The 57,671-nt window shown below is 42.9% G+C and carries 46 protein-coding genes, 1 pseudogene and 1 riboswitch (2 of these 48 running past the window's edge); of the genes and pseudogenes, 31 read left to right on the top strand and 16 right to left on the bottom strand.

Annotated features, from left to right (window positions below; translation table 11 throughout):
- The 3 genes in view from dctM to Vgang_RS15410 are tightly spaced (at most 21 nt apart) and all read right to left on the bottom strand, a layout consistent with a single transcriptional unit that may run on beyond the window.
- On the bottom strand, nt 1-401 hold the 5' end (the start) of the coding sequence (gene dctM, locus Vgang_RS15420) for a C4-dicarboxylate TRAP transporter large permease protein DctM (protein ID WP_105901713.1). Its footprint begins 883 nt before the window's first position; 401 of the gene's 1,284 nt are visible here — the first part of the coding sequence; the start codon lies at nt 399-401; the stop codon falls past the left edge of the window.
- A gap of 2 nt (nt 402-403) precedes the next feature.
- Entirely contained in the window at nt 404-1,087 is a 684-nt protein-coding gene (locus Vgang_RS15415) for a TRAP transporter small permease (RefSeq protein ID WP_105901712.1), read from the bottom strand.
- 21 nt (nt 1,088-1,108) lie between these two features.
- Nucleotides 1,109-2,116 (bottom strand): TRAP transporter substrate-binding protein, encoded by a 1,008-nt coding sequence (locus Vgang_RS15410; protein ID WP_105901711.1) that lies wholly within the window; start codon nt 2,114-2,116, stop codon nt 1,109-1,111.
- Nucleotides 2,117-2,441: 325 nt separating this feature from the next.
- Here Vgang_RS15410 and Vgang_RS15405 point away from each other — a divergent pair, with 325 nt between their 5' ends.
- The 3 genes from Vgang_RS15405 to Vgang_RS15395 are packed head-to-tail and all read left to right on the top strand — an operon-like array spanning nt 2,442 to nt 7,004.
- The gene (locus Vgang_RS15405) at nt 2,442-3,602 is read left to right on the top strand and encodes an efflux RND transporter periplasmic adaptor subunit (RefSeq protein ID WP_105901710.1); all 1,161 of its coding nucleotides are present in this window, start codon (nt 2,442-2,444) and stop codon (nt 3,600-3,602) included.
- 2 nt (nt 3,603-3,604) lie between these two features.
- Complete coding sequence (locus Vgang_RS15400) at nt 3,605-5,599, top strand: MacB family efflux pump subunit (protein WP_105901823.1); 1,995 nt, start codon at nt 3,605-3,607, stop codon at nt 5,597-5,599.
- Between the two features lie 4 nt (nt 5,600-5,603).
- Nucleotides 5,604-7,004 carry an efflux transporter outer membrane subunit gene (locus Vgang_RS15395; RefSeq protein WP_105901709.1) on the top strand — a complete coding sequence of 467 codons (1,401 nt, stop codon included), beginning with the start codon at nt 5,604-5,606 and terminating at the stop codon, nt 7,002-7,004.
- Between the two features lie 79 nt (nt 7,005-7,083).
- Here the strand turns inward: Vgang_RS15395 and Vgang_RS15390 are convergent, their stop codons facing one another.
- The 5 genes from Vgang_RS15390 to Vgang_RS15370 form a co-directional block, all read right to left on the bottom strand.
- Nucleotides 7,084-7,647: a manganese efflux pump MntP gene (locus tag Vgang_RS15390; protein WP_105901708.1), complete on the bottom strand. Its 564-nt coding sequence runs from the start codon at nt 7,645-7,647 to the stop codon at nt 7,084-7,086.
- Between the two features lie 8 nt (nt 7,648-7,655).
- Nucleotides 7,656-7,831: riboswitch (yybP-ykoY riboswitch) on the bottom strand.
- Nucleotides 7,832-7,927: 96 nt separating this feature from the next.
- Nucleotides 7,928-8,902 (bottom strand): L-arabinose ABC transporter permease AraH, encoded by a 975-nt coding sequence (gene araH / locus Vgang_RS15385; RefSeq protein WP_105901822.1) that lies wholly within the window; start codon nt 8,900-8,902, stop codon nt 7,928-7,930.
- Nucleotides 8,903-8,914: 12 nt separating this feature from the next.
- The gene (gene araG / locus Vgang_RS15380) at nt 8,915-10,474 is read right to left on the bottom strand and encodes an L-arabinose ABC transporter ATP-binding protein AraG (protein ID WP_105901707.1); all 1,560 of its coding nucleotides are present in this window, start codon (nt 10,472-10,474) and stop codon (nt 8,915-8,917) included.
- An 80-nt stretch (nt 10,475-10,554) separates the two neighbouring features.
- Complete coding sequence (locus tag Vgang_RS15375) at nt 10,555-11,559, bottom strand: arabinose ABC transporter substrate-binding protein (protein WP_105901706.1); 1,005 nt, start codon at nt 11,557-11,559, stop codon at nt 10,555-10,557.
- Nucleotides 11,560-11,938: 379 nt separating this feature from the next.
- Entirely contained in the window at nt 11,939-14,296 is a 2,358-nt protein-coding gene (locus Vgang_RS15370) for a glucose/quinate/shikimate family membrane-bound PQQ-dependent dehydrogenase (protein WP_105901705.1), read from the bottom strand.
- A 288-nt stretch (nt 14,297-14,584) separates the two neighbouring features.
- Here Vgang_RS15370 and slyA point away from each other — a divergent pair, with 288 nt between their 5' ends.
- From slyA to astE, 7 genes are all read left to right on the top strand, one after another.
- Nucleotides 14,585-15,043, top strand: a complete 459-nt coding sequence (gene slyA, locus Vgang_RS15365; RefSeq protein WP_105901704.1) for a transcriptional regulator SlyA — start codon at nt 14,585-14,587, stop codon at nt 15,041-15,043.
- A gap of 85 nt (nt 15,044-15,128) precedes the next feature.
- Nucleotides 15,129-16,187, top strand: a complete 1,059-nt coding sequence (locus Vgang_RS15360; RefSeq protein ID WP_105901703.1) for an HlyD family secretion protein — start codon at nt 15,129-15,131, stop codon at nt 16,185-16,187.
- 12 nt (nt 16,188-16,199) lie between these two features.
- Nucleotides 16,200-17,231, top strand: a complete 1,032-nt coding sequence (locus Vgang_RS15355; protein ID WP_105901702.1) for a DUF2955 domain-containing protein — start codon at nt 16,200-16,202, stop codon at nt 17,229-17,231.
- Between the two features lie 532 nt (nt 17,232-17,763).
- Nucleotides 17,764-18,816 carry an arginine N-succinyltransferase gene (astA, locus tag Vgang_RS15350; RefSeq protein ID WP_105901701.1) on the top strand — a complete coding sequence of 351 codons (1,053 nt, stop codon included), beginning with the start codon at nt 17,764-17,766 and terminating at the stop codon, nt 18,814-18,816.
- Nucleotides 18,816-20,285, top strand: coding sequence for a succinylglutamate-semialdehyde dehydrogenase (gene astD, locus Vgang_RS15345; RefSeq protein WP_105901700.1), 1,470 nt, complete (start codon nt 18,816-18,818; stop codon nt 20,283-20,285). The genes astA and astD overlap by 1 nt, the downstream gene beginning before the upstream one ends.
- Nucleotides 20,286-20,342: 57 nt before the next feature.
- A complete protein-coding gene (gene astB, locus Vgang_RS15340) occupies nt 20,343-21,686 on the top strand; it encodes an N-succinylarginine dihydrolase (RefSeq protein WP_105901699.1) in 1,344 nt (447 codons plus the stop codon).
- A gap of 8 nt (nt 21,687-21,694) precedes the next feature.
- Nucleotides 21,695-22,711, top strand: coding sequence for a succinylglutamate desuccinylase (gene astE / locus Vgang_RS15335; RefSeq protein WP_211293978.1), 1,017 nt, complete (start codon nt 21,695-21,697; stop codon nt 22,709-22,711).
- A gap of 141 nt (nt 22,712-22,852) precedes the next feature.
- On the opposite strand, the gene Vgang_RS15330 is transcribed toward astE, so the two are convergent.
- Nucleotides 22,853-23,278 carry a hypothetical protein gene (locus tag Vgang_RS15330; protein ID WP_105901698.1) on the bottom strand — a complete coding sequence of 142 codons (426 nt, stop codon included), beginning with the start codon at nt 23,276-23,278 and terminating at the stop codon, nt 22,853-22,855.
- Between the two features lie 339 nt (nt 23,279-23,617).
- Here Vgang_RS15330 and trhO point away from each other — a divergent pair, with 339 nt between their 5' ends.
- Both trhO and add read left to right on the top strand, forming a co-directional pair.
- Nucleotides 23,618-24,601, top strand: a complete 984-nt coding sequence (gene trhO, locus Vgang_RS15325) for an oxygen-dependent tRNA uridine(34) hydroxylase TrhO (protein ID WP_105901697.1) — start codon at nt 23,618-23,620, stop codon at nt 24,599-24,601.
- 450 nt (nt 24,602-25,051) lie between these two features.
- Complete coding sequence (add, locus tag Vgang_RS15320) at nt 25,052-26,218, top strand: adenosine deaminase (protein WP_105901696.1); 1,167 nt, start codon at nt 25,052-25,054, stop codon at nt 26,216-26,218.
- Between the two features lie 838 nt (nt 26,219-27,056).
- Here add and Vgang_RS15315 read toward each other — a convergent pair.
- The 6 genes and pseudogenes from Vgang_RS15315 to aceB form a co-directional block, all read right to left on the bottom strand.
- Nucleotides 27,057-27,254, bottom strand: a pseudogene (locus Vgang_RS15315) (IS110 family transposase); the annotation flags it as partial.
- A 6-nt stretch (nt 27,255-27,260) separates the two neighbouring features.
- Nucleotides 27,261-27,539, bottom strand: a complete 279-nt coding sequence (locus tag Vgang_RS15310; protein WP_105901694.1) for a type II toxin-antitoxin system RelE/ParE family toxin — start codon at nt 27,537-27,539, stop codon at nt 27,261-27,263.
- Nucleotides 27,536-27,820, bottom strand: coding sequence for a type II toxin-antitoxin system TacA family antitoxin (locus Vgang_RS15305; protein WP_105901693.1), 285 nt, complete (start codon nt 27,818-27,820; stop codon nt 27,536-27,538). The genes Vgang_RS15310 and Vgang_RS15305 overlap by 4 nt, the downstream gene beginning before the upstream one ends.
- A gap of 261 nt (nt 27,821-28,081) precedes the next feature.
- Nucleotides 28,082-28,816, bottom strand: a complete 735-nt coding sequence (locus Vgang_RS15300; protein WP_105901692.1) for a GntR family transcriptional regulator — start codon at nt 28,814-28,816, stop codon at nt 28,082-28,084.
- Nucleotides 28,817-28,939: 123 nt separating this feature from the next.
- Nucleotides 28,940-29,371 (bottom strand): GlcG/HbpS family heme-binding protein, encoded by a 432-nt coding sequence (locus Vgang_RS15295; RefSeq protein ID WP_105901820.1) that lies wholly within the window; start codon nt 29,369-29,371, stop codon nt 28,940-28,942.
- Nucleotides 29,372-29,500: 129 nt separating this feature from the next.
- The gene (aceB, locus tag Vgang_RS15290; RefSeq protein WP_406708319.1) at nt 29,501-31,138 is read right to left on the bottom strand and encodes a malate synthase A; all 1,638 of its coding nucleotides are present in this window, start codon (nt 31,136-31,138) and stop codon (nt 29,501-29,503) included.
- Between the two features lie 416 nt (nt 31,139-31,554).
- On the opposite strand from aceB, the gene gcl reads away from it, so the two are divergent.
- The 11 genes from gcl (at nt 31,555) to Vgang_RS15235 (ending at nt 44,545) form a co-directional block, all read left to right on the top strand.
- Complete coding sequence (gcl, locus tag Vgang_RS15285; RefSeq protein ID WP_105901690.1) at nt 31,555-33,330, top strand: glyoxylate carboligase; 1,776 nt, start codon at nt 31,555-31,557, stop codon at nt 33,328-33,330.
- A gap of 71 nt (nt 33,331-33,401) precedes the next feature.
- Nucleotides 33,402-34,178, top strand: coding sequence for a hydroxypyruvate isomerase (gene hyi, locus Vgang_RS15280; RefSeq protein WP_105901689.1), 777 nt, complete (start codon nt 33,402-33,404; stop codon nt 34,176-34,178).
- 45 nt (nt 34,179-34,223) lie between these two features.
- Nucleotides 34,224-35,120: a 2-hydroxy-3-oxopropionate reductase gene (locus Vgang_RS15275; RefSeq protein ID WP_105901688.1), complete on the top strand. Its 897-nt coding sequence runs from the start codon at nt 34,224-34,226 to the stop codon at nt 35,118-35,120.
- A 501-nt stretch (nt 35,121-35,621) separates the two neighbouring features.
- Entirely contained in the window at nt 35,622-36,494 is an 873-nt protein-coding gene (locus Vgang_RS15270; protein WP_105901687.1) for a carbohydrate ABC transporter permease, read from the top strand.
- 1 nt (nt 36,495) lies between these two features.
- Entirely contained in the window at nt 36,496-37,425 is a 930-nt protein-coding gene (locus Vgang_RS15265) for a carbohydrate ABC transporter permease (RefSeq protein ID WP_105901686.1), read from the top strand.
- A gap of 3 nt (nt 37,426-37,428) precedes the next feature.
- The gene (locus Vgang_RS15260) at nt 37,429-38,022 is read left to right on the top strand and encodes a DUF624 domain-containing protein (protein WP_105901685.1); all 594 of its coding nucleotides are present in this window, start codon (nt 37,429-37,431) and stop codon (nt 38,020-38,022) included.
- 11 nt (nt 38,023-38,033) lie between these two features.
- Complete coding sequence (locus tag Vgang_RS15255) at nt 38,034-39,275, top strand: AGE family epimerase/isomerase (RefSeq protein WP_105901684.1); 1,242 nt, start codon at nt 38,034-38,036, stop codon at nt 39,273-39,275.
- A 12-nt stretch (nt 39,276-39,287) separates the two neighbouring features.
- Nucleotides 39,288-40,370, top strand: coding sequence for an ABC transporter ATP-binding protein (locus tag Vgang_RS15250; protein ID WP_105901683.1), 1,083 nt, complete (start codon nt 39,288-39,290; stop codon nt 40,368-40,370).
- 181 nt (nt 40,371-40,551) lie between these two features.
- Nucleotides 40,552-41,559 carry a LacI family transcriptional regulator gene (locus Vgang_RS15245; RefSeq protein WP_105901682.1) on the top strand — a complete coding sequence of 336 codons (1,008 nt, stop codon included), beginning with the start codon at nt 40,552-40,554 and terminating at the stop codon, nt 41,557-41,559.
- A 393-nt stretch (nt 41,560-41,952) separates the two neighbouring features.
- Nucleotides 41,953-43,254 carry a carbohydrate porin gene (locus Vgang_RS15240; protein ID WP_105901681.1) on the top strand — a complete coding sequence of 434 codons (1,302 nt, stop codon included), beginning with the start codon at nt 41,953-41,955 and terminating at the stop codon, nt 43,252-43,254.
- Between the two features lie 115 nt (nt 43,255-43,369).
- Nucleotides 43,370-44,545, top strand: coding sequence for a cupin domain-containing protein (locus Vgang_RS15235; RefSeq protein WP_105901680.1), 1,176 nt, complete (start codon nt 43,370-43,372; stop codon nt 44,543-44,545).
- A 150-nt stretch (nt 44,546-44,695) separates the two neighbouring features.
- On the opposite strand, the gene Vgang_RS15230 is transcribed toward Vgang_RS15235, so the two are convergent.
- On the bottom strand, nt 44,696-46,693 hold the full coding sequence (locus Vgang_RS15230; RefSeq protein WP_105901679.1) for a cellulase family glycosylhydrolase: 1,998 nt from the start codon (nt 46,691-46,693) through the stop codon (nt 44,696-44,698).
- Between the two features lie 334 nt (nt 46,694-47,027).
- Here Vgang_RS15230 and Vgang_RS15225 point away from each other — a divergent pair, with 334 nt between their 5' ends.
- From Vgang_RS15225 to xdhB, 8 genes are all read left to right on the top strand, one after another.
- A complete protein-coding gene (locus tag Vgang_RS15225; protein WP_105901678.1) occupies nt 47,028-48,305 on the top strand; it encodes an ABC transporter substrate-binding protein in 1,278 nt (425 codons plus the stop codon).
- Between the two features lie 69 nt (nt 48,306-48,374).
- Complete coding sequence (locus tag Vgang_RS15220; RefSeq protein ID WP_105901677.1) at nt 48,375-49,283, top strand: ROK family protein; 909 nt, start codon at nt 48,375-48,377, stop codon at nt 49,281-49,283.
- 39 nt (nt 49,284-49,322) lie between these two features.
- Nucleotides 49,323-50,234, top strand: coding sequence for an ROK family protein (locus Vgang_RS15215; protein WP_105901676.1), 912 nt, complete (start codon nt 49,323-49,325; stop codon nt 50,232-50,234).
- A gap of 35 nt (nt 50,235-50,269) precedes the next feature.
- Entirely contained in the window at nt 50,270-51,682 is a 1,413-nt protein-coding gene (locus Vgang_RS15210) for a glycoside hydrolase family 1 protein (protein WP_105901675.1), read from the top strand.
- Nucleotides 51,683-51,828: 146 nt separating this feature from the next.
- Nucleotides 51,829-52,452, top strand: a complete 624-nt coding sequence (locus Vgang_RS15205; protein WP_105901674.1) for a TetR/AcrR family transcriptional regulator — start codon at nt 51,829-51,831, stop codon at nt 52,450-52,452.
- A gap of 415 nt (nt 52,453-52,867) precedes the next feature.
- Nucleotides 52,868-54,067 carry an amino acid permease gene (locus tag Vgang_RS15200; protein WP_105901673.1) on the top strand — a complete coding sequence of 400 codons (1,200 nt, stop codon included), beginning with the start codon at nt 52,868-52,870 and terminating at the stop codon, nt 54,065-54,067.
- Nucleotides 54,068-54,339: 272 nt separating this feature from the next.
- On the top strand, nt 54,340-55,827 hold the full coding sequence (xdhA, locus tag Vgang_RS15195; RefSeq protein ID WP_105901672.1) for a xanthine dehydrogenase small subunit: 1,488 nt from the start codon (nt 54,340-54,342) through the stop codon (nt 55,825-55,827).
- Nucleotides 55,820-57,671: the 5' portion of a xanthine dehydrogenase molybdopterin binding subunit gene (xdhB, locus tag Vgang_RS15190; protein WP_105901671.1), read on the top strand. It continues 569 nt past the right edge of the window; the window shows 1,852 of its 2,421 coding nt (coding positions 1-1,852); the start codon lies at nt 55,820-55,822; its stop codon lies beyond the right edge, outside the window. Before xdhA ends, xdhB begins: the two co-directional genes overlap by 8 nt.

Genomic DNA, 57,671 nt, shown 5'->3' with positions numbered 1-57,671 from the left:
TCTTTTGGGTAGCCTGAACGGACCATGCCCGCAATCGCAATTGAACCGACTGCCGCAACCGTTGCAGGGGAGGAACCTGAAAGTGCAGCAAATAACATGCAGGCCATGACCGCCGCAATCGCAAGCCCGCCACGTATGTGTCCAACCGTTGAGTTAGCAAAATCAATCAATCGCTTTGCGACACCGCCACTGGTCATGAATGCGCCAGAAAGAAGGAAAAAGGGAATGGCTAATAAAGTATAGTGTTCTGAGGTTTCAAACAGCTTGATGACTAAAGAACGCACCGAATCTTGGCTGAAGAATAAAATGCTGAGTGCGCCAGATAAGCCAAGTGAAATAGCGATTGGTACACCAATGAACATCAGAGCGAATAAGCAAAGAAACAGAAATAGAATCGTCATAATCAGTTATCCTTATTCTGTTTAGATGTATTGGCATCACTGGGTTCGAGCAAATCTGTCATCGCGTGTTTCATCGCGTCTTTAGCTTCATCGGCATTGCCGAGTCCGGTTTGCAACCCTCTGATGATATTAATGAAGATTTCAAAAAACCTGAGCCATAACAGTCCAAAGCCAACGGGAACGACGGCTCCGATATACCACAGTTTGATGTGTATTTTTTCTAAGTCTTCAGCATAGATATTGGCTTGAAACAAAGTGTGTACCCAATCAAAGCTGGCATAAGTCATTAGCCCGGCGTAAATCAAGCAAGATGTACAGGCAATGATGCCGACGACTTTTTGTTTTGGTGTAGAAAGAAGGTTGACGATCACATCGACACCAATATGACCACCGATGCGAACGCCATACGACATACCAATAAAAATCAGCCAACCAAATAACGCTTTAGTTAAAGCGGTACTCCAGGTCATTTCTTGCGCCAATCCAATAAAAAAATCGGCAATGGCAAGGAACCCATCGCTCGCTCCTAACCATTGTTTCTCATAAAACCAGTCCGATAAGTCATAGAAAGGGGTATAGAGATTATTCAAAACCACATAGACGAACGTGACTAATGTCATCGCCGCCAAGAGGAAGGCGACTAAACCTTCCTCTAATTTGGACCAAAAATGATAAACGACTTTCATTGCGAGTCCTTTTATTGACGGCTATTTGCCAGCATCAAGCGCAGCATTAATGACATCCGAACCAATTTCATCTTCGAATTTAGCCCAAACCGGTTTCATTGCATCCACCCATTGCGCACGCTCATCATCAGACAATGAAATGATTTCAGAGGTGCCAGAATCGATGACCGCTTGTTTCGCTTTTTGGTTCAATGCGCCCGCTTCGGAGTTTACGTGTGCGGTCACTTCTTCCAAAATTTGCTCTAGTTGTGAGCGAATATCGTCTGGTAGGCCATTCCAAAATTCTGTATTGGTAATGAGCATGTAGTCCAACACGCCGTGATTGGATTCAGTGATGTACTTTTGTACTTCATTGAATTTTTGTGAGTAGATGTTCGACCAAGGGTTTTCTGCGCCATTGACTACACCGGTTTGTAAACCTTGGTAAACCTCAGCGAAGCTCATTTTTCTAGGGTTAGCTCGTACTGCTTTGAATTGCTCATCCAGTACATCTGAAGCTTGCACACGGAATTTAAGGCCGCGAGCATCACGCGGTACATGCAAAGGTTTATTAGCGGAAAGTTGTTTCATACCGTTATGCCAGTAACCTAGGCCAGTAATATTGTTATTTTCCATCGATTTAAGCAGGGATTTGCCGGTATCACTTTGTTGAAATTTATCGACCGCATTGATGTCTTTAAATAAGAAAGGTAAGTCGAATACTTGAAGTTTTTTCGTGTATTGACCAAATTTGGCTAAAGACGGGGCTATAAGTTGCACATCACCTAAAAGTAGCGCTTCCATTTCTTTTCCATCCCCGTAAAGAGAGGAGTTTGGATAGACTTGAACTTCCACTTTTCCTGGTAAACGTTCTTCTACTAGCTTCTTAAACAGCAAGGCACCTTGGCCTTTAGGCGTGCTGTCGGCAACAACATGAGAAAACTTAATGACGATTGGATCAGCAGCGTGCGCTGACACAGCAAATAAAATTGAAGCAGCACAGAGCATAGCCTGGCTAGTTTTTGCAGCTTTGCGAATAAAGGAAATCATACGTAACCTCTTCCATTTGGTTTTAATAGGTCATCAATGGCTTGAATGAGTCATTGATAGTTGTATTGATTAAGTATCTGTCTAAGCCTAACGTCTTCTGAATATTGTGCTTATTCGACCTTAGGCTAACTTGGCGATATTTATAGAAGAATTGAGAAAGCCCTCACGTTAAAAGCCTTCATGTTTAAAGCCAATTTGGTGTAGCTCTTCTTTCTCTAGCGCACTTAGCTTGACGCAACTTTACCTATCTTTACACGAGCAACACTAGGCGATATGCCTAAGAATCGGTATAACTTAACCATGATTGATAACAATTGCTGATGACATGAAATTACGAAAAAAATGGATATTGATAGCTGCTGTCCCGTTGATTGGGGTTGGCAGCTGGTTTTATTGGGGCAAATCTGAGCCCGCGCCAACCTATGCCACGGAAAGTGTTCAAAAAGGCGATATTGAAAATGCGGTACTTGCCAATGGCATGTTGCAAGCCGCCAAGCTTGTGAACGTTGGTGCGCAGGTTTCAGGTCAGATCCAAAAACTCGCGGTGTCATTGGGTGATGAGATAAAACAAGGCGATTTGATCGCGCAAATTGACAGTCTTACTCAGCAGAACAATTTAAAAGAATCTCAAGCCTCTCTTGACAGTTTGAATGCGCAATATCGAGCCAAACAAGCACAAATTAAGCAAGCTCAGTTCGAATATCAACGTCAAAAAGGTATGTTGGCGGCACAAGCAAGCTCTCGTGCCGATTATGAAAGTGCGGAAGCCACTCTAGCCATCTATCAAGCGGATTTAGCGCAGTTAAAAGCTGAAATAGAAAAGGCGAAAATTAATGTTGATAGCGCTCAAGTGGATCTTGGCTACACGACCATTAGCGCACCGATGGATGGAACCGTGGTTTATACCTCAGTGGAAGCGGGGCAAACCGTGAACGCCAATCAAACGACACCAACGATTATTGAGCTTGCCCAGCTTGATACTATGACAGTCAAAGCGCAAATCTCCGAAGCGGATGTGATTCATGTTCATCCCGGTCAAGTTGCTTATTTCACTATTTTAGGTCAGCCAAATAAAAAGTATCAGGGCACATTACGCGCGATTGAACCCGGCCCGACCATTATGACAGGTGACGATAGCCAGCTTACCGTTTCTGACAGTGATGCAATTTATTACAATGCGTTATTTGATGTGGATAACCCGCAAGGCACATTGCGCATTGGCATGACCGCGCAAGTCTCCATTGTGTTAGAACAAGCCAAAGATGCCTTATTAGTGCCGGCTCAAGTTTTACAGCGTAAAGGCAAGGGATACCAAGTACCCGTCTTACAAGGTGAAAACATTGTTTATAAGCCAGTAGAAGTCGGGATTAATAATAAGGTTAATGCTGAAATTCTTTCTGGATTATATGAGGGCGATCAAGTTGTAGTCGGTATGCCTTCAGATTCCAGCTTCTCTAGTCGCCGTAATCCACCAATGAGATTTTAATGATGGCGCAACCCTTACTTAAAATTTCAAATCTTACTCGTAGCTTTGTCAGTGGTGAAGAATCGCTAACGGTATTAAACCAAGTTAACCTTGAAATTCAGCAAGGTGAAATGGTCGCGATTGTCGGGGCATCGGGCTCGGGCAAATCGACGTTAATGAATATTCTCGGCTGTCTTGACCAACCGACATCCGGTCAATATTGGATTAATGGTCAAGATACTTCGCAGATGGACAGAGATCAGCTCGCACAACTTCGCCGTGAATATTTTGGATTTATCTTCCAACGCTACCATTTACTCAGTGATTTAACCGCAGTAGGTAATGTGGAAGTGCCTGCCGTGTATGCTGGGGTTGCTCATGCAAAACGCACCGAACGGGCACAGCATTTGTTAACTCGTCTTGGTTTAGCAGATCGTTTCGATCACAAACCGAATCAACTGAGTGGTGGGCAGCAGCAGCGTGTCAGTGTTGCACGCGCTTTAATGAATGGCGGCGATGTGATTTTGGCCGATGAACCGACCGGCGCATTAGATAGCCAAAGCGGCAAAGAAATGATGGCGCTGCTCAAAGAGCTTCATCAGCAAGGCCATACCATCATATTGGTGACGCACGATATGGATGTGGCCCATTTTGCAGACCGCATTATTGAGATTAAAGATGGTGAGATCATTGCCGATAGTCAGTCTGCAAAACAGCAAGAGGCTTTAGAACATCAAGCGACTGTAGATCAATCTAATTCAAAGCAAGATTCAGGTTTAAAGGTCGTTAATAAATCCAAGCAATCGGCCGCACAATGGTGGCATTGGGACAGCTTTGTTGATGCATTGAAAATGGCGCTATTAGCGATGTCGAGTCACCGCATGCGCACCTTTTTGACTATGTTGGGTATTATTATCGGTATTGCTTCTGTGGTATCCGTGGTTGCGCTTGGAAATGGTACGCAACAGCAGATCTTAGCCAATATTGCCTCAATGGGTACCAACACCATTGATATTCGCCCCGGCACTGGTTTTGGCGATCGGCGCTCTGGGCGAGTGCGCACTTTGACGGCAGAAGATGCCAATGCGCTCAAGCAGCTTTCTTATGTTGATAGTGTGACCCCATCCCTTAGCAACAGTATTACTATTCGTTACGACAATGAAGCCGTCAGTGCTTCAGTGGAAGGCGTGGGGCCAGATTATTTTCGTGTTAAAGGCTATGAAATCGCGCAAGGGCAGTTTTGGCAGCAAGACAGTGTAGATGCCTTGGCACAAGATGCGGTGATTGATGACAACACCCGCAAGTCTTTATTTGCTGATGAGAACCCGATTGGAAAGGTGATCTTTCTTGGCCGTTTGCCGGTGCGCATTGTGGGGGTGACTAAGCCGAAAGAAAGTGCCTTTGGTAATAACGATAGCCTCAATGTTTGGGTTCCTTTTACTACCATGTCCGGCCGTATGATTGGGCAGCGTTTTCTTAATAGCATTACGGTGCGTATTGATGAGAATGCACCAAGCAGTGCCGCAGAACAAGGCATCATTAGCTTGTTGAAAATGCGTCATGGTACGGAAGATTTCTTTACCATAAATACCGACACCATTCGCCAAAACATTGAGAAAACGACGGCCATGATGACCTTGTTGATTTCATCGATTGCGGTCATTTCTTTAGTTGTGGGGGGAATTGGTGTGATGAATATCATGCTGGTTTCTGTTACCGAACGAACCAAAGAAATTGGCGTGCGCATGGCCGTTGGGGCAAGGCAAATTGATATTTTGCGCCAGTTCTTAATTGAAGCGGTCCTGGTATGTTTATGCGGCGGTGTTGCTGGTATTGCGTTGGCATTCGGTTTAGGGGCATTACTGGGAAATTTAGGCGGCAGTTTCCAAATGATTTATTCAACATCTTCGATTGTGTGGGCGTTTGTGTGTTCGACCCTCATCGGTATCGTGTTTGGCTTTTTACCGGCCAGAAATGCCGCCAAACTCGACCCTGTTGATGCATTAGCGAGAGATTAACACCATGAAAAAAACACTTCTAGGCTTAGTCGTAAGCTCAATGCTGTTAACCGGTTGTGGGGCGTTAACCCGAACGGATTATGAAGCGCCGCCCGTGCAAGTGCCTGAGCAGTGGCAACAAAAACATATTGCAGGGGATGTGAATCTCGACCCGTGGTGGACGGCGTTTCATGATGAACAATTGAATCACTACATTGATCAGGTTTTGCAAACCAATAATGATCTCGCTATTGCCACATTCACACTGAAAAAAGCGCGCCTGCAAATGGGGCTAGCGGATGATGAAATGTATCCGCAGTTTAGTTCAACCACATCGGCAGGGGTGTCGAAACCTTTAGATGGCGGTAGCTCGACAGACAGTTACAGCACGCGACTTTCTGTTAGCTATGAACTTGATTTGTGGGGCAAAGTGTCTGCTAATGTCGACCAAGCCTTATGGTCAGCATTAGCCACTTTAGAAGACCGTGAAAGTACCGCGCAAAGCCTGGTGGCGACAACCGCTTCCTTATATTGGCAGATTGGCTATCTCAAGCAGCGTATTGCGCTCAGTGAAAGTGATGTGGCGGATGCACAAAAGACGTTGGATTTGATCTCTAGGCAGTATCAACTTGGTGCCGTGAGTCAATTGGATGTGCTCGAAGCCAAACGAAGTCTCGCGAGCTTGCAAGCGCAGCAAAGCCAGTATCAACAACAATTAGTGGAAGCGAATAATGCGTTTGCGATTTTATTCAATCAGCCGCCAACCGATATGACGCAAAGCGTACAACAATTGCCAGATACCGACTTGCCTGAAATTTCATCTGGCGTACCAGCCGATTTATTGATTCGCCGCCCTGATATTAAGGCTGCAATCTACGATATAAAATCCAACTTGGCCGCCAAAGATTCGGCGGATTTGGGTTATCTACCAACGCTAACGTTAACGGGAGCACTAGGCGGATCATCAGAAGAATTAAAAGAGTTGTTATCGAATCCGATTGGTAGCTTAGGGGCGGATTTAACCTTGCCATTCTTGCAATGGAATGACATGCAAAATGATAAAGCGATTGCCGATGTTGAGTACCAATCGGCCATCGTCAGTTATCGTCAAGTGTTGTACAGCGCGTTTCAAGATGTTGAAAATGCGTTATCCGCCCGCGATCAATTGATTTATCAACGAGCGCGTTTGCAAGAGCAGTATGATGCGGCTGAACAAGCGGAACAAATCTACACCGCCCGTTATAAATATGGCTCAATCACCATCATGGAATTGCTCGACTCGCAAGAAAATACACGTGATGCCAAAGCAGCACTACTTGAAAACCGCTATAACCAATTCGTCGCGCAGGTGACTTTGTATCAGGCTCTAGGTGGGCAAGATGTGGCACCGAAAATGGATGAGATGGAGATAAATAGTGAAAGCTGAATTAGGTATAAATACTCTCATGCTGGAGGGTATTTATTTAAAGTTAGGCTATTTATATACTCCTAGGTATAAACAGCTTTTATACCACATGTTCAAAAAACAACCACGCTCCCACCATGATTAATATCAAACCACCAAAAGTTTCGGCTCTTTTTCCAATCACTTTTCCCAAAACACTGCCGAGCATCGCCCCGATAGTCACCATGATAAATGTTGCTGAGCCAATCATTAAAGCGGCAGTTTCAATTTTAACATCAATAAACGCAAGGCTGACACCAACTGCCATGGCATCAATACTGGTTCCTATCGCGGTAAGAATTGTTAATGGTAAAGAGTGTTTTTTTAATTCGGTATCTTCAGTGTCATCTTCATCACTAAAACTTTCATAAATCATGTGAATACCTAATCCACATAATAAAAACAAAGCAATCCAGTGATCCCATGTTTCGACATAACTTGAAGCTGAACGACCAATTAACCAACCGATGATTGGTGTAATTGCTTCAATCAGGCCGAATATTAAGCCTAATTTAAGCGCATCGATGAATTGGATCTTTTTGATTTTGACACCTTTGCCAATAGCAGCAGCAAACGCATCTGTTGACATTGCAAAGGCAAGAAGGGTAAGTGCAATGAAGTTCATTAAAATTAACTCCGGTCAGGCAGATAGAGTCCACGACATACCCACACGCCTGACCATTGGCATGGATATATCGATGGTCTCGCCAACCGAAAGGTGTTCGCACCATGGTGATTTTACCACCAATTATGTTGACACGAACTTTTCCAAGATAGATATGGAAACAGGCTACTCCCCAACGAAGTGGCCGCATACTATCAAAGTTACTTATTTTGAACAAATGGAATAAACAATAAGAAGGTAGTTCGCAATCACCTACCTTCTTATTTTATTATATTGTCGATTATTTTGCTTGTTTATAACGGTCAAAGATAACCGCTGCTAGCAAGATGCCACCACGTACTACGTATTGTGCAAATGGTGAAATGTTAAGTAGGTTCATGGCATTTTCCACGGTACCAAGAATTAGCACACCGGCAATCACATACGAGATTTTACCGATACCGCCTTTTAGTGATACCCCACCTAATACACAAGCTGAAATTACGGTAAGCTCAAAGCCAACCGAGGTCATTGGCTGACCACTGGTCATACGCGCCGCTAGGATCACGCCTGCTAAAGCACTGATTAAGCCTGATACAGTGAAAATGATAAGCTTAGTACGTGTGACGTTTACGCCCGCTAAGCGCGCTGCTTCTTCATTACCACCAATGGCAAGGGTATTGCGTCCATAAACGGTTTTATTGAGTAAGAAGCTAAACACAGCAAAGGTTGCAATCGTTAACCACACCGGTACAGGTAGGCCTAGGAAAGAGGCATTACCAAGGCTAAAGAAGCTTTCTTCGGTGATACCGACCGCTTTACCATCGGAAATGATGTAACCAAGACCACGCGCAATTTGCATGGTGGCGAGGGTCGTGATCAAAGCATTCACTTTCAATTTGGCGATAATAAAGCCGTTAAATAAGCCAAATGCCACACCAGAAAGTAGCCCTGCGCCAATACCGAGTGTTACGCTTTCGGTTGCATTAATCGCTACTGCGGTTACCACACCAGAGCAGGCAACAATTGAAGCTACGGATAAATCTAAATCACCGCAAGCAAGACAAAATAGCATCGCACATGCGATCATACCACTCATGGAAATAGCAAGACCCAGACCACGCATGTTGATCATGGAAGCAAAGTTAGGCACTAAAATCGCACATAAGATAAACAAGCCCGCAAACACGGTGAGCATGCCAAATCGATCCCAGAAGTGATTGATCTTAAAGCGTGATTTCTTTTGAATTTCATTATTTGTTGAAGTTGGGTTCATCGTTGTCATGGTTTATCCCTCATGAACTAATCGTGATTCGGTTTGATCGCGCTCGTGTTGTTCGAGCATGGCAAGGTTCAGTGCCGCTTCTTCATTGAATTGGTCACGGGTTAACTCGCCGTTGATTTTGCCGTCCTTCATCACTATCAATCGGTCGGCGACGCCTAACACTTCTGGTAAGTCACTGGAAATCATCAAAATAGTGACGCCAGATTCCGCCAGAGTGAAAATCAGATCGTAGATTTCAGATTTCGCACCGACATCAATACCGCGCGTCGGTTCATCTAAAATCAGTACTTTCATATGGGTAGAAAGCCAGCGACCTAAGATGATTTTTTGCTGGTTACCGCCAGAAAGGTTGCCGATCAGTTGCTCCAGATTCGGAGTTTTGACTTTGAGATCACGAACCTTTTCATCGGCGTTTTGGTGTTCCCATTTTTCGTTAATTAAGCTGCCAAATTGCAGGTTGTTACGACGCGCGGTGACGTTCATATTTTCTTGAACCGATAAAATTGGCAGAATGCCACTGAGTTTGCGATCTTCTGGGCAGTAGGTGATGCCTGCGTTGATGGCATCTATCGGGTTATTGACTTTAACTGGGTAGGTATCGACTTTTAACTCACCTGAAATTCTTGGCTCAGCGCCAAATAGCAGGCGGGTTAACTCAGTTCGTCCGGAACCCACTAGGCCAAATAAGCCTAAAATTTCTCCGCGACGAATGGAGAACGAAATCGGTTCGGACACTCCAGGGCCAAGGACACCTTTGACGCTTAAGCCCTCGATGCCCATTTCACGTTCGCGATAATTGAAAATATCGTTGAGTTCACGACCCACCATGAGTTTGACTAAGCGATCATTGGTCAGTTGGCTGAGATCGTAGAAGGTTTCAACATGCGTACCATCTTTAAAAATGGTTAAAGCATCAGAAATACGGAAGATTTCTTCCATCCGGTGTGAAACATAAAAGATGACTTTGCCTTGATCTTTCAGCTCTTCAATGACTTTAAACAAGTTACTGATTTCACGCTGAGATAGGCTACTGGTTGGTTCATCAAAGGCGATGATTTTGGCATCACGGCTAAGGGCTTTAGCGATTTCGACCATTTGCCATTGACCGATGGATAAGTTTTTGACTTGATCGGTAGGATCGATTTCTTCACCTAAGCGTTCAAGTTGTATTTTTGCCATTTGATTCAGTTTTGCGTAATTAACACGGCCACCTTTAGTGGGAAGTTGTCCTAAGAAAATATTTTCAGCCACGCTAAGTTCGGGGATGAGATTGAGTTCTTGATAGATAATCGCGATGCCGTGATTGAATGAATCTGTTTCATTGGCAAATTCGACTTTCTCACCATTGATGATCAGTTCACCTTTTGTGGGATGATTAATACCACTGAGAATTTTTAATAGGGTAGATTTACCCGCACCGTTTTCACCCATTAGAGCGTGAACGCTGCCTTCTTTTACGCCAAAACTCATTCCATCTAGTGCTTTTACACCAGGAAAGTATTGGCAAATATTGTCAAATTCGACGAAAAATTTATTCGCAGATTGATTTGCTGGGGATGACATAATGACCTCGCTTAGTAAGGCTTAGCTATGCTTGATAGCTAAGCCTTGAGCACATTGTGATGTTCTAATTGAGAGTGAGATTAAAGACCTTTTTTCTTCAACTCTTCTTTGTAGTTATCACGAGTGATAAGCACTGCGTCGGTCACTTCGACAAATTTTTGTGGTTCAACATCTTTGGTTACCCAGTTGTACAACATTTCTGTTGATTTAAAACCGTGTACGTCTGGGCTTGGGAGTAGAGAGCCATAGAAGCCGGTTGGGTGGCTTTTCGCTAATTCATTCACCGCGTCAACACCGTTGATACCAATGCCAATCACGTTTTCCGCGTTAAAGCCTTGCCCTTCAGTTGCACGTACACCACCCAATACCGTGTTGTCATTCATGCCAACCACAAGCCAGTTTTTCACATCTGGGTATTGAACCAATAATGAGTTTGCGGCATCAAGCGCACCCGGAATATCGTTGGTTTTAGTTGGTACGGTATAGATTTGAGCTGCTGGGAAACCGTCAGCTTTTAATGCATCCATTGCACCGTGTACTCGGCGGCGAGCCGTATCTAGCTCATCAGCTGTAATGGCCATAACGGCAGTGTTTTCTACATTCCATCCACGTTTTTGCATTTCTTTGTACAGTTCATTGCCTTGACGTTGACCAATTTGAGAGGCAGCCATCATTACTAGCGGCACATCCGCCATTGGTTTGCCTTTCGCATTTAAGAATTGATCATCTACCGTCACCACTTTCAAGCCGTAGCTTTTGGCTTTTGCCATGATGGCAGAGCCAAGTTTCGGATCTGGTGTGCAGATAACAAAGCCTTTAGCGCCACTGGCAGCAAGTGTATCAATGGCATTCAGGGTTTTTTCACCGTCAGGAACGGCCATTTTAATCAATTCAAAGTTGTATTCTTTAGCGGCTTTATCTGCGAAAGCCCACTCGGTTTGGAACCAAGGTTCTTCAGGTTGTTTTACTAAGTAGCCCAGTTTGAGCGTATCGTCGTCATCACTACCCCAAAAAGCATTAGCGTTAACACTGATTAAAGCTGCGCTGGCAAACAGGCAAGTGGAGAGAAGTTTTTTTAGTTTCATGATAATTCCCTATCCATGATTATTATTTTGTAAGGTACAGCAAGTGAATGATAGGGATTGTTAATTGGATGTGGAGTGAGGGCGGTCACGTAGAAAATTTCTAGCAAAATTGTCCATGTATATAGCTAATCGATACTAGGGAATTGAAGAGAAATGTGAATCTTTTGTTGATGTGTGTCACAGTGGGAGAAAGTCCGTGAATGACTAAATTGGCTTGGATAGTGCTTTTTTTGTCAGGTTTTATGGTTTTGATTGAGTGGAGTGTCGCTACTTTGAATTTCTACATTGTTGCTTTTTTGTTATCAATCTTGTTGTCGTTAATAATAAAAACAAGCAGCCCGTAGACTGCTTGTTTAGCGTTTTAGTTCATATAAAAAACTTATGGTTCAAGCTTGTAAGCCATTACATAGTCACCGGTTTGTGTTCCGATTGAACCATGACCACCGGCCACAATCACCACCATTTGCTCCCCTTTACTATTGAGGTAAGTCATCGGTGTTGCTTGTCCACCTGCCGGTAAGCGGCCTTTCCAGAGCTCTTCACCACTGGTTAGGTCGTAAGCACGGATATAGTTATCTACCGTTGCGCCTAGGAAAGCCAATCCACTACCTGTAATGATCGGTCCACCAATGCCCGGTACGCCCATCTTGATTGGTAATGGTAACGGCGTCATATCATAGATAGTGCCGTTTTTGTGTTGCCATGCAGTTTCACCCGTGACTAGGTTCGCACCCGCAACATAACCCCAAGGTGGTTGCTGACATGGTACACCCAGTGGTGACAAGAATGGTTTCAACTCGACGGCATAAGGCGCACCGTGGTTGGCATTAACGCCATGCTCACCTTTATTACTATCCGCGTCATTAAAGCCAGAGGTTTCTTTATCTACAACGGTAGAAACAAAGGCAAGGTTGAGAGGCATACCAAACATCACTTGACGCTTAGGATCAACAGCAACACCACCCCAGTTGAATACCCCGAAGTTACCTGGGTAAACAATGGTGCCTTGCTCTGATGGTGGCGTATAGCGCCCTTCATAACGCAATGATTTGAATTCAATACGACAAATCAGTTGGTCAAGCAAGGTTGCGCCCCACATGTTGGATTCTTTCAACGCTGGTGGGTTGAAGCTCAACGCCGATTCAGGCTGAGTTTTAGACGCAAAATCGCCTTTCATTGCACCTTGTGGTGCAGGCACTTCAGAGATTGGCTGAATAGGTTCACCCGTCGCACGGTTTAGCACGTACACATCACCTTGCTTAGTTGGTACGACTAAGCCAGGTTGGACGCCATCTTTGGTTTTTAAATCGATGAGGCTAGGCTGAGCAGGCGTATCCATATCCCACAAGTCGTGGTGCACAAATTGCTGAACCCAACGCGCTTGACCCGTTTTGGCATCGAGAGCTACTACCGAGCTTGAATATTTTTCTTCATATTCATTGCGATACATGCCCAATTGGTCTGGCGTACGGTTGCCCATTGGGAAGTAAATTAAGCCCAGCTTTTCATCGGCACTGGCCACAGACCAGCTGTTTGGCGAACTGACAGTATAGGTTTTGCCATCCGCAATAGGGGAAGTGTCTTCTGGATTGGCTGAATCCCAGTTCCAGATTAGCTTACCGGTTTTGTCATCAAATGCGCGGATCACACCAGAAGGCGAGTTGATGTCGTAGTTATCGTTCACGGCACCAGCAACCACAACGACACCATTTGTCACAATCGGTGGTGAGGTAGAATAGTAGTAACCGTCTTGCTTGTACGGCATGTTCTGCATCAGATCTAACACGCCATCTTTCGCGAAGTTGCTACAACGTGCGCCTGTTTTAGGGTCGATGGCGATCAAACGCGCATCTGAAGTTGGTAGGAATAATTGAGCGTCACATTGCACACTAGGTAGATCTTGTGTGCTCATGTTTGGCTTAGTATCCACTAGAGATGCACCAATCGCATTAGAAGGATCTTGTGGCGGTAAGTAAGATACGCCGCGACAGGTTTGGTGTTGACGTTGGCTTTCTGCCGGTACTTTGGCATCAAAGATCCATTGTTTCTCACCCGTATCGGCGTCTAACGCCACTAGCCAGTTATGAGGCGTACATAGATATAAAGAGTTTCCTACTTTCAGCGGTGTCGCTTGATAAGTCGTCTCACCGATATCATTTGGACCTTTTTTATCACCCGTTTGAATCTGCCATGCTTGCTTTAGCTTTCCAACGTTGTCTGGCGTAATTTGATCCAATGGAGAATAGCGCTGACCATAATTACTACGACCATAACTGGTCCACGCATCATCAGCGATGCCACCCATATCAGGATCGGCGTTGACAACTTCCGTCGACAAATTGCCTTGAATATCGTGGGTGGTATTGAAAATGGAGCCAAGCGTGATCACGGCACTGACCGCCCAAACCACAAGCAGTGACAGCGTTGAAGAGCGATTTGCTTGTTTAAAAGTAGCTAAAAGCGGGATAGCGAGCAGTAATGGTAGGCCCATGCGGGTCGCTAAAGGCCACCAGTCCACACCGGACTCTGAAATAGCCCAGCAAATGGTGACAAGTAAGAATGCGGCATAAATATAGTGGGCGAGAGTTCGATTCTGCTTCCATATATAAACACCAGAGGCTAAGAGCGCAAGTCCAGCAAAAAGGTAATAAATACTGCCGCCTAAAGAAACGAGCCAAGCACCGCCAACCGCCAAGCATATTCCTATTAAGAGCAATATCAGTGAGAAAAACTTCATAGTGACTCCCTGTTATGTCAGTAAAATGTGAATAATGTCACATTTAAGTTATTACAATTTGTAACAAATAGTGAGTGTTGTCAACAGCGTCAATTCTAAATGTAGTTTATTTGTTGGCTATTTATTAATGATTTAGAACAAATTCTTTACTTAGCATGCTAAATAATTATAATGAACCGCACATATAGTTAGCTTGCTAAGTAGTTTTGTTTCTTATAATTCAGCTCGACGGTTTGTTGGGGTGGTATTAAGAGACAAATAGAAAACAACTAAGAAAGGATTGGCACTATGGACTCATTAGAACAGCAACATCTTCAACATTTGCCGTTAGCAGAACGCCTAGGACGGTTAACCCGTTTATGGCGCATGGTTGCAGATGCAGAATTGAGCCCACTGGGCTTAACTCATCCTCGATGGAGCGCATTGTGGAAACTGCGTCAGCTTGGTGATTGCATTAGCCAAAAATGTTTAGCGGAAGGGCTTGAGATTGAATTGGCATCATTGATGCGCACCTTAAATCAGTTGGAAGAACAAAATCTTATTACTCGTCAGCCTTGTCCTAACGATAAACGTGCCCGACTGGTTTGCTTAACCCCGCAAGGGGAAAAGATTTTGCGACAAATGGAAAAACGCATTTTCAATGTCAGGAAGAAAGTCCTATCTGGATTATCAGAACAACAGTTGCAAGAGTTCGAATTCGTCGTTGAGAAAATTACACGTAATGCTTGTGAGCAGTTAAAGCGCTGAGCGTGACGTTATCCGGGGCAATTTTGAGCCTGTAAATTTGTTCGTTTTTACAGCATCAATTTCATCAAAAAGATTAGAGAGAGTTATGACACCAGATCAACAGTTTGCACGTCTTGTGCGAATCGCTATGTTCGGCTTTGCCTTTGTATTCATTTATTTTTTAATCGCCGATCTCAAAATGCCTGTCACGACAGAGTCGATGGCAACGCGTTCTATTACCAAAGTTGCGCCGCAAGTCAGTGGTCGAATTGACATGGTCAATGTGCGTAATAACCAAATGGTGAAAAAAGGGGATGTGTTATTTAAGATCGATTCGCGCCCTTTTGAGTTGGCAGTTGACGAAGCGCGCCTCGCTCTGGAGCAAGCGAAACAAAATAACCAAGAGCTTGATGCGGCGTTAGAAGCAGCGCAAGCCAATGTTCGTGCGGCGCAAAGTACCAGCGAACAACGCAATCGTGAAGCCAAACGCATGATCAATCTTTTGAAAAATCACGGCGTATCGCAACAAGAAAGGGATACCGCGGTGAGTAATGCCCAATCCGCACGTGCGAATCTACTGGCAGCGAAAGCCGAGTTAGAGAAAATCAAAGTCACCCGCGGCTTGGCAGGGGAAGAAAACTTAACCATTCGCCAAGCGCAAAACCACTTAAAGCAAGCGGAATTGAACTTGTCGTATACCCAAGTGAAAGCGGAACAAGATGGTTTGGTCACCAACTTACATTTAGAAGAAGGCAGCTTCAAAAGTGCAGGTAGTCCAGCGTTAGCCTTGGTGTCGAATAAAGTCGATATCATTGCTGATTTTCGCGAGAAAAATATTGCCTATACCAATGCTGGCGACATTGCGTTAGTGGCTTTCGATGGACGCCCTGGTCAATTATTTGATGCTCAAGTTGAAAGTATCGACGCTGGTGTTAGCTCTGGTCAGTTTGATGCTAATGGACAATTGGCCACACCTACATCCTCCGACCGTTGGGTACGTGATGCGCAACGACTGCGTTTGCATTTAAGTTTGATGGAACCGCTCGATTTTTCTGCGGCAGCAGGGGCACGTACTACTGTGCAGCTTGTGCCTGATAATGTTTTTTTTGCTTTCATTGCTAAATTACAAATTAAGTTTATTAGCCTGCTTCACTATATTTATTAATCGGGAGGATTGATGAGATTACTTCGCCATCAGGCACTCACGACCAACGAATTTCGTCAGTGCTTGAGGATTGCGACTGGAGCAACGTTAGGCTTCTTTCTTTGTAAGTTATTTGGTTGGCAAAATGGCGTGTTTTATACGGTTACGCCAGTGTTGCTATTAGGGCTAGTGCCTCAAATTACCCCGCATGTAGTGAGACAAGTGCTGGCATCGGCGGTTGTGTCTGCCATTGAAGTGGGTTTGATTGCTGGGATCTTGGCAGAGCATCCTGCTCTCATGACCATGGCTGCCTTTGCGATGTTCTTATATCGCTTTATTGCCATGAGCAAAGGTAGTCTATTTTTATTTGGTGCAACGGGCGTGATCAACTTGAGTATCATGTTGCATTTTGCCAGTTATCCAACAGTGAATATCAACATACTGATTTCGGATAACGTGGTGTCTTCGTGTACTTCGATTCTTATTGCCTATTTGATGATGTATCTCTGGCCAGACGTTGAAGCCCGTCCCCCAATGCCTGCGGTCGAAAAAAAGTCGCACCGCATGCGTCATGAGGCGCTTCTTGGTTCGATTATGGCAACCTTGTCATTCATCGTGTTTCAGACACTCGACTTGAAAGATTCTATGTCTGCACAAGCCACCAGTTTATTGTTACTATTCCCAATGAACTGGGATGGCATGTTGGGTTATGCGCGTAAACGAGCCATTGGTACGATTCTCGGTGTGAGCTTTGGCATCATGGTGCAAATGATCCTATACGATTGGTCAAATATGCTCGTGCTGGTGGTGCCGTTGTTGTGGATTGGTTTAATGATCTTTAGCCATGCACATGTCAAAGAAGCCAGTGGTTCTGGGGTTGGGTTTGGCGCGATGACGACGCTTGGTATTCTGTTTGGCCAATATTTGCAGCCGAATGGAGACTTAATCTTCAGCGCTTTGTACCGAATGAGCAGCATTGCCGTCGCGATTGTGATCACCTTGATGGCATGTTTTGTTCTGCATAAATTATTAAATCGGTTTGAGGCCACTCGTTTCGGTGCATAGACATTATCTTTTCAGGCTCTCTTTTTGTTAATAGAGAGCCTTTTTATGTTCATCTTTTCGATTTTTACCTTTCTCCTTCTCCTTATCTCCTTATCTCCTTATCTCCTTTCTCGCTTTATATCCCTAGCCTTTTTGTTTGTTACTTTTTAGTTTCTGTGAATGTTTCTATTTCTAATTGTCTAATTATTCATTAAAGATAAATATCTATTTAATTTCTCGAAATATAAGTCATTTTTCGTTAAATGATAAAAATGTTTGAACTGTGTATCTGATCATGATTTTTCAGTTCATACTGCCAAAAAAGATGTTATTAATATGTTTAATTGTCTAAATTTTGTCTCAAATTAAGAATATATAATTAAAATTTGACTTGTTATTCGTTATTTGTGACTAAGTAATCGGTTTGGCATTAAATAGGATATTTTTGCCTGTCTCGATAAACAATGAATCAATACTGTGAAAACTAAAAAATTACAGCAGTAATGGAAGACATTCCTAAACTTAATAGAGAATGCTGAATAAGGATATTAATATGATGATCATTAGACCGGTCACGATGGATGACCGTGATGCGATTATTGAGCTTGCAGAAAAAACTGGGGTTGGATTTACATCATTAAGACCTGATGAAAAACGGGTACAAGATAGATTAGAGCGTGTTCTCAATACCTGGAGACAGAAAGCCAGCTTGGAAGAACAAGGGTATTTATTTGTTTTAGAAGATACTGAAACTAAAAAAGTGGTCGGGCTTAGCGGCATTGAAGTCGCGATTGGTTTAGACGAACCTTGGTACAACTATCGAGTTGGCAATATTGTTCACGCCTCCAAAGAGTTAAGCGTTTATCGCAGCATGCCGGCGTTGTTTTTAAGTCACGATCACACGGGTTTTAGTGAGTTGTGTACCTTGTTTCTTGACCCTGATTATCGCCACAGCCAAAACGGTTATCTATTGTCTAAAGCGCGATTTTTGTTCATGGCAAATTTTCCTGACCGTTTCTCTGACAGACTGATTGCGGAAATGCGAGGTTTTTCTGATGAAAATGGTCGTTCGCCGTTTTGGGAAAGCTTGGGCCGTCATTTCTTCAATATGGATTTTGCGCAAGCGGATCACCTTTCAGGCACAGGCAAAAAGACTTTCATTGCCGAGCTGATGCCAAAGCACCCCATGTACGTTGAATTTTTAACTCAAGAAGCGCAAGACGTGATTGGCAAAGTGCACCCTCAAACTGAGCCTGCTGCGGCTATTTTAAATAGTGAAGGCATGAAGTATGAAAACAGCGTCGATATTTTTGATGCTGGCCCAACGTTGGAAGCTAGAGTTGAAGATATTCGCGCGGTTAAAGACAGCAGTTTGTGGCCGGTTTCTATCTTGCCTGATTCTAGCGCCTCAGAAAATGAACAAGACTCAGATAGCCCAGTGTATTTACTGGCCAATCAAGACTACCTCAACTACCGTTCAGTGCTGGCTAAAGTGGCGTTTGAACAAGATCAAATCAAAATATTACCTGAGATTGCCGAAGCACTCGGTGTGAAAGAAGGTGATGTTATTCGTGCAGTAACCTTATTTCCGGAGGAGAAAGCATAATGTCTCATTTGAATTTATTGATTAACGGACAATGGCGTGAAGGGCGTGGTGGAGTATTAGATAAAACGAACCCCGCGGCCAATCTTCCCATTTGGCAAGGTAAACAAGCTAGTGCGGAAGATGTGAATGACGCCGTTCAAGCCGCACGAGCTGCGTTTCCATCTTGGGCGAGAATGCCGCTCGCCGATCGAATTGCCTTATTAGAGCGATTTGTACAGCAGCTCACAGAAAAGAAAAGCCAGTTGGCGGCAGTGATTTCACAAGAAACAGGAAAGCCTCATTGGGAAACGTTAACCGAAGTGGGGGCCATGATCGGCAAGGTGGCGATTTCACTGCAAGCCTACCAAGAAAGAACCGGTGAAAAAGTAACGGAGATGCCGGATGGGCAAGCGGTGTTGCGTCATCGTCCTCATGGCGTATTAGCGGTATTTGGTCCTTATAATTTTCCTGGTCATTTGCCTAATGGTCATATCGTTCCAGCATTGCTCGCCGGTAATACCGTGGTGTTTAAACCGAGTGAACTCACCCCTTGGACAGCGGAAGAAACATTAAAACTCTGGCAACAAGCTGGGTTGCCAGAGGGTGTGATCAATTTGGTACAAGGCGGAAGAGAAACCGGCGAAGCATTAGCCTCTCACAAAGATATTGATGGGTTGCTTTTTACTGGCAGCGCAAATACCGGTTATCACTTGCATCGACAACTTGCCGGTCAGCCAGAGAAAATTCTCGCATTAGAAATGGGTGGGAATAATGCCTTAATTGTGGAAGAGATTGTTGACCTTGATGCCGCGGTACACCTCACCATTCAGTCTGCCTTTATTTCGGCTGGGCAACGTTGCACCTGCGCACGTCGTTTATTGGTGAAAGAAGGGCAGCAAGGAGATGCGTTCATTGCTCGTTTAGTGGAAGTCAGCAAAGCCATCAACGTTGGTGAATGGAACGCAGAACCGGCACCTTTCATGGGAAGCGTGATTTCATTGCAAGCGGCCAAGCAGTTGTTGGCTTCGCAGCAAGACTTGCTTGACAAAGGTGCGACATGCTTACTGGAAATGAAACAGATTCATTCAGATAAAGCCTTATTAATCCCTGGTATTGTTGACGTAACAGGCATTGATGGTATTGCAGATGAAGAGCATTTCGGCCCGTTATTGACCATTATTCGCTACCAAACTTTTGATCAAGCATTAGCGATAGCCAATGACACTCGATATGGCCTGTCATTAGGTTTGATTTCACCTAAACGTGATCATTATGAACAATTGTTGATTGAATCCAGAGCGGGCATTGTGAATTGGAACAAACCGCTTACTGGTGCATCGAGCGCAGCGCCATTTGGTGGTAATGGTGCTTCAGGAAACCATCGCCCAAGTGCGTATTACGCGGCTGATTATTGCGCATGGCCAATGGCATCATTGGAAAGTGAGACAGTTGCACTGCCGGAACAATTATCACCGGGTTTGTCTTTTTAAGCCAAATGGGCACTCTTATACCCAAGTGATTTGGGTATAAAGGATGTAGGAGAATATATGAAAGCCTATGAAGTTAACTTTGATGGCCTAGTTGGCTTAACTCATCATTACGCAGGATTGTCGTTTGGCAATGTGGCATCAACCAGTAATCAGAATGCAGTCTCGAATCCTAAATTAGCTGCATTACAAGGTTTGAAGAAAATGAAAGCCTTGAGTGATATGGGATTCAAGCAGGCGGTATTGCCACCCCATGAAAGGCCGCATATCCCCACTTTGCGTCAACTTGGCTTTAGTGGCAGCGATGAACAAATTTTAGCGGCGGTTGCCAGCCAGTCACCGAAGTTGTTGTCGCAAGTGAGTTCTGCCTCTTGTATGTGGACAGCCAATGCAGCCACTATGTCACCGTCTGCCGATACATTAGATGGGCGCGCACATTTCACAATTGCGAACTTGAACAATAAGTTTCATCGTGCGATTGAAGCGGAAACCACGAGCGCAACATTTCGAGCGATCTTCAATAATGATGACTTTTTTGCGCACCACGATGCGTTGCCACAACAAGCCATGATGGGGGATGAAGGCGCGGCCAATCACAATCGCTTATGTGCCGATTATGGTAGCAAAGGAGTTGAAGTGTTTGTTTATGGTCGTCAAGCATTAGGCGGTCAAATTGAACCAACACGATATCCAGCAAGACAAACGCTTGAAGCCAGTCAGGCCGTCGCAAGGCTACATGGTTTAAAAGCGGAACAAACTGTATTTTTGCAACAAAACCCAGAGGTTATTGACCAGGGTGTGTTTCATAATGATGTCATTGCTGTCAGTAATGGCCCAGTGTTATTCCATCATCAGCAAGCTTTCCTGAATAAAGACGCCGCGTTTGATGACATACGTTATAAATTGTCCGCAGTGGATTGTGATTTTGTACCAATTGAAGTGCCGACTGAGCAAGTCTCGGTGCAAGATGCCGTTGATACCTACTTATTTAACAGCCAACTACTCACAAAGCCTGATGGCAAGATGTTGCTGGTGGTGCCGGAAGAATCTCGTCAAAACGAAAATGTGTGGCGTTACTTGAATGAACTGCTCGCGAGCCAAAGCCCAATTGACGAAGTCACGGTGTTTGATTTACGTGAAAGTATGCGTAATGGCGGCGGACCTGCGTGCTTGCGTCAGCGGGTGGTGTTAACCGAAGCCGAATTACAAGCCGTTACGCCAAATGTATTTATGAATGATCAGCTGTTTGCGACTTTAAATGCTTGGGTGGAGCGCTTTTATCGAGATCGTTTATTGGAAAGTGATTTAGCGGATCCACAATTACTGCGTGATAACCGTCAGGCTCTCGATGAACTGACGCAAATCTTAGGCTTAGGCAGCATTTATCCGTTCCAAAAAGTGTAGGGGGGACTATGATTCAAGACTTCCTGGCATTGACATTAGAGCAACAAATCCCTGAGCAGTGTGAAGGTAAAAGTAACGGCTTTGCTTGGAAATGGTTAGCACATGGCGCCTTACTGTTAGAGCCGCTAGAGCAGAGTGCTAACCGTTCACAAGAAAGCCAAGATCATATTGCGATCTCTGCGGGTGTTCATGGCAATGAAACCGCCCCGATTGAGTTACTCGATAGCATATTGTGCGATCTTAATAGCGGAGCATTAACTTTGAATGTGCGCTTATTGCTGCTATTGGGAAATCCACAAGCGATGCAAACCGGTGAGCGTTACCAGCAAATTGATATGAACCGGTTATTCAGCGGCCAGCACACTCAATATGATGATTGCTATGAGACGCAAAGAGCCGCGCAATTAGAGTCAATCACCCACGCGTTTTTTGCTACATTCACAACAGGTTATAAATGGCACTTGGATTTACACACTGCGATTCGTGGCTCCCATCATGAGCGCTTTGCTGTGTTGCCTTTTCAAGAATCGGCCATATTTAGCCGCCATTTATTTGATTGGCTAGAAAGTGCAGACGTAGAAGCCGCGGTATTAAACCAAGCTCCAAGTGGCACATTCTCTTACTTTTCTAGTCATCATTGTGGCGCAAACAGTTGTACGCTAGAGCTAGGTGAAGCAAAACCGTTTGGACAAAATGATTTAACTCAATTTACCCATATTGATCTGGCACTGCGCAACCTGATCGAAAAAGGTGTGCAGGATTCCTCAACCGCCACCGATTCTCATATTTTGGTTTACCAAGTTACGCAACAGTTGACCAAGCTCAGTGAAGATTTTGCACTTAACTTCCCTGATTCGGTGAAAAACTTTACCGCTTTTGAACAAGGTGAAGTGCTCGCGACGGATGGTGACACCACTTATAAAGTCGAACATCCAAAAGAGTGGGTATTATTTCCTAACGCCAACGTCAGGCCCGGTTTAAGAGCAGGGTTGATGCTGGTGAGAACTGAGGTTGAGTTGGGGTAGGCTCAACATTCAATTTAATTAAGCTAAGCTAAGCTTTGAAGCTCGTCGAAAGTGCTTGTGCTCATGACTCAAACAAAAAACCACTGACCGAAATCAGTGGTTTTATTTTACTTTGTTGGGGGGAGGAATGTTATTTAACGATTAACAATCCGTATCTTCGGCTTTCATGCCTTCTTTAATGTCTTCACATTTGTCTTCAATGGCGTTACCAGCATCAGTGGCCATATCATCCATTGAGTCTTTAGCATCGTTAGCTGAATCAGACATATCATCGGCCATTTCATCTACTTTAGCGGCTGCGGCGTCAGCTTGATCAGACATTGCATCGCCCGCTTGGTCGAGTTGTTCTCCCATTTGGTCAGACGCTTCAGAAGCAGACTCTTGAACATCGGTAGCCATGTCATCCATTTTTTGGCCTGCGTCATCTGCCATTTGTTGAGTTTGTTCAACCGCGGCATCGACTTTTTCTCCTGCAGTTTCATCAGAAGAACTATTATCACAAGCAGCAAGCCCTAAGGCGAAAAACGAAGCAAGTGCGAATGGTTTTAACCAATTTTGTGTTCTCATATTCACTCCTTTATGTGTGAGATATGTAATGCCTTTCCTAATTGAAATCGAAAATAAAACAAGTTTTCAACCGGTTAGGCTAGGGAGAAATGTCAAAAAAATAAATTGTAAATGTGGTGTACCCATTAACTTTAGCTTAGTTAAAAAGAATTGCGATGCTAAGTGAATGAAATTAACGAATTTATAACAACCTCTGACGGCGATTTTACCAAATAAGGCATTTTGACGTGTTTTTGTTTATAAAATACGCAATAAGCACATAAAGTATGAGTATTTGTGCTGAGGGTTTTCGAATACAATGTAGCCAAATTGTTTTTATGTTGTTGTGTAAGGAAGTCCATGAGTCAGTTTGTTGTATGTGCACTCTATAAATTTGTCACACTTGATGATCATTTATCACTAAAAGAACCTTTGCTAGCCCTGATGGAAGAGCGGCAAATTCGCGGTACTTTGTTATTAGCTGAAGAAGGAATCAATGGCACGGTTGCCTCGACTCAACAAGGCATTGATGCTCTGTTGGCTTGGTTTAAACAAGACTCGCGCTTGGCTGACACAAATTACAAACTCTCTTATCACCAGGAAATGCCATTTAACCGCTCGAAAGTGAAGCTGAAAAAAGAAATTGTCACTATGGGCGTGGAAGGTATCGATCCTAAACAAGTGGTTGGTACTTACGTTAAGCCAAAAGATTGGAATAACTTGATTTCCGATCCTGAAGTGTTTGTGGTAGATACACGCAACGATTACGAAATTGAATTGGGTACATTTGAGCGAGCGGTCAATCCAAAAACTGAGACGTTTCGTGAATTTCCTGATTACGTAAAACAGAATATGGACCCGGAAAAACACAAAAAAGTCGCAATGTTCTGTACTGGTGGGATTCGTTGTGAAAAATCCACTGCTTATTTAAAAGAGCAAGGCTTTGAAGAGGTGTATCACCTTGAAGGCGGGATTTTAAAATATCTTGAAGAAGTGCCGGAGGAAGAAAGCTTGTGGAAGGGCGATTGCTATGTATTTGATGGTCGTGTGGCCGTCAATCACAGTTTAGAGAAAAGTGACTACGAACTCTGTAATGCCTGTCGTTTGCCAATCACAGAAGCCGATAAAGCCACGCCACAATTTGAACAGGGTGTCAGCTGTCCGCATTGTTATGGTCACCACAGTGAAGAGCAAATTGAACGTTTCCGTGAGCGTGAAAAACAAGTGCAGTTAGCCAAACAACGTGGGGAAACTCATGTTGGTGGCGATGCGGTGAAGTTGATGGAAGCCAAGCGTCAACAAAAATTAGAAAAGAAAAAGTCACAGCGAGAAGCTGGCAAATAATCTCAGATGCAATCTCACAAAAGCTTAGGGCAATATGTCCTAAGCTTTTGTTGTTTTAGGCTAGGTTTTATACCCAAGTAACCTCAAGATGCGAGTTTCAGCAAGAATAAAACAAGTTTTAGGCAAGGCAAATTGAATATGATCATAGTGATTCTATCTCTGTTCAATTTAACGCAGCATAAAGCTTGTTTTAACTTGCCCTCCGGGAGCTTCATCCAAGCCCTTAGCCAGCGTCAGATTTACTTGAAAGGTGCTTACATTCCGCATAAATCTTCCTTGTCTAAAGACTTGGATGATAGCTCTGAATTCTGCATCTTGAGGTCACTTGGGTATATAAAATAAGAGTAAACGTTTGCTGTGTTTCAGTTGGTAACAACGTCATTGTTTCTCTAAGCTGAAACCATAAACTAAGCGTTACGATCAGAATTAAAAATAATAAGGAAAGCACAGATGACTAGTGCTCTTGAAAAAAATACAGCCCTTCCAAAAGTCATTCTACACGAACATATTGAAGGTTCGGTTACCCCTGAATTGGCTTTGATCCTCGCTAAAAAGCACAATGTGGCTCTGCCGGATGACTTCTTATATCCAAAAGGCGCTTACGATCAAGAAGAGTTTCCTAATGGCCGCTATCAATACGATGAAACCGATTTTGGTGCTTTTGTAACCGCGTATGATGTGGTGGCAGATTTGGTTCGTGATGCCGATGATTATTACCTCATCATGAAAGACTACCTTAGCCGTAATGCCGCGCAGGGCATGATTTATTGTGAAATGATCACCTCGGCCTACCATCTATGCTGCCAGCAAGATGCGCAAGGTAAGGTCACCTTGAATGCACCGCAATATCATGAGTTCATGGATGGGATTGAGCGTGCTATCAACGAAGTTAAGCAAGAGTTCGGCACGGAAACACGCTTGCAAGGGTGTGGTGTGCGTCATTTAAGCCGTGAAGACATGGACATGAGCGTCGATTTCATTGCCCAGAATCCACGTGACATCATTACCGGTTTCAACATCGCCGGTAATGAAAAATCGGGTGAGTTTGAAGATTTTATTTACGTGCATGAGCTAGTCGATAACATTCCTCTGCCTAAGTCTTACCATGCTGGAGAAATACGCGGCCCTGAAAGTATCCGTAATGCGTTGAAATTTGGCGCGAAGCGAATTGGGCATGGCATCGCGGCAATTAAAGACGAAGCATTAATTGATGAACTCATTGCTAAGCAAATCACTTTAGAAGTCGCTCCGACCAGCAACCGTATCTTGGTGACAGAGTTTGAACAAAAACTTGATAAGCACCCATTACGCCGTTTGTATGAAAAAGGGGTTCGCCTGTCGATTAATACCGATGATGCCGGTTTGTTCGGTACAGATGTAGAAAAAGAATACCGCATTGCTTCACAGGTCTTTGGTTTTTCTCGCATTGAGCTGTTAGATGTGACCTTATGCGCACTAGAAGCAGCCTTTGTGTCGGGGGACGTGAAACAAGGTTTAATTGAAAAAACCTACCAAGCGTTTACCGAGCAAGATTGGCGAGATTTGGAAATTCATGCAGCAGGTTTAGCGGATGGCGCTTTAAAGTCACGTCTACAAAGTCGTTTACATTATAAGTAATACCCACACCAAAAACTTTTCTACCTAAAAGGCAGTGATCACTTCATATTAGTATCCTGCCTTTTTTAATCATTCCCCAAAATAGTTTGGCGTAACCAACCCCATCCCCACTTCCCCTTATATCGACTTCTGCTACCAAGTGACATCACCTAACAAGGGGAAGAGCTGATCTTTGATGCGTTTAGTCTCAATGCATGCAGCTACACAGAAAGCGCGCTCGAATAACTCCCTCTCTTTACCAGTGAAAATAACTTGGCAGTAATATTCTAAGCCAAGGGAGGGCTGGGGAGGGTTGATGCTAGTAACTTATTTTTGCGCCAAAGTGAGTTAGAAAGGTGGCTAAATGGCGAAGTGCCGCATTTTCCAACTTACATCAAAGTAATTGAATAAATATTTATTATAATTCATGGGGTTATTATCTATTTGATGTATAGTGGAAAAATTGAACAGGCAAAGTGTTGTCAGGAAAAGCGGCACTTTGCCGGTTAATAAGCGTTAGGCAGAACATTATGATTTCAACATGTGAGTGGTTTTCTGTGAATTTGGGCGATGCGCTTATATCACAATCGATATTAAGTGAATATCAATGTCATCTGACCAAAGTTTATGAACAAGCCAGTAGCCCAGAGTACTTGGTTGCAGTATTTAGGCACGAATCCCGAGACCTCCATTGCCACATAAAGCTGTTTCTTACTTCGGAATTTCAGCAATTAGCAATGTTAGATGGTGCAGTAAGATGTGTTAAACCAAGCTTTGACAATACTAGCTATTTGGCTGGTAATCCAAACTATATGGCAAACAAGTAGTTATGCCTAACAATCGAGTATGGCGTCAATAGCTAAATTTTAGCTTTATTTTTAACCAACATGACGCCATCTCGTAGCATCGAATTTAAAGTAACAACCATCTTTCTAACACAGGCAATAATGGCGACTTTCTCCGGTTTTTCTGCGTCTAAAAGGCGTTGATAAGTGGCTTTAAACACTGGATTACATGGCATTGCTGACATCATCGCCATGTGTAGAATGGCTCTTACTTACGACTATTCCATAGGAAATTTTTGTTTCTGGTGTAGTACACGCATAACTCGGATGATATCGTCTTCGACCCAGTAAGAAATGATCATCGAAATCTCAGGAATAATGAGTAATCGTCCACGAATGCCATCTCGCTGAACTCCCATCAGTGGTTGCTCAAGCAAATTTTCTACTTTAGCTTCAATGAGATTGTCAGTTTTTTCTGCCGCATCAGGGTTGAAGTCATAAAGAAACTCAAAGATTTTTTCACGATCATTAAGTGACTCCTCTTCCCATAAAATCACTGCTTACCTCGATTACGGATTCTGGCTTTGCGCTCTTCCATTCGAGATTTAGCGGTTTGGTGTTCAACGAAAATGGATTTTCCTGAGTCAAACTTATCAAATGCTAGGTTTACTTGTTCAGTTAACCATGCATCGTGAGATAACGCTTTTCTTTGTTGCTCAGCGAGTTGCTCAGTAAGCTCTCGGCAAGCATCGCTGAGTGTGCGACCTTGGCTTTCAGCCATCTGTTGAGCTAGGCGTTTTGTTTCCTCATCAACACGAAATTGAATTCTAGTGTCCATGATGTCTTCCTTTGTTGTTGTGTGTACAAATGTTAGCACTCGCCTTTGAGATGGGCAATTAATATACATTCAAAGCTTTAACATATTTTTCCTAATCTGATAGAAATGGTTTGGTCCTATAAGCCTAAGCCGTTTGCATTCAAAAAAGAGTTTCAGAGAACGTCCAAGATAACTAGCATGATGCTTATGCCATGCCCCTAAAATCAAAAAAGGCAGAGTTTAACCACTCTGCCTTTCGTTATTTTATGAAATGTTGCTAGTTTATGCCCGTGAGCGAATGATATTTGAGAACACCACATGCAAATCACTTGAAGTCGCATCATCAGTGAGGTTCAGGTTGGCTTTAATGTGCTGTAAGTGGTGTTCCATTAGCTCGTGTGCTTTGGCTTTATCACCGGCTTCAATCGCATTCAGTAGGTTGGTGTGTTCGTCTTGAGAGCAGTTACTGTTATTACTGCCTTCATATTGTGCGATCAGCAAAGAGGTTTGCGAAACCAGGCTACGTAAGAAATGCAGCAGAGGGGCATTCTTTGCCATTTTAGCTAGCTCGATATGGAACTCACCGGATAAACGAATCCCTTTACCCACATCACCATTAGCAATCGCTTCATTTTCACTGGATACCAGGTTGCGTAATACTTGCATCTGCTGAGGATGACAGTTTTCAGTGGCTAACTCTGTAACCGCTAATTCTGCTATTTCACGCGCTTTTAATATTTGAATCGCTTCATCGATAGTCGGAGCGGCAACGGTTGCTCCACGGTTAGGTTTAATATCGACAACTTGCTCGAGTGATAAACGCAACAGTGCACGACGAATGATGGTGCGGCTAACCCCAAAGATTTCACTGAGCGACTCTTCATTTAACTTGGTGCTCGGAGGAAGACGCTGTTCAAGAATGGCATCGAAGATGTGGCAATACACCACATCATCTTGTGTTTGATTGTTGGCTTTTGCTTGAATTTTAGTATTCGATAACTTAGTTAATTTTGTCATGGCCTATTTCTGCTAAAAATCTGGTCTGCTAAAAACCGATAGGTAAAAGTAAGGGGCGTTCAAAGGTGAAAAACGTCAAAGATAACAACGCCCTTAGATTGTACATTATAGACCTTAGTTTATCTAAGTCTCTGATGAATACAACTTTGCATGCAAAATGCCTTCTAACGCACACTTTTCGTCTAAATCTGACAAGTCACCACTAATACCAACGGCACCCAGCACTTGTTTTAATTCATTGTGGACGATGATCCCACCCGGTACTGGCACCATATTGCCGTGAGCCAGTACATTAATGGCTGAGATAAAGGCTGGTCGATCATGAGCATCTTGCGCTAATTTTCTTGATGAGCATCCTAATGCGAGCGCTCCCCATGCTTTGGCAATGGCAATATCGGGTCGCATCATACTCGAACCGTCTTGTCGTTGTAGGGAAATCAGTTTGCCACCACTGTCTAATACAGCCACAGTGAGTGGAGCACTTTTTAAATGTATTGCGGCGCTAAACGCACCTTGGGTAATACTTAATGCTTGTTGCAGTGTCAAACTCATGATCAGGATCCTCATTAAAATACCAAGCCAGTTTCGGTATGAATGGCATTGGTATCAGTTTACAAAAACTCTCTGTTCCTTACCCATGACGAGGGGGCTCGAAAGAAACAGAGAGTATTGTAAGCTGGGTTATTAACGAAGAAGCGGATAGCTCGGTAGTGTCAAGAACTCTGCAAAATCGTCTTGGGTCGATAAGGTATCGAACATCTTGGCCGTTTCTTCAAATCGTCCTTGAGCATAACGTTGCTCGCCAACTTCTTGTTTGATTGTGTTTAGTTCTTCTGCCAACAGCGAACGGAAATAGTCCTCTGTTACCACTTGGCCATCGTCGAGTTGTACGCCGTGTTTGATCCATTGCCAGATGCTTGCGCGAGAAATTTCTGCGGTTGCTGCATCTTCCATTAGGCCATAAATCGGTACACAGCCTACGCCGCTAATCCAAGATTCAATGTAATAAAGCGCGATACGAATGTTTTTACGTAAGCCTTCTTCATTACGTGGGCCTTGGCACGGCTCGAGTAATTGCTCTGCCGTAATGTCACCGACATAGCTGCTGTCAAAATCAACTTGGTTAATCTTGCCTTCCAGTTTGTTTTCAAAAATGGTCATCGCGACATCAACAAGTTTCGGGTGGGCAACCCAAGTGCCATCGTGGCCATTTGATGATTCGCGGTTTTTATCTTCTTCCACTTTCGCCAGTACTTGCTTCATCACATCTGGGTCAGAGTTTGGAATGAAAGCAGACATACCGCCCATCGCCAGCGCACCACGGGCGTGACAAGTTTTCACCAGTAGTTGGCTATAGGCATTCAAGAATGGTTTATCCATACCAACACTATGACGGTCTGGCAGGATGCGATCTTTATGGTTTTTCAACGTTTTGATGTAGCTGAAAATGTAGTCCCAACGGCCGCAGTTCATCGCAACAATATGATCGCGCATCACGTACAGCATTTCTTCCATTTGGAAAACCGCAGGTAGAGTTTCAATCAGAACGGTGGCACGAATGGTGCCGATCTCAACGTTGAAATATTCTTCGGTAAAGCGGAACACATCATCCCACCACTTGGCTTCTTCCATACTTTCCAATTTTGGAATGTAGAAGTACACGCCTTCGCCTTTTTGCGCGCGCGTTTGGTAGTTATGGAAGAAGTACAACGCGAAATCCATTAAACAGCCTGCAATCGCTTGACCTTGATATTGGATATGCTTTTCAGGCAGATGTAGGCCACGAGGACGAGCGAGAAGCTGTGCTGGGCTCGAGACTAAATCGTATTGCTTGCCTTTTTTCTCATCGAAGTAGCTGATGGTGCCCGCGTTAGCATCACTCAGGTTGATTTGACCATCTAGCATGTTATCCCAGGTTGGAGAAGACGCATCTTCAAAACAACACATAAACACTTTGGCGCCAGAGTTCAGCGCGTTGATCACCATTTTACGATCAACAGGCCCTGTGATTTCTACGCGGCGGTCTTGTAAGACTTGCGGGGTTGGCGCGACTTTCCATGATTTGTCTTCACGAATCGCTTTGGTGTCTTCACGGAATCCTGGCAATTCACCGGCATCAAATTGCGCTTGGCGTTGACGACGTAGTTGCAAAGCTTCGTTCAGTGGCGCAGTAAATTTAGTGACTAAAGCGTCTAAAAAATTCAGGGCTTGCTCAGACAAAATGTCTTTTTGCTGTTGGTTTTTTAGCTCACCGACGACTTCAATTGCTCTTGATTGTCGGGTTTGCATGTCTGTTTCACGGTCCTCAGTGCTGTGCATAATCGTCTCCTTTATGAACATGTCTTACTCAAAGGCTAGTTCGATGAGCTTTCGAGTTTATGAGTTTGAAAATGAGCGCTCTCAACAACTTGGGGGAATGTATAGGGATACATGGGTTGAAATGTTCATCTTCTATAAAATGGGTTTAAACAAAATTGTGTACATTAATGTTTTTAATTCTTGTGTATGTATATCCTCGTTTTCACAAAAGATCAAAGAATATTTAACGTTTTGTGGACTAAGTCCAGTTGTAAGTAAACTGGTTGGATCAGAAATATTTCCTTTATAAACATGCCTCTAGGTTTGTTTTTTGCGTGAATTGAAAAAAAATTTTGTTTTTTATTTGCCCATTCCAAAAATGCCTGTCTAGACTGAATTATGTATTTTTAATTGTATACAATAATAAAAGGAATTGACTTATGGCGAGAATGAAAGCAATCGAAGCAGCAGTGGAAGTGCTTAAAAAAGAAGGGGTGGATATTGCCTTTGGCGTGCCAGGTGCGGCGATTAACCCTTTTTATGCCGCGATGAAAAAGATTGGCGGTATTGACCACATTCTAGCTCGCCACGTGGAAGGCGCGTCTCACATGGCGGAAGGGTATACACGAACCCACGACAATAATATTGGTGTGTGTATTGGTACGTCAGGCCCAGCAGGGACAGACATGATCACGGGTTTGTATTCTGCTTCAGCAGACTCTATTCCCATTTTATGTATTACCGGACAAGCGCCGCGTGCTCGTTTGCATAAAGAAGATTTCCAAGCGGTGGATATTGAATCGATCGCCAAACCTGTCACCAAATGGGCAACGACTGTGTTAGAGCCAGCTTTGGTGCCGCGCGCATTTCAACAAGCGTTCCATATTATGCGCTCTGGTCGTCCAGGCCCGGTTTTAATTGATTTGCCTTTGGATGTGCAATTGGCAGAAATCGAATTTGATATCGACACTTATGAGCCATTGGAAGCTTATCAACCGAAAGCAAATCGCGCTCAGATTGAAAAAGCTTTAACTATGCTAACTGAATCTGAAAGGCCGTTAATTGTGTCTGGTGGTGGCGTGATCAACGCAGGCGCTAGCGCTGAACTGCAAGAGCTAGCGGAAATTCTCAATGTACCCGTTATCCCTACCTTAATGGGCTGGGGCAGTATTCCTGATAATCATGAACTCATGGCTGGCATGGTGGGGCTACAAACCTCGCATCGTTATGGCAATGCCACCATGTTAGCGTCGGACTTTGTATTGGGTATCGGTAACCGCTGGGCTAACCGTCATACCGGTTCGGTCGATGTCTACACTCAAGGCCGTAAGTTTGTTCATGTTGATATCGAGCCGACGCAAATCGGCCGCGTGTTCTGCCCAGATCTTGGCATTGTGTCGGACGCAAAATCAGCACTGACGCTGTTTGTTGAAGTCGCTAAAGAAATGAAAGCAGCAGGTAAACTAAAAGATCGCGCCGCTTGGGTGAGCGAATGTATCGAACGTAAATCAACGCTATTGCGTAAAACTCACTATGAAGAAGTGCCGATGAAACCGATGCGTGTTTATGAAGAAATGAACAAAGCATTTGGTGAAGATACCTGTTACGTCAGCACCATTGGTCTATCGCAAATTGCAGCAGCGCAGTTCTTGCATGTGTATAAACCGCGTCATTGGATCAACTGTGGTCAAGCTGGCCCGCTAGGTTGGACGATTCCTGCAGCACTAGGGGTACGCGCAGCCGATCCAAACCGTCCGATTGTGGCGATTTCTGGTGACTACGATTTCCAGTTCATGATTGAAGAATTAGCCGCCGGTGCGCAATTCAACCTGCCTTACATTCATGTGGTGGTGAATAACTCTTACCTAGGTTTGATTCGACAAGCCCAGCGCCAATTCGATATTGATTACTGCGTTCAGCTTGCCTTTGAAAACCAAAACTCACCTGAGATGGAAGGTTATGGTGTGGATCATGTTGCAGTCGTTGAGGGCTTAGGCTGTAAAGCGATTCGAGTGCGTAAACCAGAAGATGCACCGGCTGCCTTTGAACAAGCGAAACAATTGATGGCAAAACATCGTGTACCGGTAGTGGTGGAATTCATTTTAGAGCGCGTGACCAACATCGCCATGGGCGTAGAAATCGATGGCGTGAATGAGTTTGAAAGCTTAGCCACTGAGCAAGGCGATGCGCCAACCGCGATTACTTTTAATCAATAGCTAGCGTTAAGCACTCATGTTTTACGAATGAACAGAACCTTTTACGAACGAACCGAAATTAGGAGAAGGATATGCCTAAGTTTGCAGCGAACTTATCCATGCTATTTACCGAAGTGGATTTTTTACAACGCTTTGGTTTAGCCGCCCAGGCTGGGTTTCATGGCGTGGAATATTTATTTCCGTATGACTTTGAACCAAGCACGATTCAACAAGTGTTACACGAAAATAACCTACAACAAGTGTTGTTTAACTTGCCGGCGGGTAATTGGCTTGATGGTGACCGCGGTATTGCGGTTGATCCGAAACGTGTTGATGAGTTTCAACAAGGTGTTGCGAAAGCGATTCAATATGCCAAAGCACTCGATTGTAAGCAGGTGAATTGCCTCGCGGGCATCGTACCAGATGGTGTGACACCTGAGCAGGCCGAAGAAACCTTTGTGAATAACTTACGTTTTGCCGCAGGGGCGCTCAAAGAAAACGGTATTAGCTTGATTATCGAAGCGATTAACACGCGTGATATTCCAGGCTTCTTTCTAACGAACACTCAGCAAGCGCTCGATATTATCGCCAAAGTGGGCAGTGATAATTTGAATTTCCAATACGACATTTATCACATGCAGATTATGGAAGGGAATCTCGCGCCAACATTGAGTGAGCACTTAGGCCAAATTCAGCATGTGCAATTGGCCGATAACCCAGGTCGACATGAACCAGGAACGGGCGAGATTAACTACCCATTTTTGTTTAAGCATTTAGACAGCATAGGTTATGACGGTTGGGTTGGCTGTGAGTACAAACCGAAAACCACTACGCAAGAAGGCCTTACTTGGCTAAAAGAAATGGCGTAATTGAATTTACTGAATATATAAAAAACAAATTTTAAGGACGAGATTATGACGACTCCAACGATTGCATTTATTGGTACAGGCATCATGGGTAAACCTATGGCGCTGAATTTACAAAAAGCCGGTTATCAAATTGTGGTATCGGATCACTTTGTTGCTCCGCCACAAGAATTAGTCGATGGCGGTGCGACCGTGGTTCACAGTGGTAAAGAAGCGGCGCAAGTATCAGATGTGATCATCACAATGGTGCCAAACACACCGGATGTAGCAGACGCGCTATTTGGTGACAACGGTATTGCGCAAGGTTTGTCAGCAGGCAAATTGGTGATTGATATGAGTTCAATTGCGCCGATCGAAACACAAGAGTTTGCAAAGCAAATCAAAGAATGTGGCGCGGAATATTTAGATGCCCCTGTGTCTGGCGGTGAAATTGGTGCAATCAACGCATCACTGACCATCATGGTGGGCGGCAGTGAAGCGGCATTTGAACGTGCCAAGCCTTTGTTTGAAGTCATGGGCCAAAACATTACCTTAGTCGGTGATAATGGCGCTGGGCAGATCTGTAAAGTCGCGAACCAAATCATCGTAGCATTGAATATTGAAGCGGTATCTGAAGCCTTGGTATTTGCCTCAAAAGCGGGTGCAGACCCTGCGCGCGTACGTAACGCATTAATGGGCGGATTTGCTAACTCTAAAATTTTAGAAGTGCATGGCGAGCGCATGGTGAAAGGTACATTTGACCCAGGCTTTAGAATTGCGTTGCACCAAAAAGACTTAAACCTAGCATTAACGGGTGCTAAACAACTTGGACTCGATCTCCCGAATACCGCCACCGCGCAGCAATTATTCACTGAGTGCGCGGAAATGGATGGCTCTAGCTGGGATCACTCCGCGTTAATCAAAGCGATTGAGGCGCGTGGGAATCACAATATTCGTGGAGAGTAAGAGATTAAGTTGAATTTCTTCTTTGTTATAGCTGAGTGATTGCACTGGACTCGTGTACTGCCATCATATTTGGGAATGAGGGTAGTGCGCCGCAAAAGCTCAGTTTTTACCGCACTTTTTTGTCTCCTTTAGGTGCGCCCCGAATGGTTCTGATGAATGGTTTATGTTTTGTGTGCAGCATAAGCCAGATGTAGTCTCAGAACGATTCGGGTTTTTTTGATCTGAATGTTTACATTTGTTTCAGTATTGAATTTCAATTCGAACACGTTTTTATGCATAGATTTGCCACTTTATCGTTTGAAACTCTCATTTCGTGTTTATTATTAAAATTCTACTCTGAGTTAAAATCGTAACGTTACAATTTTGTTGTTTGGTGTCGGGTTTTTAACTGAAAATCAGCTCTCATTTCGGATCTAGTTCACAACTATTTATATCATAGCTACACAGCCATAAATCGTAACGTTATCATTTTTGCAAGACCGACATTGGATTGGAGTGAAAATGATTAAATTAACATTACGACAGCAACAAAGGCTTATCGTGGTCGCATTTTTAGCGATTCCGCTAGCATTGCTGTTTACCTTTTCTTATTACCCCGCATCACAGCTTTTCTATATGAGTACAACTGACTGGGATGGGTATGCACCAGTGAAGGAATTTATTGGTATAGATAACTTCACTTATCTTTGGCAGGAGCCAGAACAGCTAAATCCACTATTGGTTACGCTCTATTATTTCGTAGGTGCCGTGATCCAACTGGTGTTGTCTTTGTGGTTTGCAGTGTTGGTTAACTCAAAATTAGCAGGAAGAAACATATTTAAAACGCTTCTTTTTATTCCTTTTGTATTGAATGCTGTGGCTGCGTCTATGGTGTTTCAAATCTTCTATCAAGTGGATGGGGCGCTGGATAGCTTTTTGACGGTCATCGGGTTAGAAAACTTAATTCGACCTTGGCTAATGGATTCAGATATTGTGAATTGGTCACTGGTTGCGGCTTCGATTTGGCGTTATTTGGGCTTTAATCTAATTCTATTTTACGGTGTGCTGCAATCGATTCCACAAGACCAGTATGAAGCCGCACGAATTGAAGGTGCATCTGAATGGCACCAATTCCGTTTCATTACACTTCCTTCAATCAAAATGGTGATAGGTCTACAGGTCTTGCTTGCTTTTGTTGGCTCTCTTTCTGTATTCGAAATCCCTATGATCATTACCAAAGGCGCTAATGGTACCAAAACGTTTGTAATGGCAACGCTTGAAACGGCCTTTAACTTTAATGATTTTGGCTTGGCGTCGGCAATGGCAGTCTTACTGCTGATGATTGTTGTTTTATTCATGATTTTGCAAAAAGTCTTGTTTAAGGAAGGAAAATAGTATGGATAAGGTTTTAGCCTCAGGAGCTCATCAACGTAATGTGGAATACGCAAAAAATGAAAAAGCGATGAAGAAAGCGCGGTTTAAACAAAATTTATCAAAGCCATCTTGGGTATTTTGGCAGCTGTTTAAATATGCCACACTGATTATTGCTTCGATTGCTGTATTGGTTCCACCATATTCAGTCTTAATGGCTTCATTTAAGACGCTGCCAGAGTATTACAGCACGAATAAAGTGTCATTACCGGAAAGTTTTTTCAATTTTAGTAATTACATCAAAGTGTTTACTGACGGTGATCTCGGCCTCGCATTTTTTAACACGGGATCTATTCTTATTATCTCACTTATCTTTACGATTGTGTTTGGTACCCAAGTGGCTTATGTGCTTTCTCGTTTTGAATTCAAAGGCAAAAAATTGGTTCTTCTTGCTTATGTCGTCGCTATGGTTATTCCAGCAGTGACAACACAAGTAGCGACTTTTGAGGTGATCAAATCGTTAGGATTAATTAACCATAAAGCATCTGTAATCTTATTATATATAGGTGCAGATGTGGTGATGATCTATGTGTTTTTGCAATTTATGAAAGGTATTCCTGTAGAGCTTGATGAAGCTGCGAAAATTGAAGGTGCATCGTATTTTTTGATTTATAGAAAAGTGATATTACCATTATTGAAACCTGCTATTGCCACAATAATAATTTTAAGAACAATCTTTATTTATAATGATTTTTACTTTCCACTTTTGTACTTGCCAGAATCATCTCAAGTAACAGTATCTACAGCTTTATATAAATTTACTACCGTATTTGGTACGGAGTGGACCACTATCTCGGCAGGTATTGTTATTATCTTATTACCATCGATTATTATATTTTTGCTACTACAAAAACAAATTTATTCAGGCGTGACTAATGGCGCAGTGAAAGGCTAGCGAATGAATAATACTATGTGGTTTTGTCAATGGCTATCACGGCTTGCTTGGTTGAATGTGGTTGGTATTATTTTCTCATTTTCGAGCGGTATCGTGCTTGGTATTATGCCAGCGCTAATAATGATGTGTACTGGAATTCGTTGGTATGTGGAAGGTGAGCGGGTTTCTGTGGCGATGCTATGGCGGGTGTATTGTTCTGTTTGGGCGCGTGCGAATAAATTATGGTTATTACTCGTTGTCCCGCTTATGTGCACCATGTGGTATTGGCATTGGGCCGTTGTGAATCAGTTAGATTTTCTAAGTGTGTTTGGACTCGCGATCATTCCATTTGCCATCGGTGTGACGATCGTTATTTTATGTTTGGCGATTCAAATAAGTATGTATGAAACCGTTGGGATTAAAGATGATTTGAATAATGCATTTTATTTTTTTTCTAAACATCATTGGCAAGTAATATTAGGATTGGTTGCTATTTTGTTTTTATCTCTAATGAGTTTAGCATTTCCGTTAATTGCTCTGTTTTATTTATTAACGCCAGGTCTTGTGATCGCAATGAAGAATCAATCCACATTATCAAATCAAAGCGATGATGCTTAATAAGGGAACTTATGCTTGATCTCAATAAATTAAAAAAAGAGTTTCAGCTAGAAGCCGAAAACATCCTTACTTTTTGGGCTGCTCTAAAAGATGATAGTAATGGTGGCTTTTACTCTGAGAGTTATCGTGGAAAAGTTGATAAAAATGCGGATAAGTCAGTTTTACTTCATTGCCGAATTCTCTGGGCTTTCTCTAGTGCTTATAAGGTGTTTAAGCGAGAAGAATATAAGCAACTGGCTGCACATGCTTATCAATTTTTAGCTCAAAACGCATTCGATGAAGCTCATGATGGTTTGGTTTGGATGCTAGATAAAAATGGTAACGTTACGAATTATCTTAAGCACACTTACAATCAAGCATTTGGAATTTATGCCCTGAGTGAGTATTACGCTGCAGTTGGAGATGAAGAAGCTCTTGAACTGGCAAAACGTATATTTCATTTAATTGAGCGTAAGGCACTAGATAGTGTTCTTGGGGGCTATAACGATGCCTTTCAGCGTCATTGGGTTAGTTGCGAAAACCACCTCTTGGGTGATGTCGGTATGTTTTTTAAATTCGCGCCTAAAACAATGAATACCCACTTACACGTGCTCGAAGCCTACTCAAACTTAGCGAAGTGCTGGTCATGTGAATCTTTGCTTTCAGCCATTGAGCGGATCGCATCGGTCTTTGAGCGCCGAATTTACCGAGTTAATGGACACCTTGGTTTGTATTTTTCTAGTGATTGGAAGCTGATTTCCCCACGAGATCATGAGACTGCAGAATCGTACGATGTGATTTCTTATGGCCATGAAATTGAAGCCAGTTGGTTGCTCGATGAAGCATTAGATCACTTACCAGCATCGCCTTGGAAAGAGGAACTGATAGCGAAAAACTATCAATTGGCTACATTGACATACGAACACGCGCTTGCCGAAGCTGGCTTCGTTTTCAATGAATGGAAAAGCCATATCGGTATTGATTTGAACCGAGTTTGGTGGGTGCAAGCCGAGGCTTTAGTCGGTTTTATGAATGCCTATCAGGTAAGCCATGAGAGTAAGTGGATTAACGCCATGGCGAAATGCTGGCATGCAATTACTCAGCATCAGATAGATAAGGTGAACGGTGAATGGTTTTGGTCTATCGATCAAAATAATCGACCCCAGTGGCAATTTCCTCAAGTTTCTACATGGAAATGCCCTTACCACAATACACGAGCTTGTCTTGAGCTATATCAGCGAATTTCACAGCTAGAACAAAATGAAAAAGAATAAAAGGAATGGATTATGTATTCAGTAGCCGTCAATAATCTTAATAAATCGTACGGAAAAACCGTAATTTTGGATGATATCGATTTAACGATGGAAGCAGGGGGCTTCACCGTTTTATTAGGGCCATCAGGTTGTGGTAAATCAACCCTTCTGCGTTTAATTGCTGGATTAGAAGATGTGACTTCAGGGCAAGTACTCATTGGTGATAAAGATGTCACGTTAGCGGATCCTAAAGACCGAGATATTGCGATGGCTTTTCAATCTTATGCATTATTTCCGCATATGACAGTTGAAGAAAATATCGGCTTCGGTATGAAAATCAATAAGTTTCCAAAAGAGCAGATTACGCAACGAGTGAATGAAGTCGCTGAAATGCTACAAATCGATCATTTACTTAAACGGACACCTGCTCAACTTTCCGGTGGTCAAAGGCAACGCGTAGCCATTGGGCGCGCACTGATGCGCCAACCTAAAGTCTTTTTGTTCGATGAGCCTTTATCGAACCTTGATGCAAAATTGCGTGGTGAGATGAGATTGGAATTGAAAAAACTGCATCACAAACTAGATTCAACCATTATCTACGTAACGCATGACCAAATTGAAGCCATGACATTGGCGACCAAGATAATTTTGTTAGATAAAGGTGTGCCACAGCAAATCGGTACGCCATATGATATTTACAATAAGCCAGCCAATGTGTTTGTGGCTAAATTCGTAGGCTCTCCACAAATCAATTTATTAAAAGGCAAATTACTCCAAGAAGGGAATGTATGGGGCGTTCAAATTGGTCAGTTATTTATTCCAATGACGCATTATGATTTTCTAGAGAAACCAGTGGAAGGGCGCACTGTCCTGTTTGGTATTCGCCCTGAGCATATTACGCAATCACCTTTAAACAGTGAGATGGAACTATCGTTACCGGTGACCGCTTATGAAATGACAGGCTCAGAAACTTTGGTCGAACTGAATTTGAATGGCCAGCCATTAAAAGCAAAATTGGATGCAAATGTGCATATTCATGATGGTGAAGTGATTAATGTCAATGTGAACCTCCAGCATATCTCGCTATTTTGTGGAGCAACGCAAGAGCGTATTTAACCTGTCAGGTATCCGTTAAGACGTAAGCAATCAATTGTGGAATGACCATCTATGGCATGATTATTTACCCATGATTTGTATGATGCGGTCGAGAAACCGCATCATCGAGCTTGAGTTAGGGTATAGACAGTGATTAAATTGCTTTAAGTTTCATATTTATAAGAACACTAAGCCAGAAGCCATGCCAAAAGCGACTTTAAAAACATTAGCAGAATATACCGGACTTTCGGTTACTACCGTTTCTCGTGCTTTAAAAGATGGAGACGATGTAAAGCAACCGACGAAAGATAAAGTAAAAGCGGCCGCTAAGAAATTAGGTTATAAACCAAATCTTTCTGGTTTAGGCTTGCGTACAGGTATCAACTATAACATCTGTGCGATTTTACCTATGATGAAAGCTGGAGATTCGGTGGGTGATGTCGGTACGCTTTCCTTAATTGGTGGTTTAACGGCGGGTTTAGAAGGAACGCCTTATCATTTAACTGTGTTGCCACTTGAGCCAGGGCAAGATCCGCTTGAGCCGGTTAAATACGCGGTAGAAAATAATTTAGCTGGTGGGATCATTTTTAACCTCACCAAAACACAAGATGAACGCGTGTCTTACTTGCATGAGCAAAATATCCCATTTGTCACTTTCGGTCAGACCGAAATGTCGATAAATCACGCATTTGTGGATGTCGATAATTACGATATTGGTTACCGTGCAGCGATGCAATTGTTCACGCAAGGCCGGAGAAAAATGCGCTTGTTGAGTTCTTCCTATGTATATACCTACTCTTGGCATAAGTATTACGGTGTAAAGCGAGCTTCGATGGAATGCGGCTTCGATTTTGATAAAGACCGTGACATTATTTTTGATACTGATGTAGGAAATTACCGAGAATATGCAAAAGAGTTGATGCTTTCGGATAACGCGCCAGATGGAATTATTTGCGGTTCAGAAATTAGTGCATGTGGCATTATTGCTGGTGTTCAAGATGCAGGTAAAGTGATCGGTAAAGATATTGATATCATTGCCGTTGAGACATGTGACTTACCTATATTCTTTACTCCACCCATTTCTGGCTTACGTCAAAACTTCCATAGCGTGGGATCTCGCTTATCTGATTATCTAGTTAAGTTGGTTGAAGGCAAAGCGGAACCTGAAGCATTGCAACATGTCGAAAAAACCATTTTTTATCCAAGGTAGTCTGAGTTTTCCCGCAAGCAGCTCCATTCCTTAAATGAAGTCAGTTAAAGCAGCGTTCAATTTATGAATTGCTGCTTTTTTTATGGGCATTTTATTATCATTAATCGTATCGTTATCTTGTTCGTTGTGATAAGTTTTTAACTCTTGGATTGTGTGATCAGTTCGTCACTTTATTCGTCTTTTTATATCTTTGGTTAGTTATTTAAGCAGTGTTTGTCCTGAAATATTACCTAGATCTCGCTTGCTGGATTATTAGTGTTGCGCAGATCATGTTTTGCCAATAAATCGTAACGTTACGATTTATTGGTGGGTATAGTGTGATTGTGAGAGCGAGATGACTTGCAGTGTGAACGGTTCTCTCTCACCGATTCATATAATTTAAGGACGATAAAAATGAAAATTAATCAGCTAACAACAGGTATCCTTTTAAGTTCATTATTTTCTTCTGGTGTTGCTTTGGCCGCGGATTGGGATGCAGATTTACATGGTTACATTAAATCTGGGTTATTGATGAATAGTGAAGGTAATAGAGTTCAGTCAGTCGGTTTATTTACCAATTACGGTAAGTTTCGTTTAGGTAACGAGCAGAATACAAAAATTGAATTGGTGCCAACCATTAAAGCAACAAACGATGATGGTGCTTGGGCAAAAGTGAGAGCGAACCTAACGCATGAAACGAACTGTACATCAGATTGGAACTGTGTGGATGGCGATGGTCATGATATTCAGTTCCGTGAAGGTATGGTCGAAATTGGTGGTTTGGATTTCGCTCCGGGCGTAGTGTTTTGGGCCGGTAAGCGATACAACTCGTACAATACATCCAATCATCAATATGACTGGGAATACATTCAGTACAACGGTACTGGTGGGGGCGCGGATAACATTGATATCGGTATCGGTAAGTTAGATGTCGGTGTTTATGCCTTTACCCCAAGTGACCGAACTAGTGTGGAGCCGCGTGATCCAAAAGCTGAAGGTTACCCTGAAGATCTTTCAATCAATTTAATTCTAAAACAGATTGCCGGCACAGGTTTAGCATTCCAACTTGCTGCACATACGATGGAAGAAAGTTCATGGAGCCCTGATGCAGCGACAAGCGGTATTGGAATTGGCGCGCAATATAACTTTGATGGTTTTTACGGCATTGCTAATGGTTATTCAAAAATAACCGTCCAATATGGTAAAGGCATGGCGGCAGGTGATTCACTAGGTAAAAACGGTTGGGGATTTGGTAATTCCGATGATACACAATCAGGCCGAATTGTATTCGATGCTTTAGCGAATGTGAATGAAACTTGGGATATTTCAACGTTTGCATTCTATCAAACTGATAGCGATTACAACCCATGGTCGGATTGGTCTGACCCAACCAATTCAGGTTACGACCGTAACTTATGGGCTGTCGGTGTTCGCCCGTACCAACAAATTGCTAAGTACTTTGCGATGCAGTATGAGGTGGGTTACGAATACATTGATGAAGACCGTACTGATGGTGCAAAAGGTGGCTTAGTTAAAGCAACAATTGCTCCAACAATTACTTTTGAAGAAGGTTTTTGGGGACGTCCACAAATCCGTACTTTCGTGACTTACGCGAAATGGGATGATGATGCGGCGAGCCGACTTGATTCAGGTTATACACGCGATGGTGCAACCGATACATGGAACTTCGGTGTACAAGCAGAAGTGTGGTTCTAAAGTACGAGTATTGATAAATATCGATACTATTTATGGTTAACGTATACCGTGAATGTGATCGGAGAAGGTGAGGGCAGCGGCTCTCACCTTTTGCAGTTTCTAATATGAGGATGCCATGATTGAATTAAAAGGCTTGGTGAGATTCGGAGATTGGGGAGGCTGGCATTTTGTTCCACAATTGCTAATGATTCAAAGTTGTAAACAAGCCATCTCCTCACTGTGTTTTAGTGATAACCCTAGGTATTCAGCAAGTTTAGTTGACGGTTCTTTATTGTCGAACTGGTTATCTTTAGCGCCTGATATTCGTATCGGTAGTGAAACATTGAAGCAGTACGGTGCGCGAATTCCATTTGAGTTTTCATTGTTGGATACCCAACGGCCTTGTGGATTACGCGTTCATCCTGATGCACTGAAAGCTCAGCAAGGCTATGACTTTGAGAATAAAAGAAATACACCATACTCGATTCGTTTATATAAAGACGGGTATAGTAAACCGCAACTTAGGTTAGCAATTTCAGATAGTTATTTACTGGTTGGCTTCAAAGATCCTCTAGCGGCGTTGTGTGAGTTGAAGCGTTACAAAGATCTTGCTCCTTACGTTTTGGTCCTTGAAGAATACGGTATTCGCGGATTATTACGTTATCTCATTCATCAAAATCCAACAGAAATTGAATCGGCTTTATGTCCGCTGAAAGCGCAATATCAAGACGCTTTTTTGCAAAATGAGTTGCCTAAAAGCGAAGCTTTATATTGGTTTATGGCCTTAGCAAAACGTTATGAAGAACAGGCAAGAACCGTGGATTGGGTGTTAGTCGCTTTGTTTTTGATGAACCTTATTTATCTCCCGAAAGAGCAGGCTGTATATATTTCTCCTGGTACTTTATACGCCGATCTTTTTGGTCAAGTATTAGCCGTCACTAATTTATCAAATAATACTTTATCGACAGACGGTGAATTAACTTGGCAGCAAACGCAGCAGATGGTTGATGCATTAAATGTCGAACATCAAGAAATTATGTTTTTAGATAAACAAGATGTAGCACCAGTAGGCCAGGCATACAGCATTCCTAATGATCATTTTTCTATGCAAGAGTTTCGCTTAATGCCTGGTCAGTCTCTGGTGACTCCGATGACTGACTACCCATGTTATTGGTTGGTCTTGAATGGAGAAGTTAAAGTTAATTCGCAATTACACTATTCATTGCCTGGTAGCGTTTTTTATCAAAAGCCAAATGAAATCAATAGCATTAAAGCATTTTCTAATAGTGTAATTTATAGAATTAGCCAATAAATGACTGTTGAAAAGGATTGTATTGATAATTTCTGACTAACTGTTGTCTTCATGCCTACCTCCTTTGAGGTTTGTCCTCACCTCTAATTGGGTGAGGACTTTTTTTATCAACTAACCTTTACTATTCAGAACGTAGTGTAAGATGAATTGTTAGTCGAAGGTTGGCTTAAAGAGTTGAATATTATCAATATAAACTGCACCATCGAGCGCGAGCTTATCTCCTACAATACATAAGAATAGATCAGGTAATTTATTGCTAATATCACCAAGTTCGATTTTGACGGTTTGCTTGTAATACTGTTTTTCTTTCATGGTCACGATAGGTAAGTCGCTGAGTGCTACGCGGTTTCTATCTGTATCCAGTTTTACCCAACCGTCTCCAAGAGCAGCATAAGGGCGAACCCCTCCGGCATTGACTTCTTGCACTGGAATGTAAAGGTCGTATTGCATATGGGTATGGGTATTGAGTGCTTTCACTGCCATATTTCGGATTTTGACTTCTTCCCAATCATTATTACCAGACCAAGAGAGGTTTAGCTTAAGCATAGGTGAGCCTAGATCACTACTGATTTCCAATGCAGGGTTTTTCCACTCGGCTTGCCATGTACCATCTTTTTCCCAACCTTGCATACTTTGGCTATCAAAATCAAAATGGGTGCCGAGCGCATAACCAGTGATAGGTCTATCAACTTCAACATGGATTTTGTAGGTTTCTTTTGGGCCTTTTTGGTAAGACGCCATAGCGATGAGTGTCTTTTCGCCTAATCCAAGATCATCTCGTTTAACACGGGCTTCATAATAGCCATCACCCTCTGGGTCTGTCATTGGAATGACTAGATTTAAGTCTGGTAGGCGTAATTCCATTTTTATTAAGTTATCATCCTGGTGGTTAAATGAATAAGCCGATACTTTGATGTGTTCATCACTCACTTTCATGCCATCAATGGGGTAGGTGATATAAACATGATTTTGTTGTGGGAACTCTATGCCCCTCATTTGTTGAGAATGTTCCATTAACAATTGAGCGGTGCTACCACCATCATTGAGAATACGGAACCCATCATAATCAGGGTAAAGACCATCAGCTTGCCCTGGCTCAATACCAGAGAGGATCCAGAACATGCTACCAGCTAAGCCTTGCTCATAAGCAGTATTCGTCCATTTTCGATAGATAAAGTCTCTATTTAGAGGCTCATCTTTACCAATGCCATATTCTTCTAGCACAGCTGGTTTGTTGGCTTTTTTAGCGGCTTGTGCATGATCAACGATCCATTGCGTTCCCCATTGCTCAGAATTGAGTTTTTTCCAGTGCTCAGGGTATAAATGAAAAGTGCCGTAATTGATATTAGGAAGAGTAATAATGCGCTCCCAATCGACACCTTCATTGCCATTGTAGGTCCAATCATCGGTATTCGGGCGTTTAAAGAAACCTTCTGAGCCAAGTGCAATCAGTTGTTTTGGTGCGAGAGTACGAACATAATCACTCATTTCTTTCGCCCACTGGTAAAGCAGTTCTCCTGATTTATCGGATTGGGCACGCGGCTCATTGGCCAATTCCCATGTCATTATGGTTGGTTCTTGGTTATTAGGCACTTGTGTGTAACGGTTGGTGTGTTCAACCAGATGCTTTACATAGTTTTTGTACGTGGATTTAATTTTCTCACTACGATAAAAATCATCGTGATTTTCCCCATTAAACCACTTCACATATTCAGACATGCCACCAAAATCCCCCCAGTTATTGGTAAGCACAATCACTAATCGAAGGCCACGTTTTTTCGCTTCTGCAACGGTATAGTCAAGTCGTTCTAAGGCACTTTGGACGCCTGGAGGTGGAGTATAAACCCCTGGGCTTGGTTGCATTGTGTGATTGTGGCTGATGCCATCCATGAAGCCCCACATGCGAATGGTGTTTAGCCCCATAGCTTGTGCATCATCCAGAACAGAATCAATCATTTCGTTTGATTGATAATGCAGGTAGTAATTATTGGTACCTGCTATTCGATAGGGTTGGTCACCGTTATAGAGTTGTGTGCCATTTTGGTTAATAAAGTGTTCAACGGTTTGCGGTTTCTCTGCTGGAGTGTTTTGGCATGCATTGAGTACAAATGCTAAAGGCAGTGTCATTAACATCGGATTCATTTTCATTCTATCTTCCTTATGTAGTAGTAAGGATTTTAGTGTGATTAAAAACGCACTAAAAATTAATCTTAACGTTACGTTTTTGTCAGGCTCATCACGAACAACGCTATTTGATGATGTGGATCACTTTTTTATGCTTTTGATTATTCAGAGCTATTTGGGATTTAAAGTATTGTAATTACTTTATTTTTGTTTGATTTGTTTATTTTTAATAAAAAGAGTGATGGATAAAAAGTGATTATAATCACGTTGATGACTATTTGTGTTTGGAATTTAAAATCGTAACGTTATGATTTGTTGCGTGGGACAAAACGAGAACAACAATCTGTGGAGAAAAACAATGAAAGGATCGACAAAAACATTAGCTCGTACTGCACTATGCAGCGCTTTATCGCTTGGCTGTGTGACGTTTGCACACGCGAGCGACATGGGTGGCATCAATGCTGAGCAAGTCAAAGGCGCTATCACCTTTTATACCAACCGTACGGATTTGCTAGAAGATGGTGTGTACGATCGTTATACCAAAGAATTCAAGGCGATGTACCCTAATGTCAGTGACGTGAAAGTTATTGGGTTTGCCGATTATCAAGGCGGGATTCGAACTCGTATGAACACCGGCGATTATGGTGATGTCATCTTAATTTTGCCTTCGGTGCCAGCAGAGCAGTATTCAAATTTCTATGAACCCCTTACACATCTATATGGAGAAGATGAAATCTATTTCCATGATGCGTGGAATTACAAGGGGGAGTCATACGGTATTTCGATGGGGAACTCGGTCGAAGGTTTGGTTTATAACAAACAAGTATTAAAAGATGCCGGCGTACAAGTGCCGATCAAAACAATGGATGCTTTGTTCGAAGCGGCACATAAAATTAAAGACAAAGGCCAAATTCCTTTTTACATCAACTTTGGTGCTCAATGGCCGCTACAGCAATGGGATAAATTTCCCCTGGTCGTAGAAGGTAATAACGGCGTGTATGAAAAGATGCTAACGCAAGACAAACCTTTTTCAGAAAAAGGTTCAGCATACAATACCTCTTTATCAACTTTAAAACGTCTTATTGATGAAGGGCTGACAGAAAAAGACCTCATGACTAACTCGTGGGAAGATTCAAAAAATGCGATTGCAACAGGTAAAGCTGGCATGTATTACCTTGGAAACTGGGTTATCCCACAAGTGATTCAACAGGGTGCCGATAGCGATAATATTGGATTTATGCCAATTCCATCTAATAACAAAGGCGAGTTATATGCTCAGATGAACCATGACTGGGGTTATGCCGTCAGTAAATTTTCTAAAAATAAAATCGCCGCTAAAGCTTATATCAAATTCTTAATTGAACAATCTGACTTTGATAAGGTTTCTGGTTTTATTCCAACATTAAAATCTAAATCACCATCTCTTCCTCAGTTAACGGAATATATGGATTTTAAACCAACGGTGATTCAAACCCCTGTCAATTCTACAACATTTATCGAAGTCACTAACCGCTCGAAAATTGATTTTTACTCCGGTGGCTATATTCAGGATCTCATGACAGCAAAAGATTTTAACCAAGCACTAGAAAAATTGGATGCGCGTTGGGAGCGTGCCAAAAAACGCGTAATGAAGTAATTACACTTCCGGTGGTCTTTGGGCTGCCGGATTTTCTCTTGATAGGTTGGAATAGTGGGTAGGTAAGATATGGATCATGAATATTATCTTTCTCTTGATATCGGAGGAAGTGCAGTTAAATATTCAGTAATGAATGGTGAGGGACATTTTTTTCATAAAGGGAGCTTTCCTACACCGAAAGACACTTTAGAAAATTTTTTGCTTCAACTCGATAAGGTATTGGTTGAAGTAGAAAAACAAAAGGTCATATTGAAAGGCATTGCAATCAGTAGTTGTGGGGCGGTAAATGTAGAAACCAGTGTCATTCATGGGTCGAGCGCGATTGACTATATTCATGGTCCTAATTGGCGAGAATTAATTCAACAGCGTTATAACCTGCCTTGTGAAATTGAAAATGATGCACATTGTGCTGCTTTAGCTGAAGCGTGGAAAGGTGTTGCTCAACATTGCTCTCAGTTTTGTATGGTTGTGATAGGCAGTGGCATCGGTGGAGCAAACGTATATCAGAAAAAAATCATACATGGGCAAAATTTACATGGTGGTGAATTTGGATACATGATCGCATGTTATCAAGATGAATCTCCTGTCACCTTTAGTGATGTGGCCTCAACTAGAGGACTTATTGCGTCCGTATGTCGTAAAAAGCATTTATCAGAAGGCAGTTTGACTGGAATCGATATTTTCACTTTAGCTGAGGAAGGTGATGTCGATTGTCAAAGTGCAATTGATCATTGGTATCAAAATTTAGCAACAGGATTGTTTAATCTACAATATGCTTTTGATCCAGAAATAATATTAATAGGCGGGGCGGTGAGTGTCCGCTCGGAATTAATCAGCCGAATTGAAGATAAAATTGCGAACATATTACAGAAATTGCCTCACTCTAAAGTTGTGCCGCAAATTCAAGCCTGTAAACTCGGTAATGATGCTAATTTAACAGGTGCATTATGGCACTTTTTATCTCGACAGAAATGTTGATGGAATAACAGAAAAATAAAAATTTAAGGAGAGACCAGTATGATTGTCGGTCTAGACATTGGCGGTACTAAAATTGAGGGGGTTGGGCTTGTCAAAGAAGGTGAGGCTTATCAAACGCTTCTCAAGCATCGAGTGCCGACCGATAAAACGTCCTACCAAGCATTTCTACAATCCACTTTATCTGTGATTCGAGAACTTGAAAAAGCCGGTGATATTGAATCTATTGGTATTGGCTGTTGCGGCTCAATCCGGCCAGATGGCTTAATGCAAGGGGCAAATATTTTAGTGCTCAACGGGCAAGATTTTATTGGCGATTTAAAACAGCATTTTTCCGTACCTATCGCGATTGCCAATGATGCCGATTGCTTTGCGTTGTCTGAGTTTAAAGATGGCGCAGCCAAAGATGCTGAACATTCTTGTGTCGCAATCATCATCGGTACGGGCTGTGGCTCAGGTGTGATCATTAATAAAGGTTTAGTCACAGGTTTAAATAAGCTGGGTGGCGAAATCGGCCATAACCCATTGCCTCATTTTCATCCTGAATCGGATGGTCCAAGCGTTCAATGTTATTGCGGTTCAAATAACTGTAATGAACTGTTTGTTTCCGGCACGGGGTTTGAGCGTTTATATGCGCAATACTTTGGTCAATCCCTTTCTTCTAAAGACATCATGGCGTTGTACCGCTCTGGTGATGCACAGGCTCAGCAGCATTTTTCTCGTTATTGCGATCAACTCGCGCGCGTACTAGCCACTATTGTGAATTTTATCGATCCGGAAGTGATTGTACTGGGTGGTGGCATGTCAAATGTCGATGAAATTTACCCGCAAGTGGCAAAAAAAATGCAGCAATACACGTTTACGAAATCGGTGGTAACGCCGGTGGTTAAAAATGTGCACGGCGATTCGTCTGGTGTACGTGGCGCGGCATTCTTACATTTACAGCATTCTTAATTCTTATTCTTCGTATTCTTATGGATGGACATTCAATGACAACTTATCAATTTCCAAAAGATTTTATGTGGGGCGCGGCAGCGTCTGGTATTCAAACCGAAGGCTCAACCAATAAAGCGAATCCATCTATTTGGGATTTATGGTTTCAACAATCACCAGAGCGCTTTTATCGTGAAATCAGCTCAGATGTAGTGTGCGATACGTACCATAAATATCAAGACGATGTGCGTTTAATGAAGCAAGTGGGGATGAATTCATTTCGTACTTCCATTCAATGGACACGCTTAATTAAAGATTTTGAGACGGGTGAAGTGTGCCCAGATGCGGTGGATTTCTATCATCGTTATTTTGATGAGATGATCGAAAACGGCATCGAGCCCATGATTAACCTGTATCACTTTGATATGCCAGCTGAACTGCAAGAAACCTACGGTGGCTTTGAGTCAAAGTTAGTGGTGGAAAAGTTTGTGCAATATGCAGTGAAAGCGTTTGAATTGTTTGGTCACAAAATCAAATATTGGATCACATTCAATGAGCCAATCGTACCGGTTGAAGGTGGCTACTTGTATGACTTCCATTACCCATGCAAGCGAGATGGTAAGTTAGCGGTTCAAGTTGGCTACAATACAATTTTAGCGCACGCTCAAGCGGTACATGCTTATAAACAGCTGCAAGCGCAGAACAAAGTCGCGGCGGATGGGCAAATTGGTGTCGTCCTTAACTTAACGCCGTCTTATACCCGTAATGACAGTGAAGAAGACAAGAAAGCCGCATGGTATGCCGATTTACTGTTTAATCGTAGCTTCCTTGATCCTATGGTGAAAAATGAATTTCCTGCCGAACTGTGTGATGTGCTGAAAGCGCAAAACATCCTGCCAGAAACATCGCCTGAAGAGATAGATGAAATCTGCTCTGCCAAAGTGGATTTCCTGGGTGTGAACTATTATGTGCCGCGTCGCGTGAAAGCCCGTGAAGCGGAATATGAATTAGATTACTTCACTCCAGAAGTGTATTTTGAAAACTACGTCAATCCTGAAGGTCGTTTCAATCCGTTCCGTGATAATAACGAGATCTTGCCTGTTGCGATTTATGATATCGCTAAAAATGTGCAAGATAATTACGGCAATTTGCCTTGGTATATTGCTGAAATCGGTATTGCGATGGATGAAGAATCTGAAGGTAAAGCCGATGAAACCGGCTACATTGATGATTCTTTCCGCACGGATTTGATGAAAGAGCACCTTGTTCAATTGCACCGCGCGATGGAAGAAGGCTCGAACTGTTTTGGTGTGCATCAATGGACATTCATTGATAACTGGTCATGGCTCAACTCATTCAAACGTCGCTATGGTTTCTATCGTTTAGATTTAGAAACCGGCAATCGCATTCCGAAAAAGCACGGTTTGTGGTTTAAGCAATTGTCTGAAACCGGGCAGTTTGATTATTAGTGTTTGCTCTGAATATTGACGCAATACGCCTAGTGAGGTTTTCTTACTAGGCGTTTTTGTTTATAAAATAGTAAGATATGTAAGTGAGCTGAAGCAGTAAGTCTAATGAGATTGGGTAATTGAAATAGGTAACAAGGAGAGGATTCGTGGCGAAAGTAAGAGAACGTAACCAAAGTGCCATTATAGAAGCGGCGAGCCAATATTTTGCCAAATATGGTTATGCGGCCACTAAAGTTGCTGACATTGCCAAAGAAGCTAACATTCCTAAGCCAAATATTTATTACTATTACAATTCGAAAGACAACCTCTACCGCGCGGTGTTAGAAAGCGTGACAGAGCCACTTTTGCAAGCTTCCAAACCGATTCAGGAACTGGATGATCCGGTCGAAGCCTTAACCGCTTATATCAAAACTAAATTGATGATTTCTCGCGATCACGCCTACGCATCGAAAGTGTTTGCTAATGAAGTGATGTCGGGTGGGCAATCACTGCCGAAAGATATTGAAGATGAATTGCAGCAACAATCAGAAATGATCATTGCGAAATTCGATACATGGATCGAGCAGGGCAGAATGGATGCGGTATCTTCCCATCACTTAATGTTTACTATTTGGGCGGCGACGCAAACGTATGCGGACTTCGGCTGGCAAATTTGTCGGGTGATGAAAAAGAGAAAACTCAGCAAGCAAGATTATTCAGAAGCGGCAGAATTTTTGACTAACATGATATTAAAAGGCTGTGGCGTGCATTCGGATACAAAAAACGAATAGCTTCTCATTTGTTGTCATTTTGGTGTGTTTTTGTTGTGAGGTTATCTTGGTATCTATGTATGATTGCTAATTCATTTTTGCTGTCTATGTCCCGTTAAGCCAAAACAAATTAAATCTCGAATTTTAACCAAATTTTGAATTTTTGATTCTGTATATGCCACTCAAAGTAATTAATACTACTGATCTGAATATCGCCACTAGCTTCATAAGCTAATATTTCTAATTTTTGCAGATAATTAGTGTTTAATTCCACCCTAAGCGAAACCTAAGCTCAAAAACCCAGATATTCTGTTACACTGCGCGGCTTAAAAATTATAGTCATAAACCTTTATGGATTGAATCCAGTGAATAACACTGTTTATTAATGCATCAAAGGAGCAAACACAAAAATGATAAAAGGACCGATGTAGTGAATATGAAATTATTCGGTAGTGCCTTAATCTTGTCAGGAACGGCATTAGGCGCAGGTATGCTAGGCATTCCAATGGCATTAGCGCAATTTGGCTTTACCGTGAGCCTAATTTTGATGCTGGTTATCTTTGTTGGGACAACCTATGGGGCATTATTACTGACAGAAGCCTGTACAAAAACGTCTCAAACTGGCGGTATGAACAGTGTCGCTCAATTGTCTCTTGGTACTGGTGGTAAGTACTTCATCAACTTCTTTTTCTATATGCTGCTGATTTGTATTTTGGTGGCGTACATTCTAGGTATCGGTGACTTATTCCATAACTTGTGGGCAGGTCTAGGTTTTGATGTACCGCAACAGGTTTGTTATACCGTATTCAGCTTTATCATGGCAGTGGTCATCATTGCGGGTAAGTCATACATTGATTTGCTAAACCGTGTGTTGTTTATTCTGATGATTACTATGTTGATCACCGTGGTGGTGAGTCTTTTCACTAATATCCATTTGGATTACTTAGAGCAAACTCCAGACTTCTTATGGAAAGATGTAGTTAAACACAGCACTACGATTTTCACCAGTTTCGCGTCTATGGTCGTGATCCCTTCTTTGGTGATGTACAACAAAGAGGCAACACCTAAGCAAATGCGCAATATGATCCTCTTGGGTTCTATTATTCCTCTTGTGTGTTACTTAACCTGGTTGTTTGCGATTATCGGTAACCTAGGTACGGCAGAAATCAGCCAGTTCGATAACATTTCAGAGCTTATCGCAGCATTTGGCGGATCATCTGGCACATTGAAAACCATTATTGCGATCTTCTCGGCGTTAGCGTTAGTGACTTCATTCCTCGGTGTGTCGATGGCTTTATTTGACCAAAACAAAGATGCGATAGCGGGTATCGTCAAACGCACTAAGTTGGAAGAAGGCAAGGTCACCGCAATATTGATTTTTGCATTAACCTTTATTCTGCCATTGCTGGTAACGGGTTTGTTTTCAAACAAATTCCTAAACATGTTGGACTATGCTGGCATTACCTTGGTCTTCCTTGCGGTTTGGGGCCCATTAGCGATGGCGTGGAATGTGCGTAAACCGAGTTTTAAAATTGCCTCTGCTGAGCATGCTTATACGGCTGGCGGTGGCACCTTTGCACTGGTGGCGTCATTTTTATTCGGTGCCTTTATTCTGGTTTCAACCTTCTTTAGTTAATCTTAATTAACCTCATCTCTTTCAAATGCCGGCCATTGTGTCGGCATTTTTTATGCCAGTAAGAAAAATAGAAAGAATTAAAAATCGCCAAATCAATATGTTACGAAATTGTTTAAAAAATGTGATCGCCAAAACTTGACCATTGAGTCAAGAAATCCAATACTCAAGCTACAGGAAGTCAGTTATGACAAACATCTGCACCCTTAAATAGAGGTTATATACTTAAAAGCAGAGGGTCATAACCTTAGCAATGAGTGGATAGGAGAAGCCCCTTGATTACGTTTTTACTCAATCAAACACTGAAGCGTGAGAGTCACATTTCACCGAATATGACAGTGTTGAACTATTTGCGAACTCAGCTGCATAAAACCGGTACCAAAGAAGGTTGTGGGTCTGGTGACTGCGGTGCATGTACAGTTGTTTTGGGTGAGTTGGTGGATGGCAAGCTGCAATATCGCAGTGTCAATTCATGCTTAACCTTTGTGTCCTCTTTGCATGGTAAACAATTGATCACGGTTGAAGACCTTAAAAATAAGCAATCTTTACACCCAGTACAACAAGCCTTGGTGGACTTTCATGGTTCACAATGTGGTTATTGCACGCCGGGTTTTATCATGTCGATGTTTGCATTGAGTAAAAATAAACCAAGCGCCAATAAAGAAGATGTGATGGAGTCTTTGGCGGGCAACTTGTGTCGCTGTACGGGTTACCGTCCTATTGTTGATGCGGCATTGTCACTCAGTTCAGACCAACCTTTATTGGATCAATTTGCTGAACTTGAGCAACAAACGATCGCCAAACTTGAAAAGATCGATGCGAAAACCTCGCCATTGGTATTGGATAATCTCACCAGTTTTTCACCGACCACGACCGATGAATTAGCCGAATTATACGAACGTCATCCAAACGCTAAGCTGGTGGCGGGCGGTACGGATTTGGCGCTAGAAGTCACGCAATTTCATCGTGAAATCGAAACTCTCATCAATGTGACTGGCGTGATGGATATGAAAACCATCCGTGAAACGGAGCAAGACATTGTGATCGGGGCCAATATGCCGATCAGCGATTGCTACGCCACTCTTGCAAAATACTACCCAGATTTTGGCCACTTGCTGCATCGTTTTGCGTCGTTGCAAGTACGAAACCAAGGCACTATTGGGGGCAACGTTGCCAATGCGTCTCCTATTGGTGACACGCCCCCTCTTCTTATTGCGCTCAATGCTCGTCTGAAATTAAGAAAAGGGCAGCAAGTGCGAGAAGTACCGATTGATGAATATTTCATTAATTACAAAGTGACGGTTCAGCAACCGTCAGAGTTTATCGAGCAAATCATCATTCCTAAACCAATGGACTCTAATAAAACGCAATATTTCAGTGCGTACAAGTTATCTAAACGCATTGATGATGATATTTCTGCGGTGTGTGGCGCGTTTAACTTTACGATTGAAAATGATGTCGTAACAGACGTTCGCATTGCTTTCGGTGGCATGGCAGCGATCCCGAAACGTGCCGATTTATGTGAAAAAGCACTAAAAGGTAAAGCATGGAATAAGCAAACCGTAGAAGAGGCGATGGCGCAACTGGCGCAGGATTTTGAACCATTATCGGATTTTCGTGCCAGCAAAGAATATCGCTCTAAAACCGCCTGCAACATGTTATTGCGCTTTTTCTTAGAGCAACAAACTCAAGCTCAATCACAACAAAATAGTGAGAACTTTAAGCAAACCAGTATTGAAACGAGGGTCACGTCTTATGTCTAATCATTCTCCAAAATTAAGCTACGACGAGCTGCTCACTCAATATAAGCAAGATCTTAAAACCGGTGTGGGCAAATCAGTCAAACACGACAGCGCAGATAAACAAGTGTCTGGTGAGGCGATCTATGTTGATGACCGTTTAGAGTTTCCCAATCAATTGCACGTTTATTGCCGCTTGAGCACTGAAGCGCATGCTAAAATCGTCAGCATTGATACCACACCATGTTTTGAGTTTGATGGTGTAGAAATCGCGATTACCAGTAAAGATGTCCCAGGTGAGCTAGATATCGGCGCGGTGTTCCCGGGCGATCCGCTATTAGCCGATGGTGTGGTGGAATATTACGGCCAGCCAATCATTGCGGTGGCGGCAAAAGACATGGAAACCGCGCGTAAAGCGGCGCTTGCAGCCAAGATTGAATTGGAACCACTGCCAGCGATTTTAGATGTGGAAGAAGCCTTAGCCAAAAAGCATTTCGTGCATGAAACTCATGTTCAACAACGTGGCGATTCTCAAGCCGCACTGGCGACGGCAAAACATGTGATTGAAGGCGATTTGCATGTCGGTGGACAAGAGCATTTCTATTTAGAGACTCAGGTCAGTAGCGTTGTCCCTACCGAAGATGGCGGGGTAATTGTGTATACCTCTACGCAAAACCCAACCGAGATTCAAAAAGTGGTCGCGGAAGTGTTGGGTGTTGCCATGCACAAAGTCGTGGTCGATATGCGCCGTATGGGCGGTGGTTTTGGTGGCAAAGAAACCCAAGCCAATGCACCCGCTTGTATTGCCGCAGTGATTGCGAGCTTGACGCAAAAACCCACCAAAATTCGTTTATGGCGTAGTGATGACATGACCATGACAGGTAAGCGTCATCCATTTTATAACCAGTATCGCGTTGGTTTTGATGATAATGGCGTGATTCATGGCGCTGAGCTTACGGTATCAGGAAACTGTGGCTACTCGATTGATTTATCGCACTCTATTGTTGACCGTGCCATGTTTCACTCTGATAACGCTTACTACCTAGGCGACGCCAAAGTAGTCGGTAATCGCTGTAAAACCAATACCGCTTCCAATACGGCTTATCGCGGCTTTGGTGGCCCGCAAGGTATGATGACAATCGAACATGTGATGGATGAAATTGCTCATTACTTGGGTAAAGATCCGTTGGAAATTCGCAAAGCCAATTATTATGGCGGAGAAGGGCGTGATACGACCCATTACTATCAAAAAGTGGAAGATAATTGCCTGCTTGAGATTACCGAAGCGCTAGAAAAATCCAGCGACTATCAACAGCGCCGCAAAGACATTGCTGAATTTAATGCCACAAGCCCAATTTTGAAAAAAGGCATCGCATTAACGCCAGTCAAATTCGGTATTTCATTCACCGCTACATTTTTAAACCAAGCGGGCGCACTGATCCATATATACACCGATGGTAGTATTCATTTGAACCACGGCGGAACCGAAATGGGGCAAGGGCTGAATACCAAAGTAGCGCAAATTGTGGCGCAAGAATTCAGTGTGGATGTGAGCCAAATTCAAATCACTGCTACCAATACGGATAAAGTGCCGAATACCTCGCCAACAGCGGCGTCATCGGGTACGGATTTGAATGGGAAAGCTGCACAAAATGCCGCGTTAACCATTAAAGCGCGTTTGATTGAGTTTGCGACTCACCATTACAAAGTGACGCCAGAAGAAGTGGTTTTCAACAATGGTGTAGTGGAAGTTCGTGACCAATTGATCCCATTTGCTGAATTTATTCAACAAGCGTATTTCAACCAAGTCTCGCTTTCGAGCACCGGTTTCTACCGCACGCCGAAGATTCATTACGATCATGAAAACG

The sequence above is a fragment of the Vibrio gangliei genome, from assembly GCF_026001925.1.
Taxonomy (GTDB): Bacteria; Pseudomonadota; Gammaproteobacteria; order Enterobacterales; family Vibrionaceae; genus Vibrio; species Vibrio gangliei.
The sequence above is the reverse complement of the archived record's forward strand: the minus strand, read 5'-3'. Positions and strand labels throughout refer to the sequence as shown.

Bases quoted from the DNA above. Each gene is read 5' to 3' on its own strand.
- Vgang_RS15415 (WP_105901712.1), bottom strand. From the start codon at position 1,087: ATGAAAGTCGTTTATCATTTTTGGTCCAAATTAGAGGAAGGTTTAGTC.
- Vgang_RS15410 (WP_105901711.1), bottom strand. From the start codon at position 2,116: ATGATTTCCTTTATTCGCAAAGCTGCAAAAACTAGCCAGGCTATGCTC.
- Vgang_RS15405 (WP_105901710.1), top strand. From the start codon at position 2,442: ATGAAATTACGAAAAAAATGGATATTGATAGCTGCTGTCCCGTTGATT.
- Vgang_RS15400 (WP_105901823.1), top strand. From the start codon at position 3,605: ATGGCGCAACCCTTACTTAAAATTTCAAATCTTACTCGTAGCTTTGTC.
- Vgang_RS15395 (WP_105901709.1), top strand. From the start codon at position 5,604: ATGAAAAAAACACTTCTAGGCTTAGTCGTAAGCTCAATGCTGTTAACC.
- Vgang_RS15390 (WP_105901708.1), bottom strand. From the start codon at position 7,647: ATGAACTTCATTGCACTTACCCTTCTTGCCTTTGCAATGTCAACAGAT.
- araH (WP_105901822.1), bottom strand. From the start codon at position 8,902: ATGAACCCAACTTCAACAAATAATGAAATTCAAAAGAAATCACGCTTT.
- araG (WP_105901707.1), bottom strand. From the start codon at position 10,474: ATGTCATCCCCAGCAAATCAATCTGCGAATAAATTTTTCGTCGAATTT.
- Vgang_RS15375 (WP_105901706.1), bottom strand. From the start codon at position 11,559: ATGAAACTAAAAAAACTTCTCTCCACTTGCCTGTTTGCCAGCGCAGCT.
- Vgang_RS15370 (WP_105901705.1), bottom strand. From the start codon at position 14,296: ATGAAGTTTTTCTCACTGATATTGCTCTTAATAGGAATATGCTTGGCG.
- slyA (WP_105901704.1), top strand. From the start codon at position 14,585: ATGGACTCATTAGAACAGCAACATCTTCAACATTTGCCGTTAGCAGAA.
- Vgang_RS15360 (WP_105901703.1), top strand. From the start codon at position 15,129: ATGACACCAGATCAACAGTTTGCACGTCTTGTGCGAATCGCTATGTTC.
- Vgang_RS15355 (WP_105901702.1), top strand. From the start codon at position 16,200: ATGAGATTACTTCGCCATCAGGCACTCACGACCAACGAATTTCGTCAG.
- astA (WP_105901701.1), top strand. From the start codon at position 17,764: ATGATGATCATTAGACCGGTCACGATGGATGACCGTGATGCGATTATT.
- astD (WP_105901700.1), top strand. From the start codon at position 18,816: ATGTCTCATTTGAATTTATTGATTAACGGACAATGGCGTGAAGGGCGT.
- astB (WP_105901699.1), top strand. From the start codon at position 20,343: ATGAAAGCCTATGAAGTTAACTTTGATGGCCTAGTTGGCTTAACTCAT.
- astE (WP_211293978.1), top strand. From the start codon at position 21,695: ATGATTCAAGACTTCCTGGCATTGACATTAGAGCAACAAATCCCTGAG.
- Vgang_RS15330 (WP_105901698.1), bottom strand. From the start codon at position 23,278: ATGAGAACACAAAATTGGTTAAAACCATTCGCACTTGCTTCGTTTTTC.
- trhO (WP_105901697.1), top strand. From the start codon at position 23,618: ATGAGTCAGTTTGTTGTATGTGCACTCTATAAATTTGTCACACTTGAT.
- add (WP_105901696.1), top strand. From the start codon at position 25,052: ATGACTAGTGCTCTTGAAAAAAATACAGCCCTTCCAAAAGTCATTCTA.
- Vgang_RS15305 (WP_105901693.1), bottom strand. From the start codon at position 27,820: ATGGACACTAGAATTCAATTTCGTGTTGATGAGGAAACAAAACGCCTA.
- Vgang_RS15300 (WP_105901692.1), bottom strand. From the start codon at position 28,816: ATGACAAAATTAACTAAGTTATCGAATACTAAAATTCAAGCAAAAGCC.
- gcl (WP_105901690.1), top strand. From the start codon at position 31,555: ATGGCGAGAATGAAAGCAATCGAAGCAGCAGTGGAAGTGCTTAAAAAA.
- hyi (WP_105901689.1), top strand. From the start codon at position 33,402: ATGCCTAAGTTTGCAGCGAACTTATCCATGCTATTTACCGAAGTGGAT.
- Vgang_RS15275 (WP_105901688.1), top strand. From the start codon at position 34,224: ATGACGACTCCAACGATTGCATTTATTGGTACAGGCATCATGGGTAAA.
- Vgang_RS15270 (WP_105901687.1), top strand. From the start codon at position 35,622: ATGATTAAATTAACATTACGACAGCAACAAAGGCTTATCGTGGTCGCA.
- Vgang_RS15265 (WP_105901686.1), top strand. From the start codon at position 36,496: ATGGATAAGGTTTTAGCCTCAGGAGCTCATCAACGTAATGTGGAATAC.
- Vgang_RS15260 (WP_105901685.1), top strand. From the start codon at position 37,429: ATGAATAATACTATGTGGTTTTGTCAATGGCTATCACGGCTTGCTTGG.
- Vgang_RS15255 (WP_105901684.1), top strand. From the start codon at position 38,034: ATGCTTGATCTCAATAAATTAAAAAAAGAGTTTCAGCTAGAAGCCGAA.
- Vgang_RS15250 (WP_105901683.1), top strand. From the start codon at position 39,288: ATGTATTCAGTAGCCGTCAATAATCTTAATAAATCGTACGGAAAAACC.
- Vgang_RS15245 (WP_105901682.1), top strand. From the start codon at position 40,552: ATGCCAAAAGCGACTTTAAAAACATTAGCAGAATATACCGGACTTTCG.
- Vgang_RS15240 (WP_105901681.1), top strand. From the start codon at position 41,953: ATGAAAATTAATCAGCTAACAACAGGTATCCTTTTAAGTTCATTATTT.
- Vgang_RS15235 (WP_105901680.1), top strand. From the start codon at position 43,370: ATGATTGAATTAAAAGGCTTGGTGAGATTCGGAGATTGGGGAGGCTGG.
- Vgang_RS15230 (WP_105901679.1), bottom strand. From the start codon at position 46,693: ATGAAAATGAATCCGATGTTAATGACACTGCCTTTAGCATTTGTACTC.
- Vgang_RS15225 (WP_105901678.1), top strand. From the start codon at position 47,028: ATGAAAGGATCGACAAAAACATTAGCTCGTACTGCACTATGCAGCGCT.
- Vgang_RS15220 (WP_105901677.1), top strand. From the start codon at position 48,375: ATGGATCATGAATATTATCTTTCTCTTGATATCGGAGGAAGTGCAGTT.
- Vgang_RS15215 (WP_105901676.1), top strand. From the start codon at position 49,323: ATGATTGTCGGTCTAGACATTGGCGGTACTAAAATTGAGGGGGTTGGG.
- Vgang_RS15210 (WP_105901675.1), top strand. From the start codon at position 50,270: ATGACAACTTATCAATTTCCAAAAGATTTTATGTGGGGCGCGGCAGCG.
- Vgang_RS15200 (WP_105901673.1), top strand. From the start codon at position 52,868: ATGAAATTATTCGGTAGTGCCTTAATCTTGTCAGGAACGGCATTAGGC.